Origin of the sequence: Bradyrhizobium genosp. A (assembly GCF_049949275.1) — a bacterium.
Taxonomy (GTDB): Bacteria; Pseudomonadota; Alphaproteobacteria; order Rhizobiales; family Xanthobacteraceae; genus Bradyrhizobium.
Genome location: NZ_CP188196.1, coordinates 6656769 through 6714439, shown reverse-complemented (window position 1 = coordinate 6714439; position 57671 = coordinate 6656769). Strand labels below are relative to the sequence as shown.

The 57671-nt window shown below is 63.9% G+C and carries 47 protein-coding genes (2 of these 47 cut by a window edge); 21 read left to right on the top strand and 26 right to left on the bottom strand.

All coding sequences use genetic code 11. The annotated features are described in order from the left end of the window. The 4 genes in view from dctP to ACP2YP_RS31460 are tightly spaced (at most 29 nt apart) and all read left to right on the top strand, a layout consistent with a single transcriptional unit that may run on beyond the window. Nucleotides 1–776, top strand: partial view of a TRAP transporter substrate-binding protein DctP gene (gene dctP, locus ACP2YP_RS31475; RefSeq protein ID WP_426420099.1) — the 3' portion only. Its footprint begins 250 nt before the window's first position; 776 of the gene's 1026 nt are visible here — the last part of the coding sequence; its start codon lies beyond the left edge, outside the window; its stop codon occupies nucleotides 774–776. Nucleotides 777–803: 27 nt separating this feature from the next. Beyond that, nucleotides 804–1358, top strand: a complete 555-nt coding sequence (locus ACP2YP_RS31470; RefSeq protein ID WP_426420098.1) for a TRAP transporter small permease — start codon at nucleotides 804–806, stop codon at nucleotides 1356–1358. A gap of 12 nt (nucleotides 1359–1370) precedes the next feature. Then, nucleotides 1371–2660, top strand: coding sequence for a TRAP transporter large permease (locus ACP2YP_RS31465; RefSeq protein WP_426420097.1), 1290 nt, complete (start codon nucleotides 1371–1373; stop codon nucleotides 2658–2660). Nucleotides 2661–2689: 29 nt separating this feature from the next. After that, the gene (locus ACP2YP_RS31460) at nucleotides 2690–3856 is read left to right on the top strand and encodes an acyl-CoA dehydrogenase family protein (RefSeq protein WP_426420096.1); all 1167 of its coding nucleotides are present in this window, start codon (nucleotides 2690–2692) and stop codon (nucleotides 3854–3856) included. 21 nt (nucleotides 3857–3877) lie between these two features. Here the strand turns inward: ACP2YP_RS31460 and ACP2YP_RS31455 are convergent, their stop codons facing one another. The 6 genes from ACP2YP_RS31455 to ACP2YP_RS31430 all read right to left on the bottom strand — a co-directional run bounded on the left by ACP2YP_RS31455 (nucleotide 3878) and on the right by ACP2YP_RS31430 (nucleotide 7684). Continuing rightward, a complete protein-coding gene (locus ACP2YP_RS31455; protein WP_426420095.1) occupies nucleotides 3878–5440 on the bottom strand; it encodes an AMP-binding protein in 1563 nt (520 codons plus the stop codon). Between the two features lie 33 nt (nucleotides 5441–5473). After that, nucleotides 5474–6109 (bottom strand): uracil phosphoribosyltransferase, encoded by a 636-nt coding sequence (gene upp / locus ACP2YP_RS31450; protein WP_426420094.1) that lies wholly within the window; start codon nucleotides 6107–6109, stop codon nucleotides 5474–5476. Nucleotides 6110–6270: 161 nt separating this feature from the next. Then, nucleotides 6271–6399, bottom strand: a complete 129-nt coding sequence (locus ACP2YP_RS31445; protein WP_426420093.1) for a hypothetical protein — start codon at nucleotides 6397–6399, stop codon at nucleotides 6271–6273. Between the two features lie 103 nt (nucleotides 6400–6502). Next, nucleotides 6503–6880 carry a hypothetical protein gene (locus ACP2YP_RS31440; protein ID WP_426420092.1) on the bottom strand — a complete coding sequence of 126 codons (378 nt, stop codon included), beginning with the start codon at nucleotides 6878–6880 and terminating at the stop codon, nucleotides 6503–6505. 10 nt (nucleotides 6881–6890) lie between these two features. Next, nucleotides 6891–7082 (bottom strand): hypothetical protein, encoded by a 192-nt coding sequence (locus tag ACP2YP_RS31435; protein WP_426420091.1) that lies wholly within the window; start codon nucleotides 7080–7082, stop codon nucleotides 6891–6893. 134 nt (nucleotides 7083–7216) lie between these two features. Continuing rightward, nucleotides 7217–7684 (bottom strand): hypothetical protein, encoded by a 468-nt coding sequence (locus tag ACP2YP_RS31430; RefSeq protein WP_426420090.1) that lies wholly within the window; start codon nucleotides 7682–7684, stop codon nucleotides 7217–7219. A gap of 342 nt (nucleotides 7685–8026) precedes the next feature. Between ACP2YP_RS31430 and ACP2YP_RS31425 the strand changes: the two genes are divergently transcribed. From ACP2YP_RS31425 to ACP2YP_RS31395, 7 genes are all read left to right on the top strand, one after another. Further along, nucleotides 8027–8149, top strand: coding sequence for a hypothetical protein (locus tag ACP2YP_RS31425; protein ID WP_426420089.1), 123 nt, complete (start codon nucleotides 8027–8029; stop codon nucleotides 8147–8149). 11 nt (nucleotides 8150–8160) lie between these two features. After that, on the top strand, nucleotides 8161–8250 hold the full coding sequence (locus tag ACP2YP_RS31420) for a K(+)-transporting ATPase subunit F (protein WP_091879689.1): 90 nt from the start codon (nucleotides 8161–8163) through the stop codon (nucleotides 8248–8250). Nucleotides 8251–8362: 112 nt separating this feature from the next. Beyond that, nucleotides 8363–10066 (top strand): potassium-transporting ATPase subunit KdpA, encoded by a 1704-nt coding sequence (gene kdpA / locus ACP2YP_RS31415; RefSeq protein WP_426420088.1) that lies wholly within the window; start codon nucleotides 8363–8365, stop codon nucleotides 10064–10066. Between the two features lie 24 nt (nucleotides 10067–10090). Continuing rightward, nucleotides 10091–12208, top strand: a complete 2118-nt coding sequence (kdpB, locus tag ACP2YP_RS31410; RefSeq protein WP_426420087.1) for a potassium-transporting ATPase subunit KdpB — start codon at nucleotides 10091–10093, stop codon at nucleotides 12206–12208. 111 nt (nucleotides 12209–12319) lie between these two features. After that, complete coding sequence (locus tag ACP2YP_RS31405) at nucleotides 12320–12925, top strand: K(+)-transporting ATPase subunit C (RefSeq protein WP_426420086.1); 606 nt, start codon at nucleotides 12320–12322, stop codon at nucleotides 12923–12925. A gap of 40 nt (nucleotides 12926–12965) precedes the next feature. Further along, the gene (locus ACP2YP_RS31400; protein WP_426420085.1) at nucleotides 12966–15689 is read left to right on the top strand and encodes a DUF4118 domain-containing protein; all 2724 of its coding nucleotides are present in this window, start codon (nucleotides 12966–12968) and stop codon (nucleotides 15687–15689) included. Then, a complete protein-coding gene (locus tag ACP2YP_RS31395) occupies nucleotides 15686–16375 on the top strand; it encodes a response regulator (RefSeq protein ID WP_426420084.1) in 690 nt (229 codons plus the stop codon). The genes ACP2YP_RS31400 and ACP2YP_RS31395 overlap by 4 nt, the downstream gene beginning before the upstream one ends. Before the next feature lie 135 nt (nucleotides 16376–16510). Here the strand turns inward: ACP2YP_RS31395 and ACP2YP_RS31390 are convergent, their stop codons facing one another. Continuing rightward, complete coding sequence (locus ACP2YP_RS31390; RefSeq protein ID WP_426420083.1) at nucleotides 16511–17395, bottom strand: Ku protein; 885 nt, start codon at nucleotides 17393–17395, stop codon at nucleotides 16511–16513. A gap of 118 nt (nucleotides 17396–17513) precedes the next feature. On the opposite strand from ACP2YP_RS31390, the gene ligD reads away from it, so the two are divergent. After that, a complete protein-coding gene (gene ligD / locus ACP2YP_RS31385) occupies nucleotides 17514–20189 on the top strand; it encodes a DNA ligase D (RefSeq protein ID WP_426420082.1) in 2676 nt (891 codons plus the stop codon). Between the two features lie 86 nt (nucleotides 20190–20275). Here ligD and ACP2YP_RS31380 read toward each other — a convergent pair whose 3' ends face one another. Then, on the bottom strand, nucleotides 20276–20440 hold the full coding sequence (locus ACP2YP_RS31380) for a DUF3309 family protein (RefSeq protein WP_007595743.1): 165 nt from the start codon (nucleotides 20438–20440) through the stop codon (nucleotides 20276–20278). Nucleotides 20441–20622: 182 nt separating this feature from the next. Between ACP2YP_RS31380 and ACP2YP_RS31375 the strand changes: the two genes are divergently transcribed. Then, nucleotides 20623–20940, top strand: a complete 318-nt coding sequence (locus tag ACP2YP_RS31375; protein WP_426420081.1) for a polyhydroxyalkanoic acid system family protein — start codon at nucleotides 20623–20625, stop codon at nucleotides 20938–20940. A gap of 3 nt (nucleotides 20941–20943) precedes the next feature. Here the strand turns inward: ACP2YP_RS31375 and treY are convergent, their stop codons facing one another. Genes treY through ACP2YP_RS31345 form a run of 6 tightly spaced genes read right to left on the bottom strand, consistent with a single transcriptional unit; the run spans nucleotide 20944 to nucleotide 34953 of the window. Beyond that, a complete protein-coding gene (gene treY, locus ACP2YP_RS31370; RefSeq protein ID WP_426420080.1) occupies nucleotides 20944–23727 on the bottom strand; it encodes a malto-oligosyltrehalose synthase in 2784 nt (927 codons plus the stop codon). A 1-nt stretch (nucleotide 23728) separates the two neighbouring features. Then, complete coding sequence (gene treZ / locus ACP2YP_RS31365) at nucleotides 23729–25483, bottom strand: malto-oligosyltrehalose trehalohydrolase (RefSeq protein WP_426420079.1); 1755 nt, start codon at nucleotides 25481–25483, stop codon at nucleotides 23729–23731. Further along, the gene (gene glgX / locus ACP2YP_RS31360) at nucleotides 25480–27558 is read right to left on the bottom strand and encodes a glycogen debranching protein GlgX (RefSeq protein ID WP_426420078.1); all 2079 of its coding nucleotides are present in this window, start codon (nucleotides 27556–27558) and stop codon (nucleotides 25480–25482) included. The genes treZ and glgX overlap by 4 nt, the downstream gene beginning before the upstream one ends. A gap of 3 nt (nucleotides 27559–27561) precedes the next feature. Continuing rightward, a complete protein-coding gene (gene glgB, locus ACP2YP_RS31355; protein ID WP_426420077.1) occupies nucleotides 27562–29709 on the bottom strand; it encodes a 1,4-alpha-glucan branching protein GlgB in 2148 nt (715 codons plus the stop codon). Then, the gene (gene treS, locus ACP2YP_RS31350; protein ID WP_426420076.1) at nucleotides 29702–32995 is read right to left on the bottom strand and encodes a maltose alpha-D-glucosyltransferase; all 3294 of its coding nucleotides are present in this window, start codon (nucleotides 32993–32995) and stop codon (nucleotides 29702–29704) included. Before treS ends, glgB begins: the two co-directional genes overlap by 8 nt. Nucleotides 32996–33006: 11 nt before the next feature. Further along, nucleotides 33007–34953: a maltotransferase domain-containing protein gene (locus ACP2YP_RS31345; RefSeq protein WP_426420075.1), complete on the bottom strand. Its 1947-nt coding sequence runs from the start codon at nucleotides 34951–34953 to the stop codon at nucleotides 33007–33009. A 204-nt stretch (nucleotides 34954–35157) separates the two neighbouring features. Here ACP2YP_RS31345 and malQ point away from each other — a divergent pair, with 204 nt between their 5' ends. Both malQ and ACP2YP_RS31335 read left to right on the top strand, forming a co-directional pair. Beyond that, nucleotides 35158–37119, top strand: a complete 1962-nt coding sequence (malQ, locus tag ACP2YP_RS31340; protein WP_426420074.1) for a 4-alpha-glucanotransferase — start codon at nucleotides 35158–35160, stop codon at nucleotides 37117–37119. Between the two features lie 32 nt (nucleotides 37120–37151). Next, entirely contained in the window at nucleotides 37152–38957 is a 1806-nt protein-coding gene (locus ACP2YP_RS31335) for a glycoside hydrolase family 15 protein (RefSeq protein WP_426420073.1), read from the top strand. Nucleotides 38958–39140: 183 nt separating this feature from the next. On the opposite strand, the gene ACP2YP_RS31330 is transcribed toward ACP2YP_RS31335, so the two are convergent. The 6 genes from ACP2YP_RS31330 to ACP2YP_RS31305 are packed head-to-tail and all read right to left on the bottom strand — an operon-like array spanning nucleotide 39141 to nucleotide 46642. Continuing rightward, nucleotides 39141–39953 carry an HAD family hydrolase gene (locus tag ACP2YP_RS31330; protein WP_426420072.1) on the bottom strand — a complete coding sequence of 271 codons (813 nt, stop codon included), beginning with the start codon at nucleotides 39951–39953 and terminating at the stop codon, nucleotides 39141–39143. Beyond that, nucleotides 39950–40492, bottom strand: a complete 543-nt coding sequence (locus ACP2YP_RS31325; RefSeq protein WP_426420071.1) for a gluconokinase — start codon at nucleotides 40490–40492, stop codon at nucleotides 39950–39952. Before ACP2YP_RS31325 ends, ACP2YP_RS31330 begins: the two co-directional genes overlap by 4 nt. Beyond that, on the bottom strand, nucleotides 40479–41228 hold the full coding sequence (gene pgl, locus ACP2YP_RS31320; protein ID WP_426426325.1) for a 6-phosphogluconolactonase: 750 nt from the start codon (nucleotides 41226–41228) through the stop codon (nucleotides 40479–40481). Before pgl ends, ACP2YP_RS31325 begins: the two co-directional genes overlap by 14 nt. After that, on the bottom strand, nucleotides 41228–42739 hold the full coding sequence (gene zwf / locus ACP2YP_RS31315) for a glucose-6-phosphate dehydrogenase (RefSeq protein ID WP_426420070.1): 1512 nt from the start codon (nucleotides 42737–42739) through the stop codon (nucleotides 41228–41230). The genes pgl and zwf overlap by 1 nt, the downstream gene beginning before the upstream one ends. A 41-nt stretch (nucleotides 42740–42780) precedes the next feature. Further along, nucleotides 42781–43779: a phosphogluconate dehydrogenase (NAD(+)-dependent, decarboxylating) gene (gene gnd, locus ACP2YP_RS31310; protein WP_426420069.1), complete on the bottom strand. Its 999-nt coding sequence runs from the start codon at nucleotides 43777–43779 to the stop codon at nucleotides 42781–42783. 13 nt (nucleotides 43780–43792) lie between these two features. Continuing rightward, nucleotides 43793–46642 (bottom strand): bifunctional transaldolase/phosoglucose isomerase, encoded by a 2850-nt coding sequence (locus ACP2YP_RS31305; protein WP_426420068.1) that lies wholly within the window; start codon nucleotides 46640–46642, stop codon nucleotides 43793–43795. A 305-nt stretch (nucleotides 46643–46947) separates the two neighbouring features. Between ACP2YP_RS31305 and ACP2YP_RS31300 the strand changes: the two genes are divergently transcribed. The 4 genes from ACP2YP_RS31300 to ACP2YP_RS31285 all read left to right on the top strand — a co-directional run bounded on the left by ACP2YP_RS31300 (nucleotide 46948) and on the right by ACP2YP_RS31285 (nucleotide 52350). After that, nucleotides 46948–47373 carry a hypothetical protein gene (locus ACP2YP_RS31300; protein ID WP_426420067.1) on the top strand — a complete coding sequence of 142 codons (426 nt, stop codon included), beginning with the start codon at nucleotides 46948–46950 and terminating at the stop codon, nucleotides 47371–47373. Between the two features lie 204 nt (nucleotides 47374–47577). Continuing rightward, nucleotides 47578–49521, top strand: a complete 1944-nt coding sequence (locus ACP2YP_RS31295; protein WP_426420066.1) for a PrkA family serine protein kinase — start codon at nucleotides 47578–47580, stop codon at nucleotides 49519–49521. A 19-nt stretch (nucleotides 49522–49540) separates the two neighbouring features. Further along, nucleotides 49541–50818, top strand: a complete 1278-nt coding sequence (locus ACP2YP_RS31290; RefSeq protein ID WP_426426324.1) for a YeaH/YhbH family protein — start codon at nucleotides 49541–49543, stop codon at nucleotides 50816–50818. Further along, on the top strand, nucleotides 50815–52350 hold the full coding sequence (locus tag ACP2YP_RS31285) for a SpoVR family protein (protein WP_426420065.1): 1536 nt from the start codon (nucleotides 50815–50817) through the stop codon (nucleotides 52348–52350). Before ACP2YP_RS31290 ends, ACP2YP_RS31285 begins: the two co-directional genes overlap by 4 nt. A gap of 207 nt (nucleotides 52351–52557) precedes the next feature. Here ACP2YP_RS31285 and ACP2YP_RS31280 read toward each other — a convergent pair whose 3' ends face one another. From ACP2YP_RS31280 to ACP2YP_RS31255, 6 genes are all read right to left on the bottom strand, one after another. Further along, a complete protein-coding gene (locus ACP2YP_RS31280; protein WP_426420064.1) occupies nucleotides 52558–52998 on the bottom strand; it encodes a DUF1801 domain-containing protein in 441 nt (146 codons plus the stop codon). A 13-nt stretch (nucleotides 52999–53011) separates the two neighbouring features. Beyond that, nucleotides 53012–53218, bottom strand: a complete 207-nt coding sequence (locus tag ACP2YP_RS31275) for a hypothetical protein (protein ID WP_426420063.1) — start codon at nucleotides 53216–53218, stop codon at nucleotides 53012–53014. Between the two features lie 46 nt (nucleotides 53219–53264). Then, on the bottom strand, nucleotides 53265–53696 hold the full coding sequence (locus tag ACP2YP_RS31270) for an SRPBCC family protein (protein WP_426420062.1): 432 nt from the start codon (nucleotides 53694–53696) through the stop codon (nucleotides 53265–53267). Continuing rightward, nucleotides 53693–54016 carry an ArsR/SmtB family transcription factor gene (locus tag ACP2YP_RS31265; RefSeq protein ID WP_426420061.1) on the bottom strand — a complete coding sequence of 108 codons (324 nt, stop codon included), beginning with the start codon at nucleotides 54014–54016 and terminating at the stop codon, nucleotides 53693–53695. Before ACP2YP_RS31265 ends, ACP2YP_RS31270 begins: the two co-directional genes overlap by 4 nt. Before the next feature lie 248 nt (nucleotides 54017–54264). Then, the gene (locus ACP2YP_RS31260; RefSeq protein ID WP_426420060.1) at nucleotides 54265–54714 is read right to left on the bottom strand and encodes a DsrE family protein; all 450 of its coding nucleotides are present in this window, start codon (nucleotides 54712–54714) and stop codon (nucleotides 54265–54267) included. 41 nt (nucleotides 54715–54755) lie between these two features. Continuing rightward, nucleotides 54756–55376: a hypothetical protein gene (locus ACP2YP_RS31255; protein ID WP_426426322.1), complete on the bottom strand. Its 621-nt coding sequence runs from the start codon at nucleotides 55374–55376 to the stop codon at nucleotides 54756–54758. Between the two features lie 196 nt (nucleotides 55377–55572). Between ACP2YP_RS31255 and ACP2YP_RS31250 the strand changes: the two genes are divergently transcribed. Beyond that, complete coding sequence (locus ACP2YP_RS31250; RefSeq protein WP_426420059.1) at nucleotides 55573–56157, top strand: STM3941 family protein; 585 nt, start codon at nucleotides 55573–55575, stop codon at nucleotides 56155–56157. A gap of 272 nt (nucleotides 56158–56429) precedes the next feature. After that, a protein-coding gene (locus ACP2YP_RS31245) for an SUMF1/EgtB/PvdO family nonheme iron enzyme (RefSeq protein WP_426420058.1) crosses the window boundary here: on the top strand, nucleotides 56430–57671 show its 5' portion. Its footprint extends 324 nt past the window's final position; only the first 1242 of its 1566 coding nucleotides appear in the window; it begins with the start codon at nucleotides 56430–56432; its stop codon lies beyond the right edge, outside the window.

Here is a 57671-nt window from a genome sequence, read left to right as displayed (position 1 = left end):
TGGTCGACATCGGCTACATCGGGCCGTCCTACGTCTCCGACAAGATGCCGCTGTCGGAAGTCGCGCAATTGCCGGGTGCGTTCGCGACCAGCTGCCAGGGCACGCTCGCTTATTGGAAGACCGCGCGCGAGGGCGTGCTGGCCAAGCAGGAATACGCGCCGAACAAGATCAAGCTGCTGATGGCCGTGGTGCTGCCGCCCTACCAGGTGTGGACCGTCAAGTCGAAGGTCGAAACCACCAAGGACATGCAGGGTCTGAAGCTGCGCACCACCGGCGGCGCGCAGGATCTCACGCTGCGCGCGCTCAACGCGGTGCCGGTGCGCATGGCTGCGCCCGATGCTTATGAATCGCTGTCGCGCGGCACGATGGACGGGCTGCTGTTCCCGCTGGATAGCGTCGTGGCCTATGGCCTCGACAAGCTGGTCAAGCATGCGACCGAAGGCGTCAGCTTCGGCAGCTTCATCGTCGCCTATTCCATCAACCAGTCAGTCTGGGACAAGCTGCCCGACGAGGTGAAGACTGCGATGAACGAGGCTTCCGAAGCGATCACGCCAAAAGCCTGCGCCGACGTCGACAAGGAAGGCGAAGTCACCAAGAGGCACATGCAGGACGAAGGCGTGACCTTTGATCCGCTGCCGGAAGCGACGCGCGCCGAGATGAAGGACAAGCTTAGGGGCGTCGGTCACGAATGGGCCGCCGGCCTCGACAGCCGTGGCAAGCAGGCCTCTGCCGCGCTGAAGGAGTTCGAAGATCTGCTGGCTGCCGGCAGCAAGTAATCCGCAAATCGAAGAGGGAGACGCGAAGTGATCGAACGGGCAGGGCGTGTGCTCGGCGCACTGGAGCGGGCGCTGACGGTGATCGCGGTGCTATTCATGTTCGTGATCATGGTGCTGGTCGTCACCGACGTGTTCATGCGCTATGCGCTCAACAGCCCGTTCTCCTTCACCTATGATCTGATCGGGCTCTATCTGCTCGCGGGCGTGTTCTTCTTCACGCTGTCGGATGCCTTGCGCGAGCATGTCCATGTCGGAGTCGACATCCTGTTGTCGCGCTTCTCGCCGGCGGGGCGGCGGCTCTCCGAGATCGTCACCGCGCTCGCAGGCCTGTTCGTGTTCGTCCTGATCTGCAAGGTCGGTTTCGCGCGCGCGCTGGAGAATTACGAGCAGCATGACGTCCTGTCGGGCGCCATTCCCTGGCCGACCTGGATTTCGGCGGCGCTGGTACCGTTCGGCTGCGGCGTGCTGGTGCTGCGGCTGGCGCTCCAGCTCGTCGGCAATGTGCTGAGCTTGGTCAGCGGGCGCGACCTCTATCCGCTGCCGCCGGTGACCGGCGTCGGCGAAGCGCGCGGCTTCGAGTAACGGCGGATATCCATGACACCTCTTATCGTTCTCGCTTTGCTGTTCGGCCTGCTTGCGCTCGGCACGCCCGTCGGTTTTGCCATGGCCTTTTCCGGCTCGGTCGGCCTCGTCATGGTCGGCGGCTTTCCGACCCTATCAGGCATCCTCGAGACCGCGCCGCTCTCGACCGTTTCCTCCTACGAGCTGATCACCATTCCGATGTTCCTGCTGATGGCGGACCTCGTGCTGCTCTCGGGCGTTGCGGATGATCTGTTCAAGACGGCCTCGGCCTGGGTCGGCCGTGTTCCTGGTGGCCTCGGCATGGCGACAGCGCTTGCTGGCGCGGGCTTCGGTTCGATCTGCGGCACTTCGACGGCGTCAGCCGCGACGCTGTCCTCGACCAGCCTTCCGGCGATGATCCGCCAGGGCTACGAGCCGAAAATGGCCGCCGGCGTGGTCGCGATCTCGGGCACGCTGTCGATGTTGCTGCCGACCAGCGTCGCGCTGGTCATCTTCGGCCTGCTCGCCGAGGTCAACATCGGCAAACTCCTGATCAGCGGCATCATCCCGGCGATCCTGGTGACGTTCACGATCATGGCCACGATCTATTTCCTGGTCTGGCAGGACCCCTCGCGCGCGCCTGCCGCGAAATCAGTGCCGTGGCGGGAAAAGTTCGCGCTGCTGTGGCAGGTTTCGCCGATGGTGGTGCTGTTCTCGATCGTCACAGGCACGATCTATCTCGGCGTCGCGACGCCGACGGAGGCGTCGGCCTTCGGTGCGTTCGGTGCCTTCCTGCTCGCGATCGTCAAGGGCAAGATCACGCCGTCCTCGCTCTACAAGACGTTGCTGCGCGCCTGCCACGGCACCTGCATGATCATCATGATCCTGGTCGGTGCCTCGATCTTCGGCTATTTCTTCACGCTCACCCACGTCACCCAGGATCTCGTCGCCTGGATCGGCTCCTTGCCGACCTCGCGCTGGGTCATCATCACGCTGATCCTGTGCGGCTACATCGTGCTCGGCTCGTTCATGGACCAGATCGCGATCCTGGTGCTGACGGTGCCGATCGTACTGCCGCTGATCAAAACGCTCGGCTTCGATCCAATCTGGTTCGGCGTCATCAAGATCGTCACCGCCGAAGTCGGCATGATCACGCCGCCGGTCGGGCTGAACTGCTTCATCGTCGCCCGCTACGCCAAGCGGCCGGTCGCGGAGGTGTTCCACGGCACTTTCCCGCACTTCATCGCCCACCTGATTGCGATCGCGATTCTGGTGGCGTTTCCGTCTATCATCCTCTGGCTGCCCTCGCAGATGGGGCGCTAGGCAGAACGAGCCTCCACAAGGAGACCAGCATGGATTTCGCGCTCACCGATCAGCAGGAAGCCATTCGCGACGCCATCGCAAAGATATGCGAAGGCTTTCCCGATGCCTACTGGCTGAAGAAAGATCACGACGGCGGCTTCCCGCACGATTTTCACAAGGCGCTCGCTGACGCCGGCTGGCTCGGCATCTGCGTGCCGGAAGCCTATGGCGGCTCCGGCCTCGGCATCACCGAAGCCGCGATCATGATGCGCACGATTGCGGAATCCGGCGCCGGCATGTCCGGTGCCTCCGCGGTGCACATCAATGTGTTCGGTCTCAATCCCGTCGTCGTGTTCGGCACCGAAGAGCAGCGCAAGCGCATGCTGCCGCCGATGGTCGAGGGCCGCGAGAAGGCGTGCTTCGCCGTCACCGAGCCCAACACCGGGCTCAACACGACGCAGCTCAAGACCCGCGCGGTCGCCAAGAACGATCGCTACATCGTCAACGGCCAGAAGGTGTGGATCTCGACCGCGCAGGTCGCGCACAAGATCCTGCTGCTGGCGCGCACCACGCCGCTGGAAGAGGTGCGCTCGCCGACCCATGGTCTCAGCCTATTCTACACCGATTTCGACCGCAAGAAGATCAAGGTCCACGAGATCGAGAAGATGGGCCGCAAGATCGTCGATTCCAACGAGCTGTTCTTCGAGGATTTCGAGATCCCGATGGAGGATCGCATCGGCGAAGAGGGCAAAGGCTTCCAGTACATCCTCGAAGGTATGAACCCCGAGCGCATCCTGATCGCGGCGGAAGCCGTCGGTCTCGGCAAGCTCGCGCTGTCGCGCGCGACCGAATACGCCAAGACGCGCGTCGTGTTCAATCGTCCGATCGGCAAGAACCAGGGCATTCAGCACCCGCTCGCGGTCAACTGGGTCGAGCTCGAGGCGGCCTGGCTGATGGTGCTGTCGGCGGCGTGGCAATACGACAAGGGCATGCCCTGCGGCGCTGCGGCCAATGCCGCAAAATATCTCGCGGGCGAAGCCGGCTTCTCAGCTTGCGAGCAGGCGGTGATGACCCATGGCGGCTTTGGCTATGCCAAGGAGTTCCATGTCGAGCGATACTTGCGCGAGGTGCTGATCCCGCGCATCGCGCCGGTCAGCCCGCAGCTCGCGCTGAGTTTTATTGCGGAGAAGGTACTGGGGCTCGCCAAGTCGTACTAAGCAGGTTGCTCCGAAGGTTTTTTATTCGGCCGCGATCCGCTCTATTGCCATCGTGCGAAGCCTGGCGCGCTGGATTTTGACGCCGTTTGCGCTGTCGGTCACAGGGAAGGCGTCTACGACATAGATGCGTGCCGGAACCTTGTAGCTGGCGAGCCGCTCGCGCAGACGTGCCGTCAGCACCTCCTGTTGCGGTGAAGTCCCGGCCGGGATGACGAAGGCGACGCAGCGCGCCTGGCCCTTCAGGTCGATCGCGACGACCTGGGCATCGGCGACGCCGGCACACAATTTGAGTTCGTCCTCGATCTCGCCGGGCGCGACCAGGAATCCGCCGAGCCGCATGGCGTCCCCCGCGCGTGTCTCATAGACGAAGGCGCCGTCGCGAAGCCGGCCGATATCGCCGGTGCGGAAGAAGCCGTCTGCGGTGATCGCATCGCGCGTCGCATCGGTGTTGTTGAAATAGCCGAGGAAGCGCGACGGCGCGCTGATCTCGATCTCGCCGGAGACGCCTTGCGCTGCAAGCTCGCCGGTCTCGGTGTCGCGCACGCGGACCTTCGCCTCGGGGGACATCGGCCAACCGCCGCCCTCGATGCGGTCGGCGAAGGCGTCGCTGGAACGGGCAATCGAGAACAGCGCCTGCACCTCGCTCGAACCGTAGAGGCCAAACAGTGGCAAGCCGCGTGCTTCGGCCTCTGCCGCCAGCTCGCGCCAGCCGGGCTGAAAGGCGGCGAAGCCGCAGACTTCGAGACGCGGGAATGGGCGCGGCGCGTCAGCGAGGGCGAGGATGCGGCGGAACATCTCGTCGGAGCCGAAGGCGTGCGTGATCCCATGCTCGCTGAGGATTTTCACGGCCGGCGCCGCCTCGAAGGCGTCGAGGACATGGACGGTCGCGCCGGCTGCGATGAAGCCAAGCAGGCTCGTCATGCCGAACGTGCCGCAGAACGGCAGCATCGCCAGCAGCGAATGACGCTGCGGGGAGAGCTGGAGCGCCTTGGCGACGGCGTTGGCGTGGGTCGCGAGCGTTCGCTGCGAATGCGCGACCAGTTTTGGTCCTTTGGTCGTGCCCGATGTGGTGTAGAGCAGTACGGGGAGATCGATGTCGTCCTGGGTAGGAGCCGGCGGATAGGGCTTGTCGAACGCGTCGAACCGGACGCAAGGCCATTGCGCGGGGATCGCATTCGCACCGACCACCGCGAGCTTTTGCAACGCGGGCACCTCGTCCCTGGCGACGTCGGCGAGAATGGAAGCGAAATCGATCGAGCGGAACGCCGCCTCAACCACCAGCAGTTTTGCGCCGGACAATTTCAGGAGATACGCGACTTCCGCGCTGCGGTAGCGGGTGTTGACGGCGGCAACGACCGCACCAAGCCGCGCGGCAGCGAACAGCAGTGCGATCCATTCGACCCGGTTGGCCAGCCAGACCGCGACCACGTCGCCCTTTCCGATGCCTTGCGCGGCTAGCCACGCCGCGGTTTGCTCGACTTTCCCTGAGAATTCCGCGCGCGAGACGGGCGTGCCGTCGAACACGAAGGCGGGACCGCTCTCCGATCCGATCAGCGATTGCAGTGAAACATCGTCGGCGTGCATGGCAACCGGAGTAGCCCGATCGCGCAAACCTGTCTACTTGGTGCCGAACATCCGGTCGCCGGCATCGCCCAGGCCCGGCACGATGTAGCCGTGGTCGTTGAGCCGCTCGTCGATCGCTGCGGTCCAGACCGGCACGTCGGGGTGCTCGCTCTGGAACTGCGCGATGCCTTCGGGTGCCGCCAAGAGGCAGACGAAGCGGATGTCACGGGCGCCGCGGTCCTTGAGCAGGGACGCGCCGGCGCAGGCCGAATTTCCCGTCGCCAGCATCGGGTCCATCAGGATCACGGTGCGGTCGGACAGGTCCTGCGGCGCCTTGAAGTAATACTCCACGGCCTGCAATGTCTCGGGGTCGCGATAGAGCCCGATATGGGCGATGCGGGCCGAGGGCATCAGCGCCAGCATGCCGTCGAGGAAGCCGACGCCGGCGCGCAGGATCGGCGCCAGCGTGAGCTTCTTGCCGGCGATCTTTGGCGCCTGCATCGGCGAGATCGGCGTCTCGATCTCGACCAGCTCCAGCGGCAGGTCGCGCGTCACCTCGTAGCCGAGCAGCATCCCGATCTCGTTCAGGATCTCGCGAAAGCTCTTGGTCGAGCGGTCCTTCTCCCGCAACAGGGAAAGCTTGTGCTGGACCAGGGGGTGGGCGACGACATTGACGCTGCTTGTGCTCATGAAACCGATCTACACGGTTCCGTGAAACTGCGCCAGATCGGCCGGGCGTTTTTCGCAAACCGCGAGGCGGCCTAGCCGGGCCGTGCGACCGCCGTTCGCGCCCGGTTGCTCGCCGCGTAGGCAGCCATGATCAATTCGCGGTCGATCGTCGTGCCGAGGCTCTAAACTCCGAGCCCGCGCGCCGCGAGCGTGATCACGATCGTCAGGACCGCTCCCCAGACCAGGCTCAACGTCATGATCAGGATCGTCGTGGTCACCGCATGCTCGAGATTTCCTCTGAGAGGCTGCATGCTAGCCGTCCGATGCGGGGGCCGCCGCCATGACGCGCAGGCCGAGCAGCAGCGTAGCCATCAACGCGAGCAGCATGGCGATCTTGAGCTCGATCATGTCGCGTTACCTCGCGGCAAGGCGTGCAACGAGCCGCCTGGCTTGTGCCGCCAGCACGATCAGCGAATTGCCGCGGTTCTCGATATCGAGCTCGAAGGTCTCCGTGGGAAACACCAGCGCGCACCGCGCGGGCGCGCTTTGACGGTTGGCGAAGTCGACGGCCGAGCTCTTGAACAGGAACAGGCCGCCGATGCGTCCGCGCGCCTCGCGGGCGACCCAGAGGCCGGCCTTGTTGCGGCCGATGAAGAAGGCAGGAATGGCGGCGCTGATCACATCGGGATCGAGCGGCTTGAGTTCCGCCGCCGGCACCTGCCGCGGTTGGCGATGAGCAGCTTGAAGGGCGATCGCGGCCATGGCGGCCTCCTCACACATTTGCAAGGTCATGACGGTACTCTCAGGCGTGGAGGTGCCAGACATAGATTGCGGTCTTCAGCGCGATCAGCGCAGTGAGCACGCTTCCCATCGAGAGCACGGCCAGTGCACGCAGCGCGATGCGCTTGAGCTGGGCCTTGCGCGCCTTCGAGATCCGTACCGGGCGTTCGGCCCAATTGAAGGGCTGTTCCAAGCCCTGTGTCAGCATCGACATGTCAGAAATCCTTGTCCGTGGGTCGACAAAACAGTCGCCCCACTCTGCGTCTCATGATGAGCATCGCAGCATAGGAATGCGAGACGGGCGGCGGCGCTGTCGTATAGGCGCGCCATATATGGCTCGGCGTTCGCTCAGCTGAAATTCTCGCAGGCGACCGGCTCATGGAGCGGATCCGGGGCGGGGCGCACGTTGGGAACGCTCGGCCGTGAGGCTTCCGCGGCGAGTATCTGGACCTCGACGAAGGCCGACAGCAGCGCGATCGCGAGGTCGCCATGGCATCCTTCGACCGCGGCGTCGAGCCAATCCGGCAATTCGCGTTTGCGCGAGAGCGCGCAGTGCCATTCGCCCTCGTCATAGGCGATCCGGCGGACCTGCCACAGCGGCAGCTCGAGCTCCATCAGCGCCAGCGCGGCATCGGTCCAGGCCTCCGCGTTGATCAGGCGCATGGCGCGTGCCGTGCGTTCGCTCTGGCCGAATGATGGGAAGCGCCTACAGGCCTTGTCGACGATCTCGAGCATCAACGGCCGCGTCATCACCTGCGCATTGCGCAAGCGGTCGCCGAGTGACAGCGGATCATAGTGTTGGAGAGCAGCGGTCATGTCGGGCCTCCTGGATTTGGCGTCGGTCAGTCGGCCGGCGTCTCCAGGATGGCTGGAACGGCATTTGAAAACGAGATGGGGAGCAGATAGGAGATATAAAGATTTCATAAGTGTGCGGGGGGCACCGAGCGCGCCACACTCACACTGTCGTCCCGGGACGACGACGGAGAATTGGGTGAGCATCGTGCCAAGCCTTTATGAGATTCCTATAACTTCGCCATAGCCCTCATCTCGAAAATCTATGTCCGTGGTGGCACTTCAGCACGGTCAAAAGTCCCGCTTGGGGCCGTGGAAATGCGTTGCGCTTCTCTCCACGAGCTCCGCCGGGTCCCCGAGAGAGTGTTGCTCCCGAGAGAGAGGGACGCAACGAGGAGCAATCCCATGATGGACATTCTGATGCTGGCGCTGGGCTTCGGCTTCTTCGCCGTTGCGATCGGCTACACCTATGCCTGCGAACGGCTCTGAAGGAGCGGACCATGATCTTTGATTATGCGCTCGCCGGCGCCGTGTCGTTCGGCCTGCTGATGTATCTTACCTACGCGCTGCTGCGGCCCGAGCGATTCTGAGCCGTGCTGCTTCTTCTCGAATTGCTGCTGGCGGACGCCGTGCTCGTCGCGGGCCTGCTTGCGCTGGTCCTGCCGATTCTGCGCCGGACACAAAGCCTGAAGGGTTGATTCCATGACTGTGATCGGTTGGCTCCAGATCATTCTCTATTGTGCCATCATCGTCGCACTGACCAAGCCGTTCGGCTGGTACATGACGCGTGTGTTCAATGGCGAGAAGACGTTTCTCTCCCCGGTGCTGCGTCCGGTCGAGGCCGGCATTTACTGGGTCTCCGGCGTCGACGAGAAGCGCGAGCAGCATTGGCTGACCTACACGGTCGCCATGCTGCTGTTCCATGTCGGCGGATTCCTGATCATCTATGGCGTGATGCGCTTGCAGGCCGTGTTGCCTTTCAACCCGGCCGGCCAGTCGGCGGTCGCCGAGGATCTTTCCTTCAACACTGCAATATCCTTCATCACCAACACCAATTGGCAGAACTACGGCGGCGAGAGCACGCTGTCGTATCTCGTGCAGATGCTCGGCCTGACGCACCAGAACTTCCTGTCGGCGGCCACCGGCATCGCGCTCGCGGTCGCCCTGATTCGCGGCTTCTCGCGCGCATCGATGCGCACCGTCGGCAATTTCTGGGTCGATGTTACCCGCTGCACGCTCTATGTGCTGCTGCCGATCTGCGTCGTCTACGCCCTGTTCCTGGTCTTCCAGGGTATGCCGCAGACGCTCGGCGACTATGTCGAGGCCACGACGCTCGAAGGCGCCAAGCAGACCATCGCGGTCGGCCCGGTCGCCTCGCAGGTCGCAATCAAGATGCTCGGTACCAACGGCGGCGGCTTCTTCAACGCCAACGCGGCGCATCCGTTCGAGAACCCGACCGCGCTGTCAAACTTCGTGCAGATGCTGTCGATCTTTGTGCTCGGCGCGGCGCTGACCAACGTGTTCGGCCGTATGGTCGGCAACCAGCGCCAGGGCTGGGCCATCCTCGCGGTGATGGGCGTGCTGTTCATCGCCGGCGTCGCCGTCTGCTATTGGGCTGAAGCACAGGGCACCTCGACCCTGCAGGCTCTCGGCCTGACCGGCGGCAACATGGAGGGCAAGGAGGTCCGCTTCGGCATCGTTGCATCATCGCTGTTTGCCGTGATCACCACGGCCGCCTCCTGCGGCGCCGTCAACGCCATGCATGACAGCTTTACCGCACTCGGCGGCATGATCCCGCTGATCAATATCGAGCTCGGCGAGATCATCGTCGGTGGCGTCGGCGCCGGCATGTACGGCATGCTGCTGTTCGTCATCCTCGCGATCTTCGTCGCGGGACTCATGGTCGGCCGCACGCCGGAATATGTCGGCAAGAAGATCGAGGCGCGCGAGGTCAAGATGGCGATGCTCGCCATCCTGATCCTGCCGCTGATGATGCTGGGGTGGACCGCGGTCGCTGTGGTGCTGCCCCCGGCGGTGGCCTCGATGGCCAATGCCGGACCACATGGCTTCTCGGAGGTGCTCTACGCCTATTCGTCGCAGACCGGCAACAACGGCTCGGCCTTCGCAGGTCTCACCGGGAATACGCCGTTTTACAACATTACCGGCGGTGTCGCGATGTTCGTCGGCCGCTTTCTGATGATCGTGCCGGCGATGGCGATCGCAGGTTCGCTCGCCGCCAAGAAGTCCATCCCGCTGTCGATGGGCACGTTCCCGACCACCGGCGGGCTCTTCGTCGGCCTGGTTGTCGGCGTGATCCTGATCATGGGCGGCCTCACCTTCTTCCCGGCGCTCGCGCTCGGCCCCATCGTCGAGCATCTCGCGATGAACGCCGGCAACGTCTTCTGATCGAGCTCTTTTGGAGTACCATCCATGGAATCAGTCCAAAAATCCAACAAGCGCATGCCGGTTTCGGCGATGCTGGATCCCAAGATCGTGGTGCCGGCCTTTGGCGCGGCATTTGCCAAGCTCGATCCGCGGCTGATGATCAAGAATCCCGTGATGTTCGTGGTCGAGATCGTGGCCGCGCTCACCACGGTGATCTTCCTGCGCGACCTCCTCACCGGCGGTGAGCATCTCGGCTTCACCTTCCAGATCATCCTCTGGCTCTGGTTCACCGTGCTGTTCGCCAACCTCGCCGAAGCGGTGGCCGAAGGCCGCGGCAAGGCACAGGCCGAATCGCTGCGCAAGACCCGCACCGAGAGCCAGGCCAAGCTCCTGACTGGTTCGGACAGGACCTTCAAGCTCGTGCCTGGCACCAGCCTCAAGGTCGGCGACCTTGTGCTGGTCGAGGCCGGCGATACCATTCCGTCCGACGGCGAGGTGATCGAGGGTGTCGCATCCGTCAACGAGGCCGCCATCACCGGCGAATCGGCGCCGGTTATTCGTGAGTCCGGTGGTGATCGCTCGGCGGTGACCGGCGGCACACAGGTGCTGTCCGACTGGATCCGTGTGCGCATTACGGCCGCCCAGGGTTCGACTTTCATCGATCGCATGATCAAGCTGGTCGAGGGCGCTGAGCGGCAGAAGACGCCGAACGAGATCGCACTCAACATCCTGCTCGCCGGCCTCACCATCATCTTCGTTTTCGCCACCGTCACCATTCCGAGCTATGCGGCCTATGCCGGCGGCTCGATCTCGGTGATCGTGCTGGTCGCGCTGTTCGTGACGCTGATCCCGACCACGATCGGCGCGCTGCTCTCGGCAATCGGCATCGCCGGCATGGACCGCCTGGTGCGCTTCAACGTGCTGGCGATGTCCGGCCGCGCGGTCGAGGCGGCCGGGGACGTCGACACGCTGCTGCTCGACAAGACCGGTACGATCACGCTCGGCAACCGCCAGGCGACGGCGTTCCGCCCAGTCCGTGGCGTTACCGAGCAGGAACTGGCCGACGCAGCCCAACTCGCCTCGCTCGCCGACGAAACCCCGGAAGGCCGTTCCATCGTCGTGCTGGCGAAGGAGAAGTACGGCATCCGCGGCCGCGACGTGGCCGAGCTTGGCGCCACTTTCATTCCGTTCACGGCGCAGACCCGCATGAGCGGCGTCGATGCCGGCGGCTCGTCGGTGCGCAAGGGCGCGGTCGATGCCGTTCTCAACTACGTCAACGGCGGCGCGCCGCTGGCAGTCGCGTCGGGAAATACGGCGCGGGCCATGCAGCCTGCTGCCCTCTCGGACGTCGCGCGCGAGATCAGCGCCATTGCCGACGAGATCGCCACGGCGGGCGGCACGCCGCTCGCGGTCGCCAAGGACGGCAGGCTGCTCGGGGTCGTCCAGCTCAAGGACATCGTCAAAGGCGGCATCCGCGAGCGCTTCGCCGAGCTGCGCCGCATGGGCATCCGCACCATCATGATCACCGGCGACAACCCGATGACGGCGGCCGCGATCGCGGCGGAAGCCGGTGTCGACGACTTCCTGGCGCAGGCCACCCCCGAGGACAAGCTCAAGCTGATCCGCGACGAGCAGGCCAAGGGCAAGCTGGTGGCGATGTGCGGCGACGGCACCAACGATGCTCCGGCGCTTGCGCAGGCCGACGTCGGTGTCGCCATGAACACCGGCACCCAGGCCGCCCGCGAGGCCGGCAACATGGTCGACCTCGATTCCAACCCGACCAAGCTGATCGAGGTGGTCGAGATCGGCAAGCAGCTGCTGATGACGCGCGGTGCGCTGACGACGTTCTCGATCGCCAACGACGTCGCGAAGTATTTTGCGATCATCCCGGCGATGTTCCTGGCGTTCTACCCCCAGCTCAGCGTGCTCAACGTCATGAACCTGTCGAGCCCGCAGAGCGCCATCCTGTCGGCGATCATCTTTAATGCGTTGATCATCATCGGGTTGATCCCGCTGGCGCTGAAGGGCGTCGCCTACCGCGCCGTCGGTGCCGGCGCCCTGCTTCGCCGCAATCTGCTGATCTACGGCCTCGGCGGCATCGTCATCCCCTTCATCGGCATCAAGGCAATCGACCTCGTCGTGACCGCCTTGCACCTGGCTTAACCCCGTCATTGCGAGCGAAGCGAAGCAATCCAGAAGTGCCTCTATGGCTGATAGCCTGGATTGCTTCGTCGCTTCGCTCCTCGCAATGACGGAAAAAACTGGAGAAAACACATGCTCAGAGAAATCCGCCCCGCCATTGTCCTCCTGCTGGTGCTCACCGCCATCACGGGCCTGGCCTATCCGCTCGCCATGACCGGCATTGCCGGCGCGATCTTTCCGGCACAGGCGCAAGGCAGCCTGATCGAGAAGGACGGCAAGGTGATCGGCTCCGCCCTGATCGGCCAGGAGTTCAAGGACGACAAATATTTCCACGGCCGCCCCTCGGCGACGCTGGCGCCGGACCCGAATGATTCGACCAAGACGGTTTCGGCGCCCTACAACGCCGCCAATTCGGGTGGCTCCAATCTCGGCCCGACCAGCAAGGCGCTGGCCGACCGGCTGAAAGAGGACGTGGACAGGCTGAAAGCCGAGAACCCGAACACTGCCGTTCCGGTCGACCTGGTCACGACCTCGGCCAGCGGGCTCGATCCCGACATTTCCCCGGAAGCGGCGCAATTCCAGGTGCCGCGCGTCGCCAAGGCGCGGAATGTGTCGGAGGATTCGCTGAAGATGCTCGTCGCCTCCAATACCCAGGGCCGTCTGCTCGGCCTGTTCGGCGAACCCCGGGTTAACGTTCTCGCCCTGAACCTCGCACTGGATCGTGCGTCCGCGCGGTAGCGCTCTAGGCTGGGAATGCCCGGATGATTATACTGGCTTGATGGTTCAGCACCGCCGCGATCCCGAACAACGTCCGTCTCCCGAGGCGCTGCTGGAAGCCGCGCGCCGGGAGGAGGGCGCGAGCGGCAAGCTGAAAATCTTCGTCGGCGCCGCCCCCGGCGTCGGCAAGACCTACGAGATGCTGCAGAGCGCCCATGCCAGGCGCAAGGCCGGCATCGATGTCGTGGTCGGCTTCGTCGAGACCCATGGCCGCGCCGAGACCGAGGCGCTGGTGCGCGGGCTCGAGGTGATCGCGCGCAAGCGGCTCGAATACCGCGGCCAGATCGTCGAGGAGTTGGACCTCGATGCCGTGATCGCGCGGCGCCCGAAGATCACATTGGTCGACGAGCTCGCCCACACCAATGCGGCCGGCAGCCGCCACCCCAAGCGCTATCTTGACGTCGAGGAACTGCTCTCCCACGGCATCGACGTCTACACCGCCGTCAACATCCAGCACATCGAGAGCCTGAACGATGTCGTCGCGCAGATCACCCATGTGCGGGTGCGCGAGACCGTGCCGGATTCGATCTTCGACCGCGCCGATGCGATCGAGCTGATCGACCTCACGCCCGACGACCTGATCCAGCGCCTGCGTGAGGGCAAGGTCTACGTCCCCAAGCAGGCCGAGCGGGCGTTGGAGCATTATTTCTCGCCGGGCAATCTGACCGCGCTGCGCGAACTCGCGCTGCGGCGTACGGCGGAATGTGTCGATGAGCAGCTGCTCACCCACATGCAGGCGAATGCGATCGCGGGCCCATGGGCAGCGGGGGAGCGCATCCTGGTCTGCGTCAGCGAGGATCCACGCGCGGCCGGGCTCGTGCGCTACACCAAGCGGCTGGCCGACCGGCTGCATGCGCCGTTCACCGCGATCTCGATCGAGACGCGGCGCTCGCTTCAGCTCTCGGACCAGGAGCGCGACCGGCTGGCCGACACGTTGCGGCTTGCGGAGTCGCTCGGCGGCGAGGCGCTGACCATTCCCGCGGTCGGCCGCCGTATCGCCGATGACGTCATCAGTTTCGCGCAAGGCAACAACGTCACCCAGATCGTGATCGGAAAGTCGACGCGCTCGCGCTGGTTCGAAATGACGCGCGGCTCCGTCGTGCACGATCTGGTGCGCCGCGCCGGCAATATCAGCGTTCACGTCATTCCCGGCGACGAGCTGCCGGACGAGGCGGCGCCCAAATCGGGGGTGCAGACCGCGGCGCGGTCCGAACCGTTCAATCCGCTGCCCTATCTGAAGGCGCTCGGGATCGTGCTGGTCGGCCTCGGCGCCGCGGTGCTGCTGCAGCCGCGGTTCGGCATCGAGAACGTGGACCTCGTGCTGCTCACCGCAGTGGTGGCTGTCGCGGTACGCTACGGCTTGTGGCCGTCGCTGCTCGCGAGCATCGTAGCCTCGCTCGCCTATAATTTCTTCTTCCTGCCGCCGGTCTACACTTTCACCATTACGGATCCGACCAACGTTGCGGCGTTCTTCTTCTTCATGCTGATCGCGATCCTGGTCTCAAACGTCGCGGCGCGCGTGCGCACGCAGGCCGACGCTGCGATCGGTCGCATCAGGACCACAGAACAGCTCTATGCCTTCAGCCGCAAGCTCGCCGGCACCGCCACGCTCGACGACGTGCTGTGGGCCTCGGCCTATCAAATCGCGTTGATGCTGAAGGTCCGCGTGGTCCTGCTGCTGCCGGAGGACGGGCTGCTCACGGTGAAATCCGGCTATCCGCCGGAGGATCAGCTCGACCAGGCCGATCTTGCCGCCGCCAACTGGGCCTGGAGCAATGATCGCTCCGCCGGCCGCGGTTCGGATACGCTGCCGGGTGCCAAGCGGCTGTTCGTGCCGATGCGCACCGGGCGCGGCCCGATCGGCGTGATTGGTATCGACAATGACCGCACTGGTCCATTGCTGACGCCGGACCAGCGCCGGCTGCTGGATGCGCTGGTGGATCAGGGGGCGCTCGCGATCGAGCGCGTGCTGCTGGTCGAGGACATGGACCGCGTCAAGCGGACCGTCGAGTCCGAGCGGCTGCGCTCGGCGCTGTTGACCTCGATCTCGCACGATTTGAAGACGCCACTTGCTTCCGTGCTGGGCGCGGCTTCGACCATGCGCGATCTCGCCGGCGCGCTGTCCGACACCGAGAAGCGCGATCTGCTCGCCACGGTGATTGACGAATCGGAGCGGCTCAACCGCTTCATCGCCAATCTGCTCGACATGACCAAGCTCGAGTCCGGCGCCATCGTGCCCAACACGGCGCTGCACGATCTCGGCGAGATCGTCGGCAGCGCGCTGCGGCGGGCATCAAAGATCCTGACCGCGCACGAGGTCGAGCTGTTTCTGGCCGCCGATCTGCCGATGCTCGAGCTCGATGCCGTGCTGTTCGAGCAGGTGCTGTTCAACCTGCTCGACAATGCCGCGAAATACTCGCTGCCCGAGACCATGATTGCGATCAAGAGTCGGCGCGAGCGTGATCAGGTGGTGCTGGAGATCGCCGACGAGGGCGCCGGCATTCCGCCTGACGAGCTCGAAAGCGTGTTCGACAAGTTCTATCGCGTGCAGAAGGGCGATCATGTTCGTCCCGGCACCGGGCTCGGACTTGCCATCTCCCGCGGCTTCGTCGAGGCGATGGGCGGCACGATCGCGGCCGCCAACCGCAGTGACCGGAGCGGCGCTGTCCTCACCATCCGTCTGCCCGTCCCGGCACAGACCAAAGCATTGGACACCGCCGCATGAGTGCTGCCCCGATCAAGGTTTTGGTGATCGACGACGAGCCGCCGATCCGCAAATTGCTGCGGATGGGGCTTTCGACGCAGGGCTACGAGATTCTGGAGGCGTCGAGCGGCAAGATCGCGCTGGAGAAGCTCACGGAGGAGCCAGCGCTGATCATTCTCGACCTCGGCCTGCCCGACATCCAGGGTCATGAGCTGCTGCGCACCATCCGTGCCCGCAATGAGAACGTGCCGATCGTGGTGCTGTCGAGCCGCGGCGACGAGGCCGGCAAGGTGCAGGCACTCGATCTCGGCGCCGATGATTATCTGACCAAGCCGTTTGGCATGGACGAGCTTTTGGCGCGCTTGCGTGCCGCGTTGCGCCACCAGCTTCAAGTGCAGGGCGAGCGCCCGATCTTCCGCACCGGCGATCTCTCCGTCGATCTCGTACGCCGCATCGTCAAGCTCGGCGAGCGTGATGTGAAATTGTCGCCGAAGGAATACGAGCTCCTGCGCGTGCTGGTCCAGCACGCCGGCAAGGTGCTGACCCATCGCTTCCTGCTCAAGGAGCTCTGGGACGAGCTGACCGATGCGCAATATCTGCGCGTCTATGTTCGCCAGCTTCGCCAGAAGATCGAAGCCGATCCGGAACGGCCGCAATACGTGCTGACCGAGACGGGAATCGGGTATCGGCTGAAGGCGGGGGATTAGCTTCTCTCCTCATCCTGAGGAGCGCGGAACGCGCGTCTCGAAGGATGAAGGCCCGGCTGCAGCAGCGAGGCCTGCATGGTTCGAGACGGCGCTTCGCGCCTCCTCACCATGAGGAGAAAAGCGCGCGCCGGCGAGCTAACCCGCCTTCCTGTGCCGCGCTGTCGACCGGTGCGCCTTCTTCGCAGTACGGTGCCGCCCTGTGGCGCGTCTCGCATGCGACTTCGCCGTCGTCTTTTTCCCACCACGTCCCTTCAGGCTCTGCTTCAACGCATCCATCAGACTGACGACGTTGCTCGGCCGCTCCTCCGGCTCCGGCAGCTCGATTGTCTTGCCGCTCGCCTTGCGCTTCACCAGCGCCTTCAGCGCGGTCTCATACTCGTCCTTGAACTTGCTCGGGTCGAAATGCGCCGCCTTGGTGTGCAGGATGTGGCCGGCGAGCTCGACCATGTCCTTGGTGATCTTCGGGCTCTTGATGTCGTCGAAGAACCGGTCTTCGTCGCGCAGCTCGTAAGGGAAGCGCAGCGTGGTGCCGAGCAGGCCCTTGCCGAGCGGCTCGATCGCGATGATGTGCTCGCGGTTGGTCAGCACGATCTTGGCGAGCGCGACGCGGTCCTGGTCCTTCATGGCGTCGCGGATCACGGCAAAGGCATCGACCGCAGCCTTGCCGTCCGGGGCGATATAATAGGGGTGGTTGAGATAGCGCTGGTCGATCTCCTCACTCGGCACAAAACTCTCGATGTCGATGGTGTGGTTGCTCTCGATCTGCACCGCCTCGAGCTCCTCCGGCTCGATCTCGACATATTTGCCCTTGCGCAGCTCGTAGCCGCGGCCCTTCTGGTCGCTCTCGACGACGTCGCCGGTCTCGGCATCCACCATCTGCTGCTTGAGCCGGTTGCCGGTCTCGCGGTTGATCATGTGAAACCGCGTCTTCTCGGCCGCCGTGGTCGCGGGATAGAGCGCGACGGGGCAGCTGACCAGCGACAGTTTCAACGTTCCCTTCCAATAGGCGCGCGGGGCCATTCTATTCTCCAGCGATTTCAACGCGTTTTGGAACCCCAACCGCCCCATAGGGTTTTGGTTCCGGGTGGGACTTTTGCCGTGATAGGCTTCAACGCGATTAGAGAATGCGGGACCGCTCGTGCTGCGAAAACTTTCCACCTATCGACAGAAGCGCGATTTCGAGAAGACGCCGGAGCCGTCAGGCGAGGCTGCAGTTGCATCGTCCAAGCAGCGGCGGTTCGTGATCCAGAAGCATGACGCGACCCGGCTGCATTACGATTTCCGCCTGGAATTCGACGGCGTCTTCAAGTCCTGGGCAGTGACCAAGGGGCCCTCGCTCGATCCGCGCGACAAGCGGCTGGCGGTGGAGGTTGAGGACCACCCGCTCGACTATGGCGATTTCGAAGGGACGATTCCCGAAGGCCAATATGGCGGTGGCACGGTGATGCTATGGGACCGCGGCACCTGGGAATCCGATGATCCCGAAGCCGGTTTCAAAAAGGGCGACCTCAAGTTCACCCTGCACGGCGAGAAGCTGCACGGAAGCTGGGTGCTGGTGCGGATGCGCAACGATCGCAGCGGCGGCAAGCGCACCAATTGGCTGCTGATCAAGCACCGCGACGAATATGCCAGCGAGGACGAGGATATCCTGGCGGAGGACAAGTCGGTGGCCTCCGGCCGCGCTATGGAGCAGATTGCCGGCGGCAAGGGCCGCGCGCCAAAGCCGTTCATGCTGGCAAAGGGCACCAAGAGCAAGGCCGATGCGGTCTGGCAGTCCAACCGTGCCGAGGAGACCAAAGGACGGACCGTCAAGCCGGCGCCTCGCGCAGCGTTGAAAAGCGGAAAAATTTCGAAAAGGAAGGCGACGACCGCGACGACGGCCAGGACGGTCTCGGAGATGCCGGACTTCGTCGCGCCACAGCTCTGCACGCCGGTCGAGCGGCCGCCCGCGGCCGATGGCTGGTGCCACGAGATCAAGTTCGACGGCTACCGCGTCCAGCTTCGCGTCCAGGACGGCGAAGCGACGGTGAAGACGCGCAAGGGCCTCGACTGGACCGACAAGTTCGCTTCGATTGCGAAGGAGGCCGGTGCGCTGCCAGAGGTGCTGATCGACGGCGAGATCGTCGCGCTCGACCACAACGGCGCGCCGAATTTTTCATCGCTCCAGGCCGCGCTGTCCGACGGCAAGACCGAGGATTTGATCTTCTTCGCCTTCGACCTGCTGTTTGCCGAGAGACTCGACTATCGCCGTCTGCCGCTCGGCGAGCGCAAGGAGCGCCTCAAGGAGCTCCTTGAAGCACGCAAGAAGAAATCCAGCCAGATCCGCTATGTTGAGCATTTCGTAAGCGGTGGCGACGCGGTGCTGCAATCGGCCTGCAAGCTCGAGCTTGAGGGCGTGGTGTCGAAGAAGCTCGATGCGCCGTATCGCTCGGGCCGTACCGAGAGCTGGACCAAGGCAAAGTGCCGGGCCGGGCATGAGGTCGTGATCGGCGGCTACAAGACCACCAATGGTAAATTCCGCTCGTTGATGGCCGGCGTGCATCGCGACGACCATCTCGCCTTCGTCGGGATGGTCGGCACCGGATTTGGCGCCGACACGGTCAAACGCATCATGCCGTCGCTAAAAGCCGTGGAGGCCAAGGAAAGTCCTTTCGGCGGCAAGAATGCGCCCAAAAAGACCCGCGACGTGCACTGGCTGAAGCCCGAGCTCGTCGCGGAGATCGAATTCGCCGGCTTCACCGCCGACGGCAACATCCGCCAGGCCGCGTTCAAGGGCCTGCGCCAGGACAAGCCGGCCGAGGAGGTCGAGGCGGAAACGCCTGCGGATACCGAACTGGCCAAACCTTCGGCCGGGAAGCGCGCCGTGCCCAAGACGAGCAAGCCCTCGAAGGGCGCCGGCACCGCCGAGGTGATGGGCGTCGTCATCTCCAAGCCGGAGAAGGAGCTATGGCCTGATGGCGGCGATGGCGAGGGCGTCACGAAGCTCGATCTCGCGCGCTATTTCGAAGCTGTCGGCGAGTGGATGATCGAACATATCAAGGGCCGCCCCTGCTCGATCCTGCGTGCGCCCGACGGAATCGGCGGTGAAAAATTCTTCCAGCGTCATGCCATGCAGGGGACCTCGAACCTGCTCGAACTCGCCAAAGTGTCCGGCGATCGCAAGCCGTATCTCCAGATCGACCGCATCGAAGGGCTGGCCGCGGTCGCGCAGATCGGCGGTGTCGAGCTGCATCCCTGGAATTGCGCGCCCGATGCCTATGACACGCCGGGCCGGCTGGTGTTCGACCTCGATCCCGCGCCGGACGTCAAGTTCGCCGATGTCGTCGAAGCGGCGAAGGAGATGCGCCAGCGGCTCACTGACGTTGGCATGGAGAGCTTTTGCAAGACCACCGGCGGCAAGGGCCTCCATGTGGTGGTGCCGCTGCTCGACGGCGCGCGCGACAAGGTGAGTTGGAAGGAGGCAAAAGCGTTCGCGCAGGGCGTCTGCCAGTGGATGGCCGATGACGATCCCGAGCGCTATCTGCTCAACATGTCGAAGAAGCTGCGCAACGGGAAGATTTTTTTGGATTACCTGCGCAACGACCGTATGTCGACCGCAGTGGCGCCACTATCGCCCCGCGCCCGCGATGGCGCAACCACCTCGATGCCGCTGACCTGGGCGCAGGTGAAGGGCGATCTCGATCCGAAGAAGTACACAGTGCGGACGGTGCCAGGCTTGCTGGCGCGATCGAAGGCGTGGGAGGGCTATGACGATGCCGCCTCATCGATCAAGGCGGCGGTGAAGAAGCTGGCGGGGAAAAGTAGGGTGGGTTAGCGAAGCGTAACCCACCGCTTCTGTTTCCTCAGAGGCAAAAGAGGTGGGTTACGCCTTCGGCTAACCCACCCTACAAGTGCTCGTCGCTAGATCCGTCCCAGCAACAGCAAGATCAGCAGGATGACGATGACGAGCCCGAGGCCGCCGCCGCCGTAATAGCCGGTGCCGTAGAACGGCCCGCCGCCAATGCCGCTGAAGCCGCCGAGCAGCGCGATGACCAAAATGATCAGAATGATCGTACCGATAGACATGCGAATCTCCTCCAGCCCTTGTTGAAAGGGTCGTTTGCACCTGTCCCGTTATGCGGAGGCAACTTGCCGCAGGTTTTAAAGTTCCGGATTTGAAACGGGTCGAACGGTCCCAACTTGCTTGGAACCTTTGCAGGTCTGGCCGGCATGACTATGTGAAGATCAGTCATCACAGGGCAGGCACCATGTCAGCACCGCTTGTTATTTCCATTCCGCATCGTCTCGGCCGCGAGGAGGCGGTGCGCCGGCTCAAGACCGGGCTTGGCCGCGCCGCAGCGAGCATTCCCGTGATGCAGGTCGAGGAGGAGCGCTGGAGCGGCGACAGCATGAGTTTTCGCATCCGCGCGCTCGGGCAGATCGCGACCGGTCAGGTCGACGTCGCCGACGACCACGTCAAGGTCGAAGTGGTGCTGCCATGGCTGCTGCAACGCTTTGCCGAGATGGCGCAGGCGACGATCCGCAAGCGCGGGCAATTGCTGCTGACCAAGGACGAGGGAAAATAGGCGTCAGGCGCGCGCGGGTTGCCGCGGGGGTCTGATGGTGCTTGCCGCGCGGGCCTCGATGACCGCAGCGGGAAAATCCCGGAAAGCCTGCGCGAGCGGCAATTCGTTGCCCGCGAGGCTCGGCGCGGTGTAGCCGCTGATGTCGACGGTTGCGTCAAAGCCTTCGAGCGTGGGCCATTCCCGCCCCGCTTGCGTGAAGGGAGCGAACTGACGTCCGGCCACGACGATCACGATAGCACGCCCATGCCGGCGCGAGAAGGCGATGACATGGTCGGCGTGCGCGCCACGGACTTCGAGCGGCTGGTAGTGGCCCTGTGCAAAGACGTCAGCGAGTTCGTTGCGCAGCTTGAGGAGGCGCCGCGTCCAGGCGAGCTTGAGCTGGCCGTCCGGCCAGCTCTTGATCAGTCCACGCCAGTCCGGCGTTTCCAACGAACCCAGCGCCGCCTGCCGCAAGGCAAAATCCACCGGGCGGCGGTTGTCGGGATCGACCAGCGACAGGTCCCAGTGTTCGGTACCCTGATAGAAATCGGGAACGCCCGGCAGCGTGGCCTTCAGCGTGAGCTGGCTCAGCGAGTTCAGCGCACCGAGCAGCGCGACGCGGCGGGCGAGAGTCTGGAGTGCCTGCAGGAATTCGCCTGACAGCGCTGGATCCAGGATCTTCTCGATGAAGCCCTTGATGCCGTTCTCATACGCCTCATGCGGATTGAGCCAGCTCGTCTCTTCCTTGCCCTCGCGCGCAGCCTTGAGCGCATAGGCCTGGATGCGCTCGACGAAACTGGCGTCCCTCCCCTCGAGGGGCCAGGCGCCGAGCAGGGTCTGGTAGAGCATGTATTCGAACGTCGCCGACGGCGCGCGCAGATTGCCGTGGAGCGCGAGGTGCGGCGCGTTCAGGACCTTCCAGCGCGAAACCGCGCTGGTCCATTCGCCAGGAATTTCGCTGAGCGCCGCGATTCGTGCACGCGCATCCTCGCCGCGCTTGGTGTCGTGGGTGGCGGTTGCCGTCATCCCCTGCGGCCATTCCTTGGCGCGCGCCCGCATGGCCTCGTGGAAGGCGGGAATGGTGAGGCCGCGGCTCGCGGGATCGCCGCCGACCTCGTTCAGCGCCAGCAGCCGGTGGAATTGATAGAAAGCCGTGTCCTCCAACGACTTCGCCATCATCGGCCCGGTGAACTGCTGCACCTTCAGCGCGAAACGACGGACACGTGGGGCGCTGTGCGGCGGGCGACCTGGCTTGAGCAGGTCCATGGTGAGCGCATCGCGCAGGAAATCGAAAATGCCTTCATCGGCAGCGAACCATTCGGTGCGGGCCCGCCCGATGGTGTCGTCGATCAGTTTTCGGTCGAGCGCCGTCGGGCCACTGTGAGTCAAATAAGTACGATAGACCGGGAAGTGCAGCACGTACAATTCCAGCGCCTGCCGCAAGCTGTCGGCGGAAAAATCGCGGGTCGAGTAGTGGCCATTGGCGATGCGCGCGAGCAGCCGCGTCAGCACGGTGAATTCGCTGGTCAGCAGCGTCTCCAGCACGCGCCTTTTGGCGTCCTTGACGTAGGGTGCGAGTCGCGGCGGCCGGTTGCTGATCTGCCGCCAGGTCTCGTCCAACGCCTCCAGCCCCTTGGCGTCGACCAGCACCTGGGTGATGGCGTTCATCCACTCATAGCCGGTGGTGCCCTGGACGCCGGCGAAGTGCGGCAGTCGCTCGTGCTCGCACAGGATCTTTTCGATCACCGTGTAGAACGGCTTTGTTTTGCCCTGTGCGTCGCGCACCAGCCGGCGCAGCCGCTGGCAATATTGCGCGGGATCGCGCAGGCCGTCGATGTGGTCGAGGCGGATGCCCTGCAGCTTGCCCTCAGTGACGAGCTGCTTCACCAGCCGGTGCGTGGCGGCGAAGGTGCTCGCGTCCTCGACGCGCAGGCCGGCGAGCCCGTTCACGTCGAAGAAGCGGCGATAGTTGATGTCGCTGGAGGCGAGCCGCCAATGGCCAAGCTTGTAGTTCTGCCGCTCCAGCAGATGGTGCAACGCCAGCGTCTGCGCCGGGCGATCTTTCGCCGTGCGATAGGCGGCGAGGCCGTGGGTGATGATGTCGGCGCTACCTGCGATATCCTTCAGCTCCGCCTTGAAGCCGGGCGCTTCCTTGCGGTTCGGCCGCCGCAGGCCCGTGTAGCGGGCTGCGAGCGAGAGCAGGCGTTTGCCGGCTGCGGTCTCGGCAGCGTCCGCCTCCTTCACGACCATCCGCAATATCTCGCCATAGCGCTCCGGTGCGATCGGCAGGCGATGTTCAAAATACCAGGCGGAAAAACTGCCCTCGTCGGGGTCGTAGCGCAGCTCGATCTCGCCGCGCTCCAGCGCCTCGCCATAGGACGAGCCGAGGATCGGCAGCAGCACCCCGCCGCGGGCGCGGTAAGGCAGCAGATCCCAGTCGATATCGAAGGAGACCGCATGCGGCGAGGCCTGCCCCCATTCCAATACGTCCAGCCACCAGGGATTGTCGGCAAAATGCACGCCGACATGGTTCGGCACGAAGTCGATGATGAGGCCGAGATCGTGCTGCTTGAGCGCGTCGCTCAGCCGCGCAAAGCCGGCCTCGCCGCCAAGCTCGGGATTGAACTGGCTGTGATCGACGATGTCGTAGCCATGGGTCGAGCCCTTGCGCGCCTTCATCACCGGCGAGGCGTAGAGATGCGTGATGCCGAGCGCCTTCAGATAAGGCACCACCGCGGCGGCCTTGTCGAAGTCGAAATCCGCGGTGAGCTGAAGCCGGTAAGTCGCGAGAGGAATCGCGGAAGGCATATCAACCTCCGAGATGCCAGACCACTGACCAGGGCGGAAGCCGGTCGCCGCTTGCGTCGCCCCAGATCGGCGTGCCCGCATTGCTGTTGGAATGTGTAATTTCGCTGTCTGACAGATTGGCTGTCAGGCGCAGCGTCGTGCCATCGCCCATGCGCCAATGCGCGGTGAGAAGGCCGCTGTCGGCTGCCGCTGCGTCGCTGAAGCTCGCTCCCTTCAGCCGCGGCATGATGTCCCGGCGGCGAAGCGTCAGCAGCTCGCGCACCAGCGCAAGCCGCGCATCCTGCTCCGGCGTGCGGCCGGTCCAGTCGAGCACGGCCGATTGCAGCGTGGCGGGATCGAGCGGGTCGGGCACCTCGTCGCCGTACTTCTCATAGGCCCAGGCGTATTCCTGCTTGCGCCCCTTGCGTACGGCATCCGCAAGTCCGCCCTGGAAATCGCAGAAGAACGGGAAGGGGATTTTTGAGCCCCACTCCTCGCCCTGAAACAGCATCGGTACCATTGGCGCGAGCAGCGTCACCGCGAGCGCAGCCTCGATCTGCTGCGGTGATGCCAGGCTCTCCAGCCGGTCGCCGAACGGACGGTTGCCGATCTGGTCGTGGTTTTGCAGGAAGTTGACGAAGGTGGCCGGCGGCAGCCCGCCGCTCGGCTCGCCGCGCGGCTTCTTGCCCCAGAACTCCGAGATCTCGCCCTGGTAGACGAAGCCCGAGGCGAGCGCGCGCGCCAGATCCATGCGCGGCGTCTGATAGTCGGCGTAATAGCCGGCGAGCTCGCCGGTCAGCATCACGTGCCAGACGTGGTGGTAGTCGTCGTTCCACTGTGCGCGGTATTTGCCGTTCGGCGGCTCCTGCGCAGCATCGAGCAGGCTGGCGCGGTTGTCGCCGTTCTCCAGCACGAGATGAATGTGCCGTCCGGTGGCCTTGGCGAGCGCACCGGTGGCAGCGCTGAGGTCCTGCAACATCGACTGCTCACCGGGGCTCGCCATGATGTGGTTGGCGGCGTCGAGCCGCAAGCCATCGAAGCGGTAGTCGGTGAGCCAGGACAACGCGTTCTCGACGGCGAAGGCGCGCACCTGCGGCACGCGATAGTCGATCGTGCTGCCCCAGGGCGTGTGCGCGTCGGTGAAGAAGGTCGGCGCGTAGCGGCCGAGATAATTTCCTTCGGGGCCAAAATGGTTGTAGACGACGTCCAGAAACACCATCAGGCCGCGCAGATGGGCTTCGTCGATCAGCGCCTTCAGCTGTTCGGGGCGGCCATAGGCGCTGTCGGGCGCATACCAGAGCACGCCGTCATAGCCCCAGCCGCGGCGGCCGGCGAAATCAGCCAATGGCATGAGTTCGAGCGCGGTGATGCCGGTCGCGACGAGATGATCGAGCTTGTCGATCATGGCGCGGTAGGTGCCTTCACGCGTGAAGGTGCCCACATGGGTCTCGATCAGCACCGCCTCTTCCCAGGGGCGGCCGCGCCAATCCTTCGCGCGCCACGCGAAGGAATCGTGGTCGATCACTTCGCTCGGGCCGAACACGTCCTCGGGCTGGAACGCCGACGCGGGATCTGGCACGTCGATCTCGTCGTCGATCCTGAACTTGTAGGTGCTTCCGATGGGCAGGCCGGCAATCTCGGCGACATACCAGCCATCCTGCCGGCGCTGCATGGCGTGTCGTGTGTCGAGCAGAAGATCGACACGACGCGCACCCGGCGCCCACAAACGGAACGATACGCCGTCCTTGGTCGGCTTCGCCCCGAAGGATGGCCTCATAGCGCCCCCGCGAAGGCGAGCACGGAGCGCGGCGGCGCCTTGCTGTCGCTTCCGGGCAGGAAATCAACGCTGTTCAGCTTGGCATCCGTCGTGTTCAGGATCTGCTGCCAGCTCTTGTATTCGGGCATTTTTGGCAATTTGAATGCGATCTCTTCGGGGGCGGCGTTCAATACGATAAAGATCGCCGCGCTGCCCGGTTCCATCGGACCCATCACATAAGAGAGGAATCGCCCCTCCGGGAATTTCCAGTCGTTCTCCGTCATCTCGCTGCTTTCGGGCGTCAGCCACAGCGCGCCGTAGGAGATGCCGTCCTTGGGCCGGCCGTCGAGCCAGCGATGGCTGCGAAGCTGCGAGAAGCGGCGGCGGATGTTGGCGAGACCTGAGACGAAATCGACCATGTCGTCGCCGTCCTTGCCGAGATTGGCCCAGCCGACCCAGCCCACCTCGTTGTCCTGGCAGTAGGCATTGTTGTTGCCCGACTGCGTGTTGCCGACCTCATCGCCGGCGAGGATCAGTGGAATGCCCTGGGCCAGCATCAGGCAGGCCAGCACGTTCTTGCGAAGCTGCCGCCGCAGCGCGAGAATATTGGGATCATCGGTCGGGCCTTCGACACCGCAATTGTTGCTGTGGTTGTCGTTGGAGCCGTCGCGATTGTCCTCGCCATTGGCCTCGTTGTGCTTCTCGTTGTAGCTGAAGAGGTCGGCCAGCGTGAAACCGTCATGCACGGTGATGTGGTTGATGCTGGCGCGCGGACGCCGTCCGTCATGGTTGAACAGGTCTGATGACGCCGTCATGCGGCTGGAAATGTCGCCGATCAGGCTGCCTTCGCCGCTCCAGTAGCGGCGCATGGCGCTCCGATAGCGATCGTTCCACTCCGACCATTGCGAGGGGAATGCGCCGACCTGATAGCCGCCGAGGCCGAGGTCCCAGGGTTCGGCAACGAGCTTGACGGCCGCCAGCACCGGGTCCTGCCGGACCGCGGTGAGGAACGAGATGCCGCGATCAAATCCGTTCGGGCCGCGCGCGAGCGTAGTAGCAAGATCGAAGCGGAAGCCGTCGACATGGCAAACCTCGACCCAGTAGCGCAGCGAATCCATCACCATCTGCAGCACGCGCGGATGAGTGAGGTTCACCGAGGAGCCGCAACCGGTGAAGTCGTCATAGTAGCGCGGGTTCTCGCGGTTCAGCCAGTAGTAGGAGGCGTTGTCGATGCCGCGGTAGCACAGCGTCGGTCCGAGATGATTGCCCTCGGCGGTGTGGTTGTAGACGACGTCGAGCATCACCTCGATGCCGGCATCGTGCAGGCGCGCCACCGTGGTACGGAAGGAATCGAGCGCATTGTCCTGGGCGTAGCGCGGCTCGGGCGCGAAGAAGGACAACGTGTTGTAGCCCCAGTAATTGACGAGCTTCTTCTCGACCAGGATGCGGTCGTCGACGAAGCTGTGGATCGGCAACAGTTCGACGGTCGTGACGCCGAGCTTTTTCAAATGCTCGATCATCGCCGGCGATGACAGCCCGCCATAGGTGCCGCGCAAATTCGGCGGCACGTCGTCGCGCTTCTGCGTCAGTCCCTTGACGTGCGCCTCGTAGATGATGGTGTCTTCCCAGGGGATGTGAGGCCGGATTTCGCGCCGGCCCCAGTTGAAGGTCTCGTCGACCACAATGGCCTTGGGCATGCCGCGCGCATTGTCGCGCCGGTCGAACGACAGATCCTCGCGCGCCGAGCCGGTGCGGTAGGCGAAATGCGCATCGCTCCAGACCAGCCGACCGGCAAGCCGCTTGGCATAGGGATCGAGCAGCAGCTTGTTGGCGTTGAAGCGGTGGCCGTGCTCGGGCTCGTAAGGGCCGTGCACGCGATAACCGTAGAGCTGGCCTGGCGAAACGTCGTTGAGATAGCCGTGCCAGACGTCCTCAGTGCGCTCAGGCAGCTCGATGCGCTCGAGTTCACGCCGGCCCTGGCTGTCGAACAGGCACAGCTCGATCCTCTCGGCATTGGCGGAGAACAACGCGAAATTGGTGCCGCGTCCGTCCCAGCTTGCACCGAGGCGTGCGGGCGATCCAGCAGTCAGGCGCATCGGTCAGCTTTCCGGAACGAGGAAGATCGCGGCGAGCGGCGGAATGGTGAGGCGGAGCTCGGGCGCCTTGCCGTCAACGGCCCGGACCTCGCCGATGTTCCCGACATTGGTGCCGCCATAATGGGCGGAGTCCGAGTTGAACACCTCTTTCCACTTGCCGGCGAACGGCACGCGAATGCGATAATTTTGATAGACGTTGGGCGAGAAGTTCACGACCACGAGGCACCGCGCGTGCTCGTCAAAACCCTTGCGCAGCCAGGCGAACACGTTGCGATTGGCATCGTCCGTGACCAGCCATTCGAAGCCGGCCTGGTCGCAATCCATCTGGTGCAGCGCCGGCACCGCGCGATAGAGCCGGTTGAGGTCGCGGATCAGCGACTGGATGCCCGAATGGTATTTGTATTCGAGCAGGTGCCAATCGAGCGACTGGTCGTGATTCCATTCGCGGCTCTGCGCGATCTCGCCGCCCATGAACAGCAGCTTCTTGCCGGGATGGCCGAACATGAAGCTGTAATAGGCGCGCAAATTGGCAAAGCGCTGCCATTCGTCGCCGGGCATGCGGCCGAGGATCGAGCGCTTGCCGTGCACCACCTCGTCATGCGACAGCGGCAGGATGAAGTTTTCCGAGAAGGCGTAGTGCAGGCCGAACAGGATCTCGCCGTGATGATGCTTGCGGTGGATCGGATCCTTGCTGATGTAGTTCAGCGTGTCGTGCATCCAGCCCATATTCCACTTGTAGCCGAAGCCGAGCCCGCCGAATTCGACCGGGCGCGAGACCTGCGGCCATGCGGTGGATTCCTCTGCGGCCGTGGTCGCCTGTGGGAAGCGCGCGAACAATTCGGTATTGAAGCGGCGCAGAAAGTTGATGGCCTCGATGTTTTCGCGGCCGCCATACTGGTTCGGAATCCACGCGCCGGGCGGGCGGCTGTAATCGAGATAGAGCATGGAGGCGACCGCATCGACGCGCAGGCCGTCGATCGCGTAGCGCTCCAGCCAGAACAGCGCGTTCGACACCAGAAAGTTCGTCACTTCGGTGCGGCCGTAATTGTAGATCAGCGTGCCCCAGTCGAGGTGGCGGCCCTGGAGCGGATTGGCATGCTCGTAGAGCGAAGTGCCGTCGAAACTGCCAAGTCCGTGCGGGTCGTCGGGGAAGTGACCGGGCACCCAGTCGAGCAGCACGCCGATGCCTTCGCGATGGCAGGCATCGACCAGTGCTGCGAAATCTTCAGGCGTCCCGAAGCGGCTGGTCGGTGCATAGAGGCCGGTCGGCTGATAGCCCCAGGAGCCGTCGAACGGATGCTCGCTCACGGGCAGGAATTCGAGATGGGTGAAGCCCATATCGCGCGCATAGGCCGGCAATTGCTCCGCGAGCTCGCGATAGGTCAGCCACTCGTTGCCGTTCTTGCGTCGCCACGAGCCGAGATGAACCTCATAGATCGACATCGGCGCCGACAGCGCGTTGATGCCGTCGGGCGCAGGCCGCGGCCGTGGCAGGTGCGCTTCGTCGAACACGATGGAGGCCGTCTTCGGCCGAACCTCGCTGGCAAACGCCAGCGGGTCGGATTTCAGCGGCAGCAGATGGCCGTGTGGCCCGATGATCTCGAATTTGTAGTGGTCACCGGCCTTGGCGTTCGGGATGAACAATTCCCAATAGCCAGCGCCACGCACCCGCATCGGGTGGCGCCGCCCGTCCCAGAAATTGAAATCACCGACCACGGACACGCGTCGCGCATTCGGTGCCAGCACGACGAAGCCGATGCCGTCGATGCCTTCGAGCCGCATCGGATGCGCGCCGAGCTTGTCGTAGATTCGCTGATGGGTACCTTCACCGAGCAGATAGAGGTCGAAATCGGTCAGGATCGGCGGAAAGCGGTAGGCATCCTCGAACTCGACGACGTTGTCGCCGAATTTGGCGCGGAGCTGGTAGTGCTTCGAGCCGTTGGGCAGGGCGCCGATGAACAGGCCGGAATCGTGGACGCGATCGAGCTTTGCCACCTCGCCGTGCTCGCCGACGGCCTCGACATTGGAGGCCTCGGGCAGGAACGCGCGCACCACGCTCTTGTCGCCCTCGGGATGCAGCCCGAGATAGTGGAAGGGGTCGGAGTGGCGGCCCTCGATGATCGCGTAGGCTTCGGCTGGCAGTTTAGGCATGGGCTTCGCTCTTGGCACTGGACAGAATGCGAAGCAGGCCGGCCAGCGCCGCATGAAGCCCCTCAGGCCGGTGGGACAGCTCGTACTCTACCTCGTCGAACGCTCGATCAAGCAGGAAAAACCTTAACAGGCCTTCCGCGGAATGCCTCTGTTCCGGCCAGAGCCGGCGATCGGTCATGGCCTCGCGATAGGCCGACAGGAAGGTCGCGATGGCGTGTTCGCGCCATTCGCCGAGCGCGGCCGTGAGCCGGCCCTGCTCGTCGCTGCCCCCAGAGAGCGCCCGGCCAAGCGCGGCGTTAACCGAAAGATCAATCGAGCGGATCAGGCCCGCGACGTCGCGCGCGGCAGGCAACTTGCGCCGCTTGTCGGCCAGCGCGAGATGCGGATCGCCGTCGAAATCGATGATGAAGATGTCGTCCTTCACGATCAGAGTTTGCCCGAGACGGAAATCGCCATGATGACGGATGTTCAACCCGCCGATGTCGGATGGCAAGAGCGCGCTGACGTGGTCTGGCAAGGTCGCGCGCACCGCGACCAGCTGGTCGACCAGAGGCCGGTCGCCCTCGCGCAGGCCGTCCCTGCTGTCAGCCAGCCGGTCGAAAACCCGCTCGGCCCGTGATTTGAGGTCGGTCGACCAGTGCTTGACGTCCGCAGGACCGATCGGGTTCGGGGCAAGGTCGGCGGACTTCGCGGCGGCCAGCGCCATGTGCAGCTCGGCGAGCCGCCGGCCGGTCTGCGCCATGAAGTGCAGATAGGGCGCCTGCTCCTGGGTGATCCGGGGCATCTCGTCCACCGGCCCCAATCGCTGCTCATCGATGTAGCGGTCGAGATAGCCGTTGGTCACGGCCCAGCCGTCGCCCTGATTTTCGACATAGGCGTGCAAAACGCCGACCGCGCTGCGACTATTGCCCTCGACCAGCTCGACGCTGCCAAGTAGCGCCGGCGCATTGGCAAAGCGTGCGACCTCGGTCAGGTAACAGCCGATCTCGATCTCGGGATTGATGCCGCTTTCGAGCTGGCGATGGATCTTGGCGACATACTGGTTGTCGACCAGGGCCGTGCTGTTCGATTGCTCGACCGCCCGGATGCGCGCGGGCTCCTTGATGGTGTATTCCGCGAACCGGCTGGTGGCCTTGAACTCCAGTCGCAGATTGTTTTCGTCCACAACGAGGTTCTGCGACAGGCCTCGCAGGAAAAGCCCGATGAAGATCGGGTCGGTCGCGACGTCGAGCAGCGTACCTTCGCGCGCACCCTGACGTACTGCGGCGAGCGCCTTGGGGTTGAAGCGCTCGCGGTCGAACCGCACCCACTCGATCTGCATTGGCAGCACGTAGCGTATCGTGACGTCGTCCTGCGCCGTCTCAAAGAACGCGATCCAGGGCCGGTTGTCACCGATGTCGCTGAACGGCACCGCCGAGGTCAGCGTGGCTTTGATGTGCTTGGGATTGTGCTCGGGATACCAGCGTGTCCGCGACAGGAAGCCCGGCAACACGTCGCGCTCGAACACGCCGCGCTCGCGCGCGAGCGACACCCAATTCGAATTGACCGGGACCACCAGCGTTTCGAACTCCGGCACCGCGCGTGGCGTCACCGGCTCGGACTTGTCGCGCTCCTGGAGCTGGAACCAGTAGAAGCCGTAAGGCCCGAGCGTGATCATATAGGGCAGCTCGCCGATCGCGGGGAAGCGCGTGCGGCCGAGCATCTCCTGCGGGATGCGGTCCTTCCACGGCGACAGATCGAGCTCGGTCGCTTGCGCGGCGCGCGACAGATTGGCGACGCAAAGGATGACCTCGTCGTGATATTGCCGGACATAGGCCAGCACGGCGCGGTTGGCCGGGCGGATGAAGGTCATGGTGCCGCGGCCGAAGGCCAGCGTCGACTTGCGTACCGAGATCAGCCGCTTGGTGGCGCTGAGCAGCGACGACAGGCTGCGCGACTGCGCCTCCACGTTGACCGAATCGTAACCGTAGACAGGATCCATGATCGGCGGCGCGTAAAGGCGGGCGGGATCGGCGCGCGAGAAGCCGCCGTTGCGGTCCGGGCTCCACTGCATCGGCGTGCGCACGCCGTTGCGATCACCGAGATAGATGTTGTCGCCCATCCCGATCTCATCGCCGTAATAGATGATCGGCGTGCCGGGGAAGGACAGCAGCAGCGAGTTCATCAGCTCGATCTTGCGGCGGTCGTTGTCCATCAGCGGCGCAAGCCGCCGGCGGATGCCGACATTGATGCGGGCGCGGGGATCGTTGGCGTAGGTGGTCCAGAGATAGTCGCGCTCGACGTCGGTGACCATCTCCAGCGTCAGCTCGTCATGGTTGCGCAGGAACAGCGCCCATTGGCAGTTCGCGGGGATGTCCGGCGTCTGGCGCAGGATGTCGGTGATCGGAAAACGGTCCTCCTGCGCGATTGCCATATAGATGCGCGGCATCAGCGGGAAGTGGTAGGCCATGTGGCACTCGTCGCCGCGGCCGAAATATTCCTGCACGTCCTCCGGCCACTGATTGGCTTCGGCCAGCAGCAGCTTTCCCTTGGAGTAGGCGTCGAGCTCCTGGCGCAGGCGCTTGATGATCGCATGCGTCTCGGGGAGGTTCTCGTTCGAGGTCCCCTCGCGTTCGCACAGATAGGGAATGGCGTCCAGCCGGAAACCGTCGACGCCGGCATCCAGCCAGCGCTTCATCACCTGGATGATGGCGCTGACGACGCGCGGATTGTCGAAATTGAGGTCGGGCTGGTGCGAGAAGAAGCGATGCCAGTAGAATGCACCGGCCTCCGGATCCCAGGTCCAGTTCGACTTCTCCGTGTCGGTGAAGATGATGCGCGTGCCCTGGTATTTCTGGTCGGTGTCGCTCCAGACATACCAGTTGCGGGCGCTCGAACCTGGCGGACTGCGGCGTGCGCGCTTGAACCAATTGTGCTGGTCAGAGGTGTGGTTGACGACGAGCTCGGTGATGACGCGCAGGCCACGCTTCTGCGCCTCCTGGATGAAGCGCTTGAAATCCTTCATCGTGCCGAAATCGGGATTGACCGAACCGTAGTCGCCGATGTCGTAGCCGTCGTCGCGGCCGGGTGAGGGATAGAACGGTAAGAGCCACAGCGCGGTGACGCCGAGATCCTGCAGGTAAGGCAGCTTCTCGGTCAGGCCGGCGAAATCGCCGATGCCGTCATTGTTGCTGTCGGCAAAGGCCTTGACGTGGAGCTGGTAGATGACGGCGTCCTTGTACCAGAGCTCGTCCACGATCTCGGCAGCCTCGGCCTTCTTGGTGTCGACGGAAGACAAAACATTCATGGCGTGACCCCTTACGCCAGGCAGCGGAACATGAGCGCCGGATCGCGGTCGGGATCGATACGCAACCTGATCCCGCCCCATTCGATGCGGGACTGTTCGCCTGTCATGAGATTTTCGAGGGCGGTGACGTGGCGGCGTTCGCCGTCGACGTCGATGGTGAGCTCGCCGAGCGGCAACCAGAATTCGCGCACATGGCGCGAGAGGGCGATCGCCGCGACAACAGTGTTGGCCGGTTCGGTAGCCTCCTTGGCGAAGGCGATGGTCTCGTTGTCCTCGATGCCGAGGAAGCGCAAATTGGTGGTCTGCTGAAGCGCTGCGTTGTCGTTGCGGATGCGGTTGAGCGCGGTGATGTAGGGCTTGATGTTGCCGGGCTTGTCCCAGTCGCGCTGGCGGATCTGGTACTTCTCCGAATCCTGATATTCTTCACGGCCGGGGACAGCTTCGTGTTCGAGCAGCTCGAACCCGCTATAGAGGCCGTAATTGCCTGACAGCGTTGCCGCCAGCGCGACGCGCGATTTGAACATCCAGGCCTCGCCGCTCTGGAGATGATAAGGCAGCAGGTCAGGCGTGTTCACGAACAGGTTCGCCCGATAGAAGTCCCGTTCGGGATAGTGCGAGAGCTCGCCGAGATATTGCTCCAGCTCCCACTTCCCGGTGCGCCAGGGGAAATAGCTGAAGGATTGCGCGAAGCCGAGCTTGGCGAGCCCCTTCATCAGCTTCGGCCGCGCAAAGGTCTTGGAGAACAGGATCACCTCGGGATGCCGCTGACGAATGTCGCGGATCAGCCACTCCCAGAACGGCAATGGCGCGGTGTCGTGATTGTCGATCGCAAAGATGGTCACGCCATGGTCGATCCAGAACAGCATGGCATCGCGGAAGGCGTTCCACAGCCCGATCCGGTCGACGGACGCGAAATCGGGGATGACGATATCCGAATAGGGCCCGTCCGCGGTACGCACCGAGCGGTCCGGCCGCCATTTGAACCATTCCGGGTGCTGCATCAGCCAGGGATGATCCGGCGAGCATTGCACGGCGAAATCGAGCGCCAGCTCGAGGCCGTATTCGAGGCAGGTCGCGACCAGCGCGCGAAAGTCCTCGATGGTGCCGAGCTCGGGATGCAGCGCATCGTGCCCGCCCTCGGCTGCGCCGATCGCGTAAGGTGAGCCGGGCTCGCCCTCGGTCGCCACCGGCGCATTGTTGCGGCCCTTGCGGCGGGTGTGGCCGATCGGGTGGATCGGCGTGAAATACAGCACGTCAAAGCCCATCGCGGCGATGTCGGGTACGCGCGCGATACAGTCGCGGAGTGTGCCGTGCTGGCCGGCGATTTGGCTCTGGCTGCGCGGCATCATCTGATACCAGGCGCCGAAGCGCGCTCTGTCGCGGTCGATGACCAACGGGAAGAGCGGCGAGCGGGTCAGGTCGGGTCGCGCCTGGCTCTCGGCCATGGCCTGGCTCAGCTCGGTGGCAAGCAGCGGCGCGACATCGCCGCTGCCGAGATAGTCCTCGCATTGCCTGACGATCACGGCCGCGGCGTCTTGCCGCGCACCGTGCGCCTTGGTCAGCAGGCCGGCGCCCTCGATGGCATCGAGCGTGACGTCGCCGCCGGACAGCTGCTTGCGTTCGAGCCCGTGGCGCCAGGTGGCGAATTCATCGGTCCAGGCTTCGATGGCGTAGACATATTGGCCGGGCTCGGCCGGTGTGAACACGCCCGACCAGCGGTCGTCAGCGTGATGGGTCATCGCTTCGCGCCGCCATTCCCGGTCTTGCTCGCCGCGCCAGATCAGCGCGGCGCTGATTGTGGCGTCGCCATCGCGGTAGATGTCGGCCCACACCTCGACCCCATCGCCCGCGACGCGCTTCACGGCGAAGCGGCCGCCATCGATCGACGGATAGACGTCTTCGATCAGGAAAGCGCTGCCCGAAGCGGCGCTCTCGACAGTTTGAATTGTCTTGTTCACGGTGATGCCATTGACAAGAAAGCAGGGGCCCGTTTCCCTTGGCGGGAACCTACGCTTGGTACCTATATAGAAAGCCGTTTGTGTGTCATTGGTTCCCCTGGGAACGGCAGGCGCGGTTTGTGAGTTAAGTGCGACTAACCTCTTCCGCGACCACGTTAAAATCGATGCCCCCGGCCAGTTGATGGCCTGCAAGCTGCGTGCCGAATGGACCTTTTAGCTGAAGCCCGGACCAAGGGCGTCCAATCCGAATTCGTCGATGCCCTCGGAAAGCTGCGGGTCACCGCGCCCGAGGCGCTCAAATCCATCCTCGACGCCCTGCCGGAGAAGCGGGTTTACCGCTTCGTCAGCGGGCCGGTCGTGGTGCGCGCGTTGGGCAGTCCGCGCACCGAGCTCGCGGCCATCGGCGCGCCGCCGCTGCAATGGAAAGTCACAGGCGACGGCAATGTGATTGCGCAAGGCGAGACGCGCGAGCCGGTGATCGGCTGGCCGGCCGGTCTGCCGCTTGGCTATCACCGGCTGACACTGACCGACGCCAAGGGCGACACGGAAGAGGTGCCCATGATCGTGGCACCGGAGCGCGCCTTCGGCGGTGATTTCGACCGCGGCTGGCTGCTCGCGGTGCAGCTCTACAGCGTCCGCTCGGATCGCAACTGGGGCATCGGCGATTTCACCGATCTGGCTGGCCTCGTCAGGCTCGCCAAACAGCTGGGCGCTGATGGCGTCGGGCTCAATCCGCTGCATGTCCTGTTCGACGATCAGCCGGGCGATTGCAGCCCCTATTCGCCGAACAGCCGGCTGTTTCTCAATCCGCTCTACATCGACGTCGAGGCCATCCCGGAATTTTCGACTGACTTCATCCCGGACGCGGCCGCGACCGCTGCGCGGCTGCGCGAAGGTGATCGTGTCCCTTATACCGATGTGGCGGCGCTAAAATGGTTGGGCCTGCGCGCGGCCTTTGACAGTTTTGTGAAAAGCGCGAGCGGCGTCCGCCGCAGTCAGTTCGATGCCTTCCGCGCCGACCGGGGGCCGCTGTTGTCCCGCTTTGCCTGCTTCGAGGTGCTGCGCCATCGCTTTAACGCGCCGTGGTGGGAATGGCCGCTGGAATGGCGGCAACCCGACGATGCCAGATGCGCGGGCTTGCGCAACGGCCCCGACAAGCGCGAGGTCGAGTTCGTCGAGTTCGCGCAGTGGACCGCGGATTCGCAATTGCGCGCTGCCAAGGCGCTGTCCGCCGAGCTTGGCATGCGCGTCGGGCTCTATCTCGACGTTGCCGTCGGCGTACAGTCCAATGGTTTCGATGCCTGGAACGAGCAGATGGCAATCTCCCGCCACCTTGCGGTCGGCGCGCCGCCCGACGTGCTCAACACCATCGGCCAGGATTGGGGCCTCGCCGGCTTCAACGCGGGCGGCCTGGAGGCGCAATCCTTCGTGCCGTTCGCCGACATGGTCGCCGCCTCGATGCGGCATGCCGGTGCGATCCGGCTCGATCACGTGTTGGGACTGAAGCGGCTTTACCTGGTGCCGCGCGGCTTCAAGCCCGACAACGGTGCCTATGTGCAGATGCCGCTCGAGGCGCTGCTGGCGGCGGTGGTGCGCGAGAGCGTCACCCACAAATGCATCGTGATCGGCGAAGATCTCGGCACCGTGCCGGAAGGTTTTCGCGAGACCATGCAGGATTTCGGTATCTGGTCCTATCTCGTCATGATGTTCGAGCGCGACGATGCCGGCCATTTCCGCAATGTCGATCACTACCGGCCGAACGCGCTGGTCACGCTGAACACGCATGATCTCTGCACCTATGCGGGATGGCGCTCGTTCAGCGATCTCAGGATGAAGCGCTCGCTCGGGCTCGATCCCGGCGAGGAGGACCAGGCGCGCTGGAACGCGCTCGGCGGGCTCGACCAGATCCTGCGTCAAAACGGCATCAACGCCAACGATCTCTATTCCGTGCTCAACTTTCTGTCGCGCACGCCGTCGCGGCTGCTCGCGGTGTCGATGGAGGATCTGCTCGGCGTGATCGACCAGCCCAATATTCCCGGCACGATCGACGAGCATCCAAACTGGCGCCAGCGTCTGCCGGTTGCGCTCGACAAGATCGCCTCGAAGGTCGATCTCAAGGCTTTGAAGGCCGCGACGCGGGAACGTTCGTTGCCCGGCGGGAGTTGATCCGCCGGGGATTTTCCAAGGCTTGCACGACATTGTCAGAGAAGATCGAGAATTATGCGTTGATCGGCGACTGCGAGACCGCAGCGCTGGTCGGGCGCAACGGCTCGATCGACTGGTTGTGCTGGCCGGCCTTCGATTCCGACGCCTGCTTTGCCGCGATCCTCGGTAAGCACAGGAACGGCCGCTGGCTGGTCGCGCCGAGCGACGACGTCACCACGATCTCGCGCCGCTATCTCGGCGATACACTCATCCTCGAAACGCGGTTTGAAGCGAAGAGCGGCACCGTCGCGCTGATCGACTTCATGCCGCCGCGCGGCAAGGCCTCCGACATCGTGCGGCTGGTGCGCGGCGTGAGCGGCACGGTGAAGATGCGAATGGAGCTCGTGATCCGCTTCGGCTTCGGCATCGACATTCCCTGGGTGCGCCGCTGCGAGGACCGCTCGCTGCTTGCGGTCGCCGGCCAGGACATGACCGTGCTGCGCACGCCGGTCGAGACTCGCGGCGAGGATCTGACGACGGTTTCCGAGTTCGAGGTCAAGGCCGGCGAGACCGTGCCGTTCGTGCTCACCTATGGTCCCTCGCATCTCGATCCGCCCGAGCCAATCGACCCGGAAATCGCGCTCCAGGAGACCGAGACATTCTGGAAGGAGTGGTGCAGCAAGTGCACGCGCGACGGCGAGTACCACGATCTCATCCTACGCTCGCTGATCACGCTGAAGGCGCTGACGTTCGGGCCCACAGGCGGCATCGTCGCCGCGCCCACCACCTCATTGCCGGAAAAGCTCGGCGGTGCCAGGAATTGGGACTACCGCTTCTGCTGGCTGCGCGATGCCACCTTCACGCTGCTGGCGCTGATGAACTCCGGCTATACCGAAGAAGCCTCGGCCTGGCACAATTGGCTCTTGCGTGCGGCCGCCGGTTCTCCGTCGAGCATGCAGATCATGTACGGCATCTGGGGCCAGCGGCGATTGCTGGAATGGGAGGCGGGCTGGCTCGATGGCTATGAGGGCGCGCAGCCGGTGCGCATCGGCAATGCCGCGCATGCGCAGCTCCAGCTCGACGTTTATGGCGAATTGATCGACGCCTTCCACCAGTCGCGCATGGCCAAGCTGAAGCTCGACGACGAGACCTGGGCGGTGGAATGCAACGTGCTCAACCATCTCGCCGAGGTCTGGGACCAGCCCGATCACGGCATCTGGGAGCGGCGCGGCCAGCCCCGGCACTACGTCTTCTCCAAGGTCATGACCTGGGTCGCGTTCGACCGTGGCATCAAGAGCGCCGAGACCTTCGGTTTCAAAGCGCCGCTTCTGCATTGGCGCGCGCTGCGCGACGCCATTCATCGCGACGTCTGCCACAGCGGCTTTGATGCCGAAGAGAACGCCTTCGTCGAGTCCTACGGTTCGAAGCTGCTCGACGCCAGCCTGCTGCTGCTGCCGGCCGTCGGCTTCCTGCCGGCCTCGGATCCGCGCATCTGCGGCACCATCGCGGCCGTCGAGAAATACATGATGCGCGACGGCTTCGTGCTGAGGCACGATCCGCGCGAGGTCTCCGAGGAAAAGCAGCCGATCGAGGGCGCGTTCCTGGCCTGCACGCTGTGGCTGGCCGACGCCCATGTGCTGGCGGGCAATCTCGACAGGGCGCAAGAGCTGTTCGACCGCGTGGCGGGACTTGCAAACGAAGTCGGGCTATTGGCCGAGGAATATGATTCCATCGCGCGCCGCCAGACCGGCAATTTTCCGCAGGCACTGACCCACATCGCGCTCATCAACACCGCGCACAATCTCTCGGCGGCCCGGCAGGGCAGCGAGAAGCCGGCGATGCAGCGGTCGAAGCAGTGAGCGCCTTGACTGCATCACCAGCGCAGGTGCGCTCCCTCTCCCGCTTGCGGGGCGCTTGCGGGGGAGGGCTGGGGTGGGGGTGTTTCCGCGGGCGAGGGCCCCCGAGAGGAGAAAGCCCTCACCCGCCGCTACGCGGCGACCTCTCCCGCAAGCGGGAGAGGTTGAAACCAGCCGGCGGCCCGCCTAACCAACCCCATTGCGTTTCAAAATCATCTCCATCGCTTCCGCAAAACCGTCCTGCTCGTTGGTCGCGGTGACGTTTGTGGCCTGCTCTTTGACGCTGTCGGTGGCGTTGCCCATGGCGATCGAGGTGCCACTGACGCGGAACATCGCGAGGTCGTTCTGCATGTCGCCGATGGTCGCGACCGCGTCGGTCGAAATGCCGAGCCGTTTGGCCATGGCCTGCACGAAAGTGCCCTTGTCGAAGCCGGGCGGGGTGATGTCGAGATAATAGGTCTGCGAGCGGACGGCAGTGGCCTCGCTGCCGAGCGCCTGCTGCATCGCCTTCTCGCAAGCCTCGAGCCCTGCCGCATCGGCGCTGGCGCCGACGATCTTGCAGGCGCTCGCGAGGTAGGGCGTGAAATCTGTCACGATGGTCGGGTCGGAGCGGATCGTGTGCTGCTCATGTGCGACGTATTTGCCGCTCGGGTTGTCGATCAGCCATTTGTCGGTAGTGAACAGCCAGACGTCGGCGCCGAAATCACGGAGGATCTGCAAGCTGCGCTCGGCCGCGCTTTTCGGCACCAAATGCTGCTCGACCGGATTCAACTCGGGATCGACGATCGAGGAGCCGTTGAACGGGCCGACCGGCAGCCATAGCGCGAGCGGCTCGATCAGGAAGCGCATGCCGATCGCAGGGCGGCTTGAGGTAATGGTGAAGCCGATACCGGCCTGATGAAGCTTCTGTACCGCGGACCTCGCGCGGTCCGTCAGCGTCTTGTCCTTGGTGAGCAGCGTGCCGTCGACGTCGGAGACGATCAATGAGATTTTCGTCATGGCTGAGCCCTACTTCTTCCGCCGTCGTATTTCAGCTGCCGCACGATGCCGTCGACGATCGCCTCAACGGTCTCGTCGATCGACGCCGTGATGACGTGCTCGCTTGCCGCCGGCGGCTCCAGCGTGTTGAACTGGCTGGTGAGCAGCCCTGGCGGCATGAAATGGCCCTTGCGATGCGCCAGCCGGTCGGCGATCAGCTCCTGCGTGCCCTTCAGGAAAACGAAGCGCACGTCGTCGCGTCCGCGCAGGAGCACGTCGCGATAGGTGTGCTTGAGCGCCGAACAGGCGATGATGATTTGCTCGCCCTTGTTGCAGACCCGCGCGATCTCGTCGGCGATGGCGTTGAGCCAGGGCCAGCGGTCCTCGTCGGTGAGCGGGTGGCCGGCCCGCATCTTCTCGACATTGCTGGCGGGGTGAAAGCTGTCGCCGTCCTCGAACCGCCAGCCGAGACGCTCGCCGAGCGCCTCTGCAACTGTGCTCTTGCCCGAGCCCGACACGCCCATCACGATCAATGCACAAGGTGCTTTAACGCCCGCCACGAATTCCCTCCGGAAGCGCGGCCTGGTCGACCAGCCAGACGGTCTCACCATTCGAGCGCGCGCGTACAGCCGGCAGAGTCTCGCCATTGAGCAGGCGCGTCAAGATCGGCTGCTTGTCATGCCCAGCGATCTCGAACAGCATTTCGCGGCAGGAGGCCAGCGCCGGGAGCGTCAGCGAGACCCGCGGCACGAAGGGTGCCACATTGGCCTTGGGGACACCGACGACCCAGCGCGCGGTCTCCTCGATGGCGGGATAGCCGGGAAAGAGCGAGGCGGTATGTCCATCAGGGCCGGCACCCATCAGGACGAGATCGAACAGCGGTCGCGCCGGATCGAGGCTTTCAGCACCATAGAAGGCCTGCAGCTCGCGCGCATAGGCTTCGGCGCTTGCGTCCGGATTTTCGGCCGTCGTCGGGATCGGATGGATATGGTCGGCGGGCGCATTGCGGTCGAGAAACGTGGCGCGCGCAATGGCCATGTTGTTGAGGGGATCACCCTCGGGGACAAAACGCTCGTCGCCAATGAACCAGTGCACGCGATCCCAGGGGATCTTGCCCCGCCAGGCGTCGCCGCCGAACAGCCGATAGAGCTTCTTCGGGCTCGAGCCGCCGGTCAGGCAGATCGCGATGCGGCCGCGATTGGCCGCCATCCGCGCCATCACTCGTTCGGCGGCGGCCAGTGCGAGGGCTTCGGCATCGGCGAAGACGATCAGCTTCGGCTGGTCGGCCGCGCCCATCACGAAAACTTCCGCCAGCTGCGGCCGTCGCGCCGCAGCAGCTCGTCGGCGCAGGCCGGGCCGTCGCTACCGGCCTCATAGGTCTCGATGCCGTTGTTGCCTGCGGTCTTCCAGGCATCCAGGAATGGCTGCACCGCCTCCCATCCGGCCTCGATGCCGTCGGCGCGCTGGAACAGGATGTTGTCGCCGATCATGCAGTCGTAGATCAGCGTCTCGTAGCCGGTGGAGGGATCGGCCCGGAAATAGTCGCCGTACTTGAACTTCATCTCGACGCCGTCGATGGTGATGCTCGGTCCCGGGATCTTGGCGTTGAACTGAAGCTCGATCGTCTCGGTCGGCGCAATGCCGATGGTGAGAAAGTTTTGCGAGAGGCGGTCGACCGTCGTGCCTGAAAACATCGACAGCGGCGCCTGCTTGAACTTGATCGCGACTTCGGTGCGCTTGTGGCCCAGCGCCTTGCCGGTACGCAAATAGAACGGCACGCCGGCCCAGCGCCAATTGTCGATCATCAGCTTCAGCGCGACAAAGGTCTCGGTGGTGCTGCCCGCCTTGACGTCCTCGGTCTTGCGATAGTCGGGAATTTCGTCGTCGCCGATCCGGCCCGCGAGATATTGCGCACGGACAGAATTCTTCAGCGCTTCTTCCTGGTTCGGCTGCTGGATCGAGGTCAGCACCTCGGCCTTCTCGGAACGGACGGAATGCGCGTCGAAGCGCGCCGGCGGCTCCATCGCGACCAGCGACATCAACTGGAATAGATGGTTCGGCACCATGTCGCGCAGCGCGCCGGTGGCATCGTAGAAGCCGCCGCGATGGCCGACGCCAAGCTTCTCCTCCACCGTGATCTGGATGTGGTCGATATGGTTGCGATTCCAGATCGGCTCGAACATGCCGTTGGCAAAGCGGAGCACCAGGATGTTCTGCACCGTCTCCTTGCCGAGATAATGATCGATCCGGTAGATCTGGTGCTCCTCCATGATCTTCAGCAGCTCGGCATTCAGCGCCTTGGCCGAGGCGAGGTCGGTGCCGAACGGCTTTTCGATCACCAGCCGCCGCCAGGCGCCGTTCTCCTTCGTCATGCCGGTGCGGCCGAGCTCGCGCGCGGTCGGTGCAAACGCGGCCGGGGGGGTCGCCAGATAGAACAGGCGATTGCCGCCGGTGTCCTGCGCGCATTCCAGCGAATCCAGATGCTCGCGCAAGCGATCGAAGGACGGCGGGTCCTTCGGATCGGCCTCGACGAAGGTGACGCATTGCAGCAGCTTCTGGGCGATATCGTCGTCCACGGGCCGGGTCGCGAATTGCCGCAGGCCCTTCAACAGGCTGTCACGCAATTCGTCATCCGATTGGCCGTTGCGGGCCACGCCGACGACGCAGAACTTTTCCGGCAACAGGTGTTCGGCGGCCAGATTGTACAGAGACGGCATCACCAGGCGATGGGTGAGGTCGCCGGTGACGCCGAAAATGACGAAGGCGCAATTTTCCGGCTTGCGCTTGGCTTGCGGGTCTTTTGTCACGAACGATTGGCCTTCGCTTTGTTGATTCTTACTTGGGCTTTTTATTTAGGCTTCGAAGCGTCCGGCCGCTTCGGCTCCTTGTGGCCGCCGAAGCCGGCACGCATCGCCGAGAGAATTTTCTCGGCGAAGGTGTGTTCCTTGCGGGAACGGAAACGTGTGTAGAGCGCCGCGGTCAGGACTTCGGCCGGCACGGCCTCGTCGATCGCCGCATTCACGGTCCAGCGTCCCTCGCCGGAATCCTCGACGAAGCCGGAATATTCCGCCAGCGCCGGACTGTCGGCGAGCGCGGTCGAGGTGAGATCGAGCAGCCAGGACGGGATCACCGAGCCGCGCCGCCAGACTTCGGCGATATCGGCGAGGTCGAAATCGTAGCGATGGTCCGCGGGCAGGGCATCGATATTGGCGTTCTTGAGAATGTCAAAACCTTCGGCATAGGCCTGCATCAGGCCGTATTCGATGCCGTTGTGGATCATCTTCACGAAATGGCCTGCGCCCACGGGGCCTGCATGGATGTAGCCCTGCTCGATGCGGGGATCACGTCCATCACGTCCCTCGGTGCGCGGAATGTCGCCGGCGCCGGGCGCAAGGGCCGCGAAGATCGGATCGAGCCGGTCGACGACCTGCTTCTCGCCGCCGATCATCATGCAATAGCCGCGCTCGAGCCCCCAGACGCCGCCGGAGGTGCCGACGTCGACATAATGGATGCCGCGCGCCTTCAGCGCCTTGCCGCGGCGGACGTCGTCCTGCCAAAAGGTGTTGCCGCCGTCGATGATGACGTCGCCTTCCTGCATCACGCCCGCGATCGTGTCGATAGTTTGCTCGGTGATGCGGCCGGCAGGCAGCATCACCCAGGCCGCGCGCGGCCGCTCCAGTTTCGAGATGAACTCTTCCAGCGTCGCCGAGCCGACTGCGCCGTCCGCGGCGAGACCCGCGACGGCCTTGGCGTCCTTGTCATAGACCACGGTCGAATGGCCGTGGCGCATCAGCCGGCGAACGATGTTGCCGCCCATCCGGCCGAGGCCGATCATGCCGAGTTGCATTGAGATATTCCTCTTAATTCAGCGCGTCGTTGAGCGCCGCATTGAGCGCAGCGAGACCTTTCTTGAGCGGACCCTTCAGGTGTACCCGGAGCGCGCGCCGGCCGCGCTCGGTGAGCACGTCGAAATCGCCCCGGGCCTGCGCCGCCTTGATCACGCCGAAGCTCGCCTTCTGGCCCGGCACGGCCAGGTCCTTGGCGTCATCGGCGGTGATCTGGAGGAACACGCCGCTGTCGGGCCCGCCCTTGTAAGCCTGTCCCGTGGAGTGCAGGAAGCGCGGGCCGAATTCGGCGGCGGTCGCCAGATGCCGCTTCTCGAGCACGGCGGTCCGCATCTCCTGCAGCGCCTCGATCGTGGCCTTGTCGCGCGCGATGTAGCCGAGCAGGGCAAAATAATCGCCGCGCCGCGAGCGGGTGATGTGTGCCTTCAGCCAGGAAGTGAGGTCGCCATTGGCTCCCATCGTGCGCAACGCGGCGGCGTTGGTGTCGTTGGTGTAGAGGTCGAACTCCGCGGTGCTGACCACGGGCTCCTCGGCCGGCAGCGCGCCGGTCTTCTCATACGCCGACGTCAACTCGCGGGTCTTGATCTTGGCTGCCTCCACGTCCGGCTGATCGAACGGGTTGATGCCGAGGATCGAGCCCGCAACCGCCGTCGCCATCTCGAAGCGGAAAAATTCCTGGCCGAGGTGGTCGATCGACTTCATGACGATGCGTACCACGGGATGGCCGGCCGCTTCGATCCCGGCAAGCGCCGAATCGTGTGCGGCGTCTGTCTCGCCCTCGGTGCGGATGTCGATGAAGAAGCGGTCATCGCCGTAGAGCGAGGATTCGCCCAACGGCTCGCCGGCGATCGGGATCAGGCCCTTGCCCTCCTTGCCGGTCGATTCCGCGATGAGCTGCTCGGCCCATGCGCCGAAATCGGCGATCTTCTTCGACGACAGGATCGTCACCTTGTCGCGGCCTTCGAGGCCGGCAAGCCCCATGGCGAGGCCGAGCTGCACGCCGGGGTTCTCAGCTGGCGGCACGTCCGGTCCGCAAGAGCGGGCCATCGAGAGCGCATGCTTGAGGAAGGTCTTGACGTCGATGCCGGCCGTGGCCGCCGGCACCAAGCCGAACGGCGACAGCACCGAATAGCGGCCGCCGATCGACGGTTCGCCATGGAAGACGCGGGCATAGTTGAGCTTCTTCGCCGCCTTCTCCAGCGAGGAGCCGGGATCGGTCACCGCAATGAAGCGGAAGCCGGTCTTGGCCTTCGGGCCGAGCGCCTGCGCGACGCGTTCATGGAAATAGTCCTTCATCGCGTTCGGCTCGGTGGTGCCGCCGGATTTGCTGGAGACGATGAACACGGTGTTGGCGATGTCGATCTTGGCTTCCATCGCCCGCACCTGGGCCGGATCGGTGGAATCCAGCACGTGCAGCTTCGGAAAGCCCGCCTTCCGCGCAAAAGTCTCGGCCAGCACCTCCGGCCCCAGGCTCGATCCGCCCATGCCGAGCACGACGGCGTCGGAGAATTTCTGGCCCTTCACGCGATTGGCATAGTCCTCGTAGTCGGCGACGTCGGCTTTCGCCGCGCTGTCGAGCCAGCCGAGCCATTTGTCCTCGTCCGTCCCGGTCCAGACCGATTTGTCGCGCTGCCACAGCCTGCGGATCTTGGCCGATGCGCGCCATTCCTCGGTGCTCTTGGCCACGGCCTTGCCGAGGCCGTCACCCAACGAGAGCTGCTGGCGGTCGATCGCGGGCCCGAGCACGGTGGCGCGCTTGTGGGCGACTGCGCCGAAGAGCTTGTCGGCAGCGTCGGCGAACTGCTTGACGCCATCCTTGACGAGCTCCTCGGTGATGGCGTCGAGCGAGACGCCCGAGCGCTCCAGCTCTTCCAGCACCCGGCGGGCGTCGTCGACGTTTTCTTCAAGACTGTCGCGCGGCTTGCCGTGGTCGCGGAATGCGTCCAGCGTCGCCGGCGGTACGGTGTTGACGGTGTCGGGCCCGATCAGCTCCTCGACATAGAGGACGTCGCTGTAGTCCTTGTTCTTGGTGCCGGTCGAGGCCCACAGCATGCGCTGCGGCTTGGCGCCCTTGGCGGAGAGCTTCTCCCAGCGCGGACCCGAGAACAGCCGCTTGTAATCCTGGTAGGCGACCTTGGCGTTGGCGATCGCGACCTTGCCCTTCAGCGCGGCGAGCCGCTCCTTCTCGGACGGGTCGTTGGCCCGCGCGATCTTCTCGTCGAGCTGCTTGTCGACCACGGAGTCGATACGGCTGACGAAGAAGCTCGCCACGCTCGCGACATGCGAGGGATCGCCGCCGCCGGCGACATATTTTTCCAGGCCAGTGAGATAGGCTTCGGCGACCTGGAGATAGACGTCCCTGGAGAACAACAGCGTAATGTTGATGCTGATGCCGTCGCCGATCAGCTTTTCGATCGCCGGCAGGCCTTCCGGCGTCGCCGGCACCTTCACCATCAGGTTCTTGCGGCTGACGTCCTTCCAGAGGCGCCGCGCTTCGGCGACCGTGCCGGCGGTATCCATCGCAAGATAAGGCGAGACCTCGAGGCTGACATAGCCGTCATGGCCCTTGAGGCGGTCATAGACCGGGCGCAGCACGTCGGCGGCGTTCTGGATGTCCTCGATCGCGACCGCCTCGAACAGGTCGGCCACGGTCCGGTCGCCGCGCTTCAGCGCCTTGCCGATCGGGGCGTCGTATTCGTCCGAGCTGCCGATCGCCTTCTCGAAGATCGACGGATTGGAGGTGACGCCCTTGACACCGTCGGTGTCGATCAGCCGCTTCAGGTCGCCCTTGGCGATGAAGCCACGGGCGAGGAAGTCCAGCCAGACGGCTTGTCCGTGCTTTTCCAGTTCTTTGACGGGATTCATGATGCTTATTTATCTCCAAGCCTACGGGCGGAGGGGGTTTCCGCGCCGGTCCTGACGCGCTATCCTTTAGCTCACATGCTCCCGGGAGGGAACCAATCAAGGCTATTGGCGTCATTCTCCTAGTGTAACTCCGTCGCGATCATGGCGATCCAGGCGGCAGTCGTGCTTTTGCGTAATAATAATTTGGCCGGGATGGTTCGGCCGAGGTCTTGTTGCGTGAGGACATCTGTCGCGTCGCGGAGTGTCGTCAGCGGATATCGATCCGTCCGATTGTCATTGGCCGATCGTCATTGGCTCCATCGCGAATGGCCATGCTGGGGGAAAGCATGTACGCACGTCCTGACGGCGTCGCCGATCACCGGCCATCGATCGCGTCGGCCGTCTGCATCGGCGCATCCCATGATCTCGACATCGGTCAATCCGTCATGCGGCTCCCGGTCGCGGCGCGCCTCGCGGTGACTCGGCCGCGTGCCGCCAAGCAGACCGACGTTATCCGTTCGGAGGGTTTGGCGACCGATTTTGATACATCGCTGTACGCTTGCCGCGACATTCATGCTGCATGCGGCGCACGCATCGCATTGCAGCAGGAAAAGATGAACGCGGCGCGCAAGGCATTGCCTTGCGAGCGTCATAAGTTCGCCGCTCGCCGATCGCTCTATGTTGCAGTGCCGGATGGAGCCGTCCCCGGTATTGCCCGGATGTGGCGAGCGAGTGACAATTGCTGGAAATGAGCCAAGATGGATAGAGATTCGCACAAATTACAGGCAAGTGCCTGTTCGTAGTTCAGTGAGTGCCTACCTTGTACATTGCGTCGTATCGGCACCCGGGTGTCCAATGATCGTCATGTGCTCACGCTGATTCGAAAAGCGGCCTGAGGAACGGTCCAGTAACTGCTTTCGTTTCAGCTTGTAGCGGAACTCACGCGGAGAGGGATCATGTACAACGATTCTCTATTCAACGCTTTCGCTCGGTCGTTCGAGGCGAGAAGCCAGCACGACATGTCGATGGCAGAATATCTGGAATCGTGTCGAAGCGATCCCATGAAATACGCGAATGCGGCCGAACGATTGCTAGCAGCGATCGGCGATCCTCAGACGATTGACACGGCCAAGGACCCACGCCTTGGCCGTATTTTTTTGAACCGCACCATCCGCACCTATCCGGCCTTCGCCGGCTTCTACGGCATGGAAGAAACCATCGAGCGCATCGTCGGGTTCTTTCGCCACGCCGCGCAAGGTCTGGAAGAGCGCAAGCAGATCCTCTACCTGCTCGGCCCGGTCGGCGGCGGCAAATCCTCGCTCGCCGAGCGGTTGAAGTCGCTGATGGAAGTGCAGCCGATCTACGTGCTCAAGGCCGGCGATGAACTCTCGCCGGTGTTCGAGAGTCCGCTCAGCCTGTTCGATCCCGATCATCTCGGGCCGATGCTGGAAGAGAAGTACGGCATTCCGCGCCGGCGCCTCACCGGCCTGATGAGCCCGTGGTGCTACAAGCGGCTCGAGGCCTTCGGCGGCGACATTTCCCAGTTTCGTGTCGCAAAAATCCAGCCGTCGCGGCTGCGCCAGATCGCGGTCTCCAAGACCGAGCCTGGTGACGAGAACAACCAGGACATCTCCTCGCTGGTCGGCAAGGTCGATATCCGCAAGCTCGAGACCTACGCGCAGAACGACCCCGATGCGTACAGCTATTCCGGCGGCCTCAACCGCGCCAACCAGGGCATCCTTGAATTCGTCGAGATGTTCAAGGCGCCGATCAAGATGCTGCACCCGCTGCTGACCGCAACGCAGGAGGGCAATTACATCGGTACCGAGAATATCGGCGCCATCCCGTTCACCGGCGTCATCCTCGCGCACTCCAACGAGGCGGAGTGGGCGAGCTTCAAGGCCAACAAGAACAACGAGGCCTTCATCGACCGCATCTGCGTGATCAAGGTGCCCTACTGCCTCCGCGTCACCGAAGAGCAGAAGATCTACGAGAAGCTGATCCAGGGCTCCGAGCTCGCGGCTGCGCCATGCGCACCCTCGACGCTGGAGACGCTGGCGCGTTTCTCGGTGATGTCGCGCCTGCGCAAGCACGAGAACTCCACCGTGTTTGCCAAGATGCGGGTTTACGACGGCGAGAGCCTGAAGGAATCCGATCCGAAGGCGCGCAGCGTCCAAGAGTATCGCGATGCCGCCGGCGTCGATGAGGGCATGGACGGCGTCTCCACCCGCTTTGCCTTCAAGATCATGGCTGCGACCTTCAACCACGATCCGCAGGAGATCGCCGCCGACGCCGTGCACCTGATGTACGCGCTCGAACAGTCGATCCGCCGCGAGCAACTGCCGGAGGAAGTCGAGAAGCGCTATCTCGAATTCATCAAGGCTGACCTGGCACCGCGTTATGCCGAGTTCATCGGCAACGAGATCCAGAAGGCCTATCTCGAATCCTACTCGGATTACGGCCAGAACCTGTTCGATCGCTACGTCGATTACGCCGATGCCTGGATCGAGGACCAGGACTTCAAGGATCCCGACACCGGGCAGCTGCTCGATCGCGAACTCTTGAACCAGGAGCTGACCAAGATCGAGAAGCCGGCCGGCATCGCCAACCCGAAGGATTTCCGCAACGAGGTGGTCAAATTCTCGTTACGGTCGCGGGCCCAGAACGGCGGCAAGAATCCGACCTGGACCTCCTACGAGAAGATTCGCGATGTGATCGAAAAGCGGATATTCTCTCAGGTCGAGGACCTGCTTCCGGTCATCTCGTTCGGGTCCAAGAAGGACGGCGAGACGGAGAAGAAGCACGGCGAGTTCGTCGCACGCATGGTGGAACGCGGCTACACCGAGCGTCAGGTTCGCCGACTGGTCGAATGGTACATGCGTGTGAAGCAAGCCGGTTGAGGCGGATGAGAAAGTGGCCATTCACATTATTGACAGGCGCCTGAATCCAGGCGGCAAGAGTCTTGAGAACCGCCAGCGGTTCTTGCGTCGGGCCAAATCCCTGGTGCAGGGCGCCGTCAAAAAGACCTCGCAGGAACGCGACATCAAGGACGTCCTGGAGGGTGGTGAGGTCACGATCCCGCTCGACGGCATGCACGAGCCGCGGTTCCGCCGTGAAGGCGGGACGCGCGACATGGTGCTGCCCGGCAACAAGAAGTTCATCGAGGGCGATTATCTCCAGCGCTCCGGTCAGGGCAGCGCCAAGGATTCCGGTCCCGGCGAAGGCGACAGCGAGGACGCCTTCCGCTTCGTGCTGAGCCGCGACGAATTCGTCGATCTCTTCCTCGACGATCTCGAGCTCCCTGATCTTGCCAAGCGCAAGATCGCGCAAACCGAGAGCGAAGGCATCCAGCGCGCCGGCTACACCACATCAGGTTCGCCCGCCAACATCTCGGTCAGCCGCACCGTGAAACTCGCGCTCGCCCGCCGCATCGCGCTCAAGCGTCCCCGCAAGGACGAGGTCGAAGAGCTGGAAGCTGCGATCGAAGCTTGCACCGACGACGACGAGCGCGCCGAGTTGCTCGCCCAGCTCGAAAAGCTGAAGGCGAAGACCAAGCGCATTCCCTTCATCGATCCGCTCGACATCCGCTACCGTCGCTACGAGAAGGTCCCGCGGCCGGTGGCGCAGGCCGTGATGTTCTGCCTGATGGACGTCTCCGGCTCGATGTCCGAGCACATGAAGGATCTCGCAAAACGCTTCTACATGCTGCTCTACGTGTTCCTGAAGCGGCGCTACAAGCATGTCGAGATCGTCTTCATCCGCCATACCGACCGCGCCGAGGAGGTCGACGAGCAGACCTTCTTCTACGGTCCGGCCTCCGGCGGCACGCTGGTCTCCAGCGCGCTGCAGGCGATGCACGAGATCGTGCGCGAGCGCTTCAATCCGACGGACTGGAATATCTACGCCGCGCAAGCCTCCGACGGCGACAATTCCTATTCCGACGGCGAGCTCGCCGGCCTGCTGCTGACCGAAAAAATCTTGCCGGTCTGCCAATTCTTCGCCTATCTCGAGGTCGGGGAAGCAGGCGGCAGCGCCTTCGATCTCTCCGATTCCTCGCTCTGGACCCTCTACGAGCGCCTGCGCAACAGCGGCGCACCGCTCTCGATGCGCAAGGTCAGCGAGCGCAGCGAGATCTTTCCGGTGTTCCACGATCTGTTCCAGCGCCGCGAAACTTCTCAGGAGAGAGCCGCTCCATGACGGAACGCTTGTTCGAAGGCGCCGATTGGGATTTCCACACCTTGCAGCGCATCACCGATGCCTGCGAGGAGGTGGCGCTGAAAGATCTCGGGCTCGACGTCTACCCGAACCAGATCGAGGTGATCACCGCCGAGCAGATGCTGGATGCCTATTCCTCCGTCGGCATGCCGCTGTTCTACAAGCACTGGTCGTTCGGCAAGCACTTCGCTTATCACGAGGCGTCGTACCGCAAGGGCCTGATGGGCCTCGCCTATGAGATCGTGATCAACTCCTCGCCCTGCATCTCCTACCTCATGGAGGAGAACACGGCGACGATGCAGACGCTGGTGATCGCGCACGCCGCCTTCGGCCACAACCACTTCTTCAAGAACAATTATTTGTTCAAGCAGTGGACCGATGCGGAAGGCATCCTGGACTATCTGGATTTCGCCAAGAAGTACGTCATGCAGTGCGAGGAGCGCTACGGCCGCGTCGAGGTCGAGCGCACGCTGGACGCCGCGCATGCTTTGATGTCGCACGGCATCGACCGCTATCCCGGCAAGAAGAAGCTGGATCTGCGCGAGGAGGAGAAGCGGGCAGGGCGCCGGCGCCAGCACGAGGAGGAGGTCTTCAACGACCTCTGGCGCACCGTGCCCAAGGGTGTCTCGAAGACCCGGTCGGCGATCTCCCTCGAACGGCGCCGCAAGCTGCTCGGCCTGCCGCAGGAAAACCTGCTCTATTTCCTGGAGAAGAGCGCGCCGCGCTTGGCGCCCTGGCAGCGAGAGCTCCTGCGCATCGTCCGCCACATCGCGCAGTATTTCTATCCGCAGAGCCAGACCAAGGTGATGAACGAGGGGACGGCGACCTACGTCCACTATCGCATCATGACCCAGCTGCATCAGCAGGGCCGCATCAGCGACGGCAACTTCCTCGAATTTTTGGGGTCGCACACCAATGTGGTGTTCCAGCCCGAATTCGACGACCAGCGTTTCTCCGGCTTCAACCCCTATGCGCTCGGCTTCGCCATGATGCAGGACATCGAGCGCATCGTCACGCGGCCCGAAGACGAAGACCGTGAATGGTTTCCCGATATCGCTGGCAAGAACGATGTGATGGGCGTGCTGCGCGACGTCTGGGCGAACTATCGCGACGAGAGTTTCATCGCCCAATTCCTGAGCCCGAAACTGATGCGGCACTTCCGCATGTTCCACCTCCATGACAATCCCGACGAGCGCGCGGGCATTCGGGTCGACGCCATCCACGACGATCGCGGCTTCCGCCGTGTCCGCCGCGAGCTGGCGCGGCAGCACGACGTCGGCTACATCGACGCCAATATCGAGGTGGTCGATGTCGATCTCGCCGGCGACCGCCGGCTGATCCTGCATCACCGCGTCATCAAGGGCTCGCAGCTCAACGAGACCGATGCCAAGCGGGTGCTCCAGCATCTGGCCGATCTCTGGACCTATGACGTCGCGCTGATTGAGGTCGACGCCAACGACAAGGTGCTGCGCGAATATGTCGTCAGCCCGCGTCCGATCACGGCGGCGGCGTAACGCCGCCGATTAGTGCGGCGAGATGCGTGTTGATGTGCCCTCGCCCCTTGTGGGAGAGGGCAGCGACGCCGGCAGATACAAGCTCACTGGGGTGAGGGGTGTCTCTCCACACTTTCCCGTGCCGATAGGGACCCCTCATCCGGCGCTTCGCGCCACCTTCTCCCACAAGGGGAGAAGGGAGGCATTTGTGGCTGCACCACGGCTCCTCTATGCCGATCGCTTCGCCGGCTTCTTCGCCTTGGATGCGTTCAGCTCCACGGCGGCGCGGATCAGCGCCTTCAGCGCTTTCTCGTTGATCTTCTCGCCCTCGCGAATATCGATGGCGCGCCGCACATTGCCGTCGAGGCTGGAATTGAACAGGCCGGCCGGGTCGTCCAGTGCTGCGCCCTTGGCAAAGGTCATCTTGACGACGGCCTTGTAGGTCTCGCCGGTGCAGATGATGCCGTCGTGCTCCCACACGGGAACGCCGCGCCACTTCCATTCCTCGACCACGTCAGGGGCGGCCTCCTTGATCAGCTCGCGGACCCGCTTCAACGTCTCGCCGCGCCAGTCGCCGAGCCCTTTGATCCTGCCGTCGATCAGTTTTGAGGGCGAAGGCCCGTCCGCGTCTTTCGCGCTGGTCTTCTTTACGGTCACGGCTTTCTTCATGCTCTCGCCTCGTTCACGCGTTGCTGCGGCGGCCAAGATAGGGCTGCGCAAACATATAAAGCCCGGTGGCGAGCAATGGAATCAACGGCACGAAGGCCAGCAAGCCAATCCACGTCGCCTGAATCTGCATGGTCAGCGCAACAATGTTGGCGATGACGGCAAGCGTGAAAGCAATCGACAGCCAGCGATGGATCTGTCGAATCCACATGTTCGAGCTCATCTCAATCTCCTGTGAGAAATGGTGGAAATGGACGCCAGTGGCCGGGTTATTCCGCCCGCGCCAGCAGCTCGTCCAGCTTGGTGAAAAACTGCTTCCAGCCGGCATGCGCGCCGCCATAGGCCTGCTTCTGGCTGGGACGGAAGCCCGCCTGTTCGACGCGCAGATGCGTGCCTGCGCCCTGCGGGGTCAGCGTGAACGTCACCACGCTCTTGAGGTCGTAGGCCGCATCCTCATGCGTGAAATTCCAGGTGTAGGCGAGCGAGCGCTGCGGCTCGATGGCGAGCACCTCGCAATCCAGCACGCCGCCCCATTCGCCGCGAAGATTGAAGCGGTGACCGACCTCAGGCTTGAAGTCGTTCTTCATCAGCCATTCCTCGATCAGATGCGGCTGTGTCAGCGCGCGCCACAGCCGCTCCGGCGGAAAGGCGAATTCGCGCTCGACGACCACGGAACGGTTTTCGGTTGCTGCGTCAGTCATTGGTCCATCCTCTTCAGGAGATCGTCGAGTGCGTCGAGCCGGTTCTGCCAGAAGCCGGCCATCTGGCTGGTCCAGTCGATCAGCGGATTGAGCGCACCGGGCTGCGCGCTGTAGTGGGTCTGGCGTCCTTCGTGACGGTCGCGCACCAGGCCCGCCTGCTTCAGCGCGCCGAGATGCTTTGAGACCGCAGGCTGGGAAACGCCCGATCGCGCCGTCAGTGCCCCGACCGTCTGCTCGCCCTCGCGGCAAAGCCGCTCGAAGATCGCCCGCCGCGTGGGGTCGGCGAGCGTCCGAAACAGAAGATCGGAGGTGGCGGACATGTGGGGATTCATAACTCACAGGTTATGGATTAATACATAACCGCAGAGTTATGGGTGAGTCAAGTGGAGATGAATTGGAAGGGGGCGCCGCGGGCTCTTCTCACCTCTCCCGCTTGCGGGAGAGGTCGGCGCGAAGCGCCGGGTGAGGGCTTTCTCCTCTTGGGGGTTCTCGGTTGCAGCGACACCCTCTCCCCAGTCCTCCCCCCGCAAGCGGGGGAGGGAGCGCACCGAATTCGCCGCGCCTAGCCTCACGGCCGCAAATACAGATACCCCTGCGACTGCAGCTCGGCGAGACGCACCACGCCGCCTTTCTCCGCGCTGACGAACCCGGGCAGCAGATCCGTCAGCGCGATGTTCTGCGCCTTCATCGTGTTGCCGCAGGCGGCGAGCTCGACGCCGTCCTTGGAGAAATCGCCGATCCGCTTGCTGATATCCGGGTTGGCCTGCGCGGAGTGGAACGCCTTCAATGCCGGCCCGTGGATCACCAGCGCGATCGTGACATGGTCGGGGCCGCCGACGCCGTCGATGTGGTTCTGGATGTTGCCGAGCACGAAATTGACCTTGTCGGCGTCGCTGAGGTGATAGACGACCTTCAGCTTGTTCGACGGCGCGGCCTCGGTCGCAGCCTTGGCGCGCGAGGCCGCAAACGCTGCACCCAACGCCGAGACGGTGCTCCACAAGATGTTCCGGCGGTTCATGGCGATCTCCTCACGACAGCGCTCGACTGGCCGTTGACATATCACTTGTGGCTGAGAGCAGCGAGTTCCTTGCGGTCAGTCACGAGCGCGGCGCACTCGCTGTTGTTGGCCCGGTCGAGCCGGAATATCCCGTCATCCTGGCCTGCGACCAGCGATCGCTCGGCCTCTTCGTCCGGCTTGTTGTGCAGCCAGACCCTGACGCTCGCGAGCCGCACGATGGCCGATTTGTCGTCCCTCGAGAGCGCGACGCCGATGCCGCCGCCCTCGCAATCGACGCCGCAGCCGAGCCGGACCTCGCTGCCGTCCTTGGTAAACACAACGTGGTGACAGGAGCCGCTGGAGTCGAAATCGCCGCTGCGGTGGCGATATCGGAAGCCGAGCCGGAAGGAGTTGTGGAGCTGCTTGTCCTCCTGGTCGATCTCCGCCGAGACCAGCAGCTTCATCGCGGCGACTTTCTGCTTCGGATGTCGCGCCAGGTGCTCGGCATCGTAGCGGTGAACGAAGCAGGCATAGGCGGTCTTGGCGGGCGTGCCCGCGTACATCCGTGCGTTGAAGGCCTCGGTCTCGGTCTTGCTCGCCTCGCGGATGTCGTCGGCCTCCTCAGCCCGGGCGACGCCGATGAAGGCCGCAAGTACCAGCGGAAGGATGAGGGCAAGCTTCATGATCGCACCGGATAATTCAGCCATTGACGGCCCGCGTCGAGAGGATGGGGCCAACTGGCCGTTAGTCGCAAGCCAGACACTGTGCGTTCAACTGCGCCTCCTGCGGGCAGCCTCGCGCAAGGTTCCAGGCTTAAGCCTTGCAAGGGACGGGCGTGGATAGACCCCAGATTGTTGCAAATGGCTGGAGGCGATTGGAATGTCCGAAAGTCAGAACTTGCCCAATCTTGCGATCGGCTATTCGCGAGGCCGGCTGCTGATGTTTTTCGGCGGCAACCTGCTGCTGACGCTACTCTGCGCCGGGCTCGCATTCACCTGGCAGGAAGGCAAGAACGTCACCACGTTCCAGGTGGCCGCCTGCTATATCGGCGCGGTGTTTTTCGGGCTTGCCACCTGCAGGATGCTTTGGCAGCTGATCTCCGCCAGGCAGCCGGTGGTCTTCATCAGCCGTGTCGGCATTCGCGACACCAGGCTCGCCGACGAGACCATCGCCTGGAGCGCCGTGCGGAAGATCATGCTCTGGGAGCAGCGCGCGCAGAAATTCGTGGTGCTCAAGGTCGATCCCCTTGTCGCCGAGCGATTCTCCGGAGGACTTCTGACGCAGGCCTTGTCGATGATGAACAAGGCACTTGGCGCTGACGGCGTGATCGTCAATGCGGGCGGCCTGACCATGGACGTCGAAAAATTGCTCGAGACCTGCAAGCAATATTGGGGTGCCGGACGACCGGCCCATGTCAACCACGCCGTGCCGGAGCCTGAACCCGCGCCGGAGCCTGTCAGCTAAGCGCCGCGAAACGCCCGGGCCTCGGGCAAGATGCTGCGCATCGTAGCGGCGGACGAGGCAGGCACAGGCCCAAATTGCAAGGTGTGTCCACACGAGCCTTAGTCGCCGTCGGATCAGGAAGGTTCAATCCTGACGGCGGCTTTGCCAGGGAACTCGACACACCGACAACTTCTGCGACATTGTCGCAGTTCATCGATGTGATAGTGTTCACAGACAGCTGCGCTTCGGAGACGTAAGCTAATCCGCCTTTGCAAGTTTGTGGAGTCTTCGCAATGGGCGAAATTCGCAACTTCAGATCCGGAAATCACGATGAGCCGCCTCCACACGGCCCGATGCCGCGTCGTCTTGCGGCGATCATCGTCGGTGACATCGCTTCCTACAGTCGCCTGATGCAGGCCGACGAGGAAGGCACGCATGTCCGCGTCAAGCGGATCGAGCGGGATCTCATCCAGCCCAGCATCGTCGAGCACCATGGAGCGCTGGTGAAGACCACCGGCGACGGCTTCATCGCGATATTCGACAGTCCCGTCGAGGCCGTTCGCTGCAGCATCGTCATCCAGCAGAATCTCGTCGGCCGTAACGCCGCGCTCGCAAAGCCGTCGCGGATCGAATACCGGATTGGCGTCAATCTCGGCGACGTCATCGTGGAGCCGGACGATATCTACGGCGACGGCGTCAACATCGCCACGCGCCTCGAGGGTATCGCTGAACCCGGTCAGGTCTACATCTCCGGCGCGATCTACGAGCAGATCAAGCACAAGGTCGTGTGCGGTTACGAGTCGCTCGGGGATCGCAAGGTCAAGAACATTACCGATCCGGTGCGCGTCTATCGCGTGCTGCCGGACGCAGATGCGCTCGGGAGGACGCGAGGTCGGCGCGAGAATATCCTGATCTTTCTCCTGAGCATCACGCTGCTCGTGATTGCCTCCGGCGTGCTGTGGTATCTGCTGGCGCAGCCGCCGGGCAAGGGGCGCGAGCAGGCTGTCGCGCCGACGGCTGCTCCGGTCGCATCGCCGAGCCCGCAATCTCCGCCGCGCGAAGCCGCGACGCAAACGCCACAGCCGTCTCCCTCGGTGGCGTCGGCATCTCCATCACCTGCTCCGGCGCTAAATCAGGGATCAAGCCAAACCCCAACTCAAACCCCAAGCCCAACGGCGCCGCCGCTTCGCGAATCTGAGATGATCGCCATTCGCGGCGGCAGCTTTGCCATGGGAAGCAATGACGACCCGACCGAACGGCCCGTTCACCAGGTCACGATCAAGCCGTTCTCGATCGGCAAATATCCGGTGACGGTGCACGAATGGAACGAATGCGCGGCCGCAAAGGCATGCGGCTTCACGGCCGTCGGAAAAGACGATGCGCCGATCAGCAATGTGAGCTGGACCGACGCACAACAATATGTGGCCTATCTCGCGCAGGCGACCAAGAAGCCTTATCGACTTCCGAGCGAAGCTGAATGGGAGTACGCCGCGCGCGGCGGAACGCAGACCAAATATTGGTGGGGCGACAAGCTC

Coding starts and splice junctions, on each gene's coding strand:
- ACP2YP_RS31465 (WP_426420097.1), top strand. CDS start 1,371: ATGACACCTCTTATCGTTCTCGCTTTGCTGTTCGGCCTGCTTGCGCTC.
- ACP2YP_RS31260 (WP_426420060.1), bottom strand. CDS start 54,714: ATGAACCGCCGGAACATCTTGTGGAGCACCGTCTCGGCGTTGGGTGCA.
- ACP2YP_RS31445 (WP_426420093.1), bottom strand. CDS start 6,399: ATGCAGCCTCTCAGAGGAAATCTCGAGCATGCGGTGACCACGACGATC.
- treZ (WP_426420079.1), bottom strand. CDS start 25,483: ATGAGGCCATCCTTCGGGGCGAAGCCGACCAAGGACGGCGTATCGTTC.
- treY (WP_426420080.1), bottom strand. CDS start 23,727: ATGCCTTCCGCGATTCCTCTCGCGACTTACCGGCTTCAGCTCACCGCG.
- ACP2YP_RS31275 (WP_426420063.1), bottom strand. CDS start 53,218: ATGAGCTCGAACATGTGGATTCGACAGATCCATCGCTGGCTGTCGATT.
- ACP2YP_RS31435 (WP_426420091.1), bottom strand. CDS start 7,082: ATGTCGATGCTGACACAGGGCTTGGAACAGCCCTTCAATTGGGCCGAA.
- ACP2YP_RS31270 (WP_426420062.1), bottom strand. CDS start 53,696: ATGACTGACGCAGCAACCGAAAACCGTTCCGTGGTCGTCGAGCGCGAA.
- ACP2YP_RS31265 (WP_426420061.1), bottom strand. CDS start 54,016: ATGTCCGCCACCTCCGATCTTCTGTTTCGGACGCTCGCCGACCCCACG.
- ACP2YP_RS31440 (WP_426420092.1), bottom strand. CDS start 6,880: ATGACCTTGCAAATGTGTGAGGAGGCCGCCATGGCCGCGATCGCCCTT.
- upp (WP_426420094.1), bottom strand. CDS start 6,109: ATGAGCACAAGCAGCGTCAATGTCGTCGCCCACCCCCTGGTCCAGCAC.
- ACP2YP_RS31420 (WP_091879689.1), top strand. CDS start 8,161: ATGATCTTTGATTATGCGCTCGCCGGCGCCGTGTCGTTCGGCCTGCTG.
- ACP2YP_RS31375 (WP_426420081.1), top strand. CDS start 20,623: ATGTCAGCACCGCTTGTTATTTCCATTCCGCATCGTCTCGGCCGCGAG.
- ACP2YP_RS31390 (WP_426420083.1), bottom strand. CDS start 17,395: ATGGCCCCGCGCGCCTATTGGAAGGGAACGTTGAAACTGTCGCTGGTC.
- ACP2YP_RS31280 (WP_426420064.1), bottom strand. CDS start 52,998: ATGAAGAAAGCCGTGACCGTAAAGAAGACCAGCGCGAAAGACGCGGAC.
- pgl (WP_426426325.1), bottom strand. CDS start 41,228: ATGGGCGCGGCCGACCAGCCGAAGCTGATCGTCTTCGCCGATGCCGAA.
- ACP2YP_RS31405 (WP_426420086.1), top strand. CDS start 12,320: ATGCTCAGAGAAATCCGCCCCGCCATTGTCCTCCTGCTGGTGCTCACC.
- ACP2YP_RS31380 (WP_007595743.1), bottom strand. CDS start 20,440: ATGTCTATCGGTACGATCATTCTGATCATTTTGGTCATCGCGCTGCTC.
- ACP2YP_RS31400 (WP_426420085.1), top strand. CDS start 12,966: ATGGTTCAGCACCGCCGCGATCCCGAACAACGTCCGTCTCCCGAGGCG.
- kdpA (WP_426420088.1), top strand. CDS start 8,363: ATGACTGTGATCGGTTGGCTCCAGATCATTCTCTATTGTGCCATCATC.
- ACP2YP_RS31460 (WP_426420096.1), top strand. CDS start 2,690: ATGGATTTCGCGCTCACCGATCAGCAGGAAGCCATTCGCGACGCCATC.
- malQ (WP_426420074.1), top strand. CDS start 35,158: ATGGACCTTTTAGCTGAAGCCCGGACCAAGGGCGTCCAATCCGAATTC.
- ACP2YP_RS31295 (WP_426420066.1), top strand. CDS start 47,578: ATGTACAACGATTCTCTATTCAACGCTTTCGCTCGGTCGTTCGAGGCG.
- glgB (WP_426420077.1), bottom strand. CDS start 29,709: ATGCCTAAACTGCCAGCCGAAGCCTACGCGATCATCGAGGGCCGCCAC.
- gnd (WP_426420069.1), bottom strand. CDS start 43,779: ATGCAACTCGGCATGATCGGCCTCGGCCGGATGGGCGGCAACATCGTT.
- ACP2YP_RS31330 (WP_426420072.1), bottom strand. CDS start 39,953: ATGACGAAAATCTCATTGATCGTCTCCGACGTCGACGGCACGCTGCTC.
- ACP2YP_RS31430 (WP_426420090.1), bottom strand. CDS start 7,684: ATGACCGCTGCTCTCCAACACTATGATCCGCTGTCACTCGGCGACCGC.
- kdpB (WP_426420087.1), top strand. CDS start 10,091: ATGGAATCAGTCCAAAAATCCAACAAGCGCATGCCGGTTTCGGCGATG.
- ACP2YP_RS31305 (WP_426420068.1), bottom strand. CDS start 46,642: ATGAATCCCGTCAAAGAACTGGAAAAGCACGGACAAGCCGTCTGGCTG.
- ACP2YP_RS31255 (WP_426426322.1), bottom strand. CDS start 55,376: ATGAAGCTTGCCCTCATCCTTCCGCTGGTACTTGCGGCCTTCATCGGC.
- ACP2YP_RS31300 (WP_426420067.1), top strand. CDS start 46,948: ATGGCCATGCTGGGGGAAAGCATGTACGCACGTCCTGACGGCGTCGCC.
- ACP2YP_RS31395 (WP_426420084.1), top strand. CDS start 15,686: ATGAGTGCTGCCCCGATCAAGGTTTTGGTGATCGACGACGAGCCGCCG.
- ACP2YP_RS31455 (WP_426420095.1), bottom strand. CDS start 5,440: ATGCACGCCGACGATGTTTCACTGCAATCGCTGATCGGATCGGAGAGC.
- treS (WP_426420076.1), bottom strand. CDS start 32,995: ATGAATGTTTTGTCTTCCGTCGACACCAAGAAGGCCGAGGCTGCCGAG.
- glgX (WP_426420078.1), bottom strand. CDS start 27,558: ATGCGCCTGACTGCTGGATCGCCCGCACGCCTCGGTGCAAGCTGGGAC.
- ACP2YP_RS31250 (WP_426420059.1), top strand. CDS start 55,573: ATGTCCGAAAGTCAGAACTTGCCCAATCTTGCGATCGGCTATTCGCGA.
- ACP2YP_RS31285 (WP_426420065.1), top strand. CDS start 50,815: ATGACGGAACGCTTGTTCGAAGGCGCCGATTGGGATTTCCACACCTTG.